The organism is Trabulsiella guamensis ATCC 49490, assembly GCF_000734965.1.
GTDB classification, from domain to species: Bacteria; Pseudomonadota; Gammaproteobacteria; order Enterobacterales; family Enterobacteriaceae; genus Trabulsiella; species Trabulsiella guamensis.
The window spans coordinates 1-57,671 of the sequence record NZ_JMTB01000051.1; the positions used below are offsets into that span (position 1 = coordinate 1).

Below are 57,671 nucleotides of genomic sequence, written 5' to 3' on the forward strand. Positions count from 1 at the left end.
CTGAATCAGGCGGGAATGCCACAGGCTTTCCAGATACCAGGGAATACCGCCGAAATGCGCCAGCGCACGCAGCAGCAACCCATTTAGCCACCAGAAACTTAGCGCCAGCAGCATTACTCTGATAACACGGCGGATAACGACGACCTGACGCGGGAAAAAAGATACCGGGAAACGACTGTAAGCCAGCAGCCCCAACAGTGCGAACGCTGCCCCCTCTTCCAGCGGGTTAATCAGTGGCAGATAATGCTGCTGGAATACCACGCCGTCCTGGACATTCGCCACCATCAGCAACAGCAGCAACACAACGATCACAGGCGTCATCGCCAGCGCGCCATACAGCTCAGGCCAGACACGGAACGGCCAGAGCCGACGGCGCAGGGCCACATCCACCAGCACGATAGTGATACCGCCTGCCGCCATGGCAAGACCGCTCATCCAGGCATCCATTCCCCACGGTAGCGCCCCTATAAACCAGAACAGTTCCCAGGCGAGCGCCAGCAATAGCATCCAGAAAAGCGACAAATGTAATCCTTGTGAGGCGATACGCCGCAGTGTCGCATCATCCCGACGCAACAGCAGGATCGCTGAAGGCAGCGCCACCAGCCATACCAGACTCTCCCGACCAGCAGTAAAAATGGCGCCATTTCTTATCTGGTAGTCAAGCAAGAGAAGTATGGCGGGCCACAGCAACCATTTCGCGTAGCCCACTTCGGCCCATGCCAGACGGATCCCGGCATAGCGCCAGACCCAGGCGGAAACGGCAATCAGCACCAGCAGGGTGGCATAAACGTATGACCGGAACTCCAGCGCCAGTCCGGCCGCCTGATAAAGCGCGAAGATCCAGAAACAGATCCCGCCCGCCAGCAGCACCCAGCTCACTTCGCGGCGCAGCGAGCGCCACAGCCATGCCGCCGCCAGCCAGCAGGCGCTCATCACCAGCGAAATCATCATCATGGTGAGCGCAGTAGAGGGTTGCATGAAAGCGGTTATCGCGCTCGCCAGCGCCAGTACCAGCAGTACTGTACCGCTGATACTCATGCGCCTTTGCTGCTGTTGTACACCCAGCCACAGCACCCCAACGCCTTCCAGCGCCCAGGCCATTGCAGTCCAGCGCGCCGAAAGCGCCAGTGGGATCGCCAGCGTCGCGAAAGCCCCACCAAGCGCCAGCGCCGCCAGCACCAGCGGTTTGCCACCAATGGAGAAGCGTTTGAGCGCCAGCCAGGCCAGCAGCATATAGACGCCGCCATAAGCCAGTGCGCTCAGTGCCGGGCCGTATGCCATATGCTGAGTTATGCCATACTGCAGGCCGTAGCCCACCAATGGCGGCGCGAAGAGCAGAATGCCATCCACCACCCGCTGACCGCGGTTCTGCGCCCGCAACGACAACATGACACTCAGTACGCCAAACAATAGTATGTTGGCGATCAGAAACAGCTGGCTGTTGAGGTAATACTCAGGCTTCCAGGAATTAACACCCCACAAGGTGCCGACGCCAAAGGTAAACAACATCCCTAACAAATTTAGTTCGCGCCAGTGCTGCCACACGCTGATAGCGAGGATACCGACCGAAAGCAGCAGATAAAACGAGAAAAGCGCCACATAGTTCCCACTTCCGGTGGAAAGCAACAGCGGCGTCAGATAGCCGCCGAGACTCGCCAGCATCGCCAGACTGAGCGCTTTTTGCAGGATCGCCAGCCCGACACTGGTGGCGCAAATCAACACCAGCAATCCGAACGCCAGCGAGACAGGCAGCATGTCCCAGAGACGGAACGCACCAAAAACTGTCAGATAAAGCACGCCGGTGCCACCACCCTGCAGGATCAGCGCATAAACCCGCTGTTTATGGCGCAGATACCAGCCAAAGGCGAGAAGCCCCACCGCCGCCAGCGCCGTTAATGTCAGCCGCAGTTCGAGGGAAAGAAGTTGATGTTCAACGGAATAGCGGATCAGGAAGGAGAGCCCGAGGAACAGCAGGATAATCCCCAGTTTCGCCAGCGGATTGCCTTGCATAAACCAGCGTGCCAGCGAGGAAACCAGACCACCAAACGCCGCCGGTTTTTCCTGCTGGGCGGGTTTCGCAGCCACTATTTCTGGCTCTGGCGGCTCGGGCGCAGGTGCGGGTTCAGCTTTATGAACAGGCGCTGCCGGCATAGCCGATACAGGCGACGAAACCGGAACGGCTTCAGGCTTCTGCTGTTCAAGTTGTTCAATGCGACGACGCAACACCGCCAGCTCATCCCGCATGGCTCCGCTTCGCCTGAAGGCGATAATGGCAAGCGCCGGTACCACCACCAGTGCAAAAAACAGTATTACGCTGCCAAGGAAAAGAAGTTCATCCATGTGTTCACCTTCGCTGAATGCAGTCTCATTACAGTGGCATAAAATATGCTATTTGTACTTAGTCGCGACTCAAACGCGGTGAAAATCAGAAAACATTTCGGGAAAAACTGGCGAAACACTCAACGGTCTCTACGTTTAACTGCCCGTCCACACCGTGGCGGAAATCGCTGGTAGCATCAGGATATTGTCATGAATAACGCCTTTTCCTTCGCGGTCTTGCCACGCACTGACTGCCATCAACGGCGTTTTCTCCAGCACGACTTCACAGGCGTCGCCCCGGTTGATCGCCACCAGTACGCGCTGCTGCTGCCAGACGCGCAGAAACACCACCACGTTGTCCTCGGCATACACCACATGACAGGCACCATGACGTAGTGATTTGCTGCTCTTACGCAGTTTCGCCATGCGCTGATAAAGCGCCAGCAATTTCTCATCCTGTTGCCGTTTATCCCACGGAAACGGCTTGCGGCAGAACGGATCGTTATTGCCGTCCAGCCCGACTTCATCACCATAGTAAATGCAGGGAACGCCGGGCCAGGTAAACAACCAGATCACCGCCAGCGGCAGCCGCGCCACGTCCTTACCAAGCAGCGTCTTGAAGCGCGCGGTGTCATGGCTGTCGAGCTGGTTAAACATCCGCAATTGCTGCTGATGAGATAACCCGGCGCGATAGTTCTCCATCCACGCGATGCAGGTCTGAGCGTCAATTTGCTGCGGATCGTAAGAGATATCGGTATTCGCAAGGAAACCCCATAACGGATAGGTGAAGCCACGATAGTTCATGGCCGCGTCTTCAGCATCCGCCTGTAACCATTGACGGGCATCACCAAAATGCTCGCCGAACACGTAGGCTTCCGGCTGCGTCTCTTTGGCGGCCCGGGTGATCCCCGCGACGTGTTGCAGATTGTTTTTCGCACCGCCGGATTCGCCCAGCATGTGCACCACATCAAGACGCCAGCCATCCATCTGCCACGGTTCTCTCAACCAGTGGCGAACGATACTATCTTCACCACGGTAGATCTCCTCCACCAGTGCTGGCGATCGATAGTCCAGCTTCGGCAGGGTCGGATGGCCCATCCAGTTCAGTGCGCGGCCCTCGTCGGAGAAACTGTACCAGTCGCGCCAGCGCGAGTCAGGATTGTGACATGCCCCGCCACCAGTGCGCTGATGCCGGTCGAACCAGTGGTGCGTCTCGCCGCTGTGGTTAAAAACACCGTCGAGGATCAATCGCATCCCTTCCTGGCGCGTATTATGCCGCAGGCGTAACAGCGCCTCGTCGCCACCAAACTGCGGATCGACATGGCGATAATCTTGCGTATCGTATTTATGTACGCTCGGCGCGGTAAAAACCGGGTTCAGGTAGAGCGCCGTGACGCCCAGCGTTTTCAGGTAGGGTAGCTTTTCGCTGATGCCATCAAGATCACCGCCATAGAACGTCGACCCGGCCCCCTCAGCGGTGAGAGGTTCATCCCAGTCGCGCAGCGCAGCGTCCCGCACATGCTGACGTGACTGGCTGCGGGCAAAGCGGTCGGGAAAGATTTGATAAAATACCTGTTCGGCCACCCATTGCGGGCCGTGATCGGGGAGATCGAGGGCGAACTGTTCAAGCTTTGCCGGAGGGAAGCGGCTGAAGCCCTGCGGCGAAAACCATAGCTGGCGATTCTCCCACAGCAACTTAAAGCTATAACGACGTCGGGGTTGCCCCTGAGTGAGATCGATTTCCCCCCGCCAGGCCACCACGCCATTGTGCGGCGAGCGCCGCAGACGGTGCATCGGCAGCGTCAGCTCTTCGTTATCCTGTTCCGCACGCAGCGTTACCCGTGCCGGAAGATTGTCACCACGCAGCCACAGCGTAATCGACAGCCGTTCCTGGCGCGCTTTCACAAACGGCGCAACAGGAAGATGCCAGGCCTTCAACATCGTCAGATCCCCTCATTACAAAATGCTTTCACCATGCCATAGCAGTGAAGAGGATAACTCATCATCAGATGGTTTATTGGGGGAGGAGTTCGGGGGATGAGAAATTCGCCCCTTTCCCGTTTGAGAAAGGAGCGATAACAATCAATGATTTTCAGCAAGCTGACGCTGACGACGCGCTTTAATGCCCCAGCCAATCAGCAGCAGGATAATCCACGCGGCGCCGACGTACAGCGAGATGCGGGTATCCGGGTGATAACCGATCAATGCAATAATAAAGACCAGGAACAGCAAACCAACCACCGTGGTTGCGACGCCACCCGGCACTTTGAATTTCAGCGCTTTCACCTCTTCCGGCGGCAGACGACGACGGAAAGCGATTTGCGACAGCAGGATCATGATCCACACCCAGACGGTGGCAAAGGTTGCCAGCGAGGCGATAACCAGGAACACGTTCTCCGGCATGATGTAGTTGAGATATACAGCGGACAGCAACGCAATGGTCATCACCAGTACCGTCACCCACGGAATGCCACGACGCGAGGTTTTAGCAAACACCTTTGGCGCGCTGCCCTGCTCCGCCATGCCGTGCAGCATTCGCCCCACGCCAAACACATCGCTGTTGATGGCGGAAAGCGATGCGGTCAGTACCACAAAGTTGAGAATACTGGCGGCGAAGGTGATGCCCATATGCTGGAAGGTCAGCACGAACGGACTACCGTTCGTACCCACCTGATTCCACGGGTAAATCGACATAATCACAAACAGCGTACCAACATAGAACACCAGAATTCGCATCGGTACTGAGTTAATTGCGCGCGGAATCGACTTCTCCGGATCTTTCGCTTCACCTGCAGTGATGCCGATAATTTCAATTCCGCCATAGGCGAACATCACCATTTGCAGCGACATCACCATCCCGAGCCAGCCATTGCTGAAGAAGCCGCCATTGCTCCAGAGATTGTGAATCCCGGTGGGCTGACCACCGTTGCCAATACCCCAGATGATGATGCCGAAACCAGCGACAATCATGATGATAATAGTGGCGACTTTAAAGAACGAGAACCAGAACTCCAGCTCGCCAAACACCTTCACGCTCATCAGGTTGATAGCGCAGATGATCAGCACGACGCTCAGCACCCAGATCCAGTGCGGTACCGCCGGGAACCAGACGCCCATATAGATGCCGAAAGCGGTAACATCGGCAATCGCCACAATCAGAATTTCGAAACAGTAGGTCCAGCCAGTGATATACCCGGCAAGCGGGCCGAGATTTTCCTGCGCATAGCGCGAAAAGGAGCTGGCAGAAGGGTTGTGCACGGACATTTCACCCAGCGCACGCATAATGATGTAAGCGGCGACACCGCCAATGATATACGCCAGCAGCACGCTCGGACCGGCCATTTTAATGGCGTCAGCCGAACCATAAAAAAGCCCCGTACCAATCGCGGAACCGAGCGCCATGAAGCGAATATGGCGCGTGCTCAGCCCGCGTTTTAGCTTATTTGTACTTTCCATCGACTCCACTGCCAAAAATACCAAATTATCAAAAACAAAAACCACGGAGTTTCACACCCCGTGGTTCATTAACCCTGTCAGCGCCGGATTAGTGAGCGTTTGACGTTACCTGACGGCCAACGGCGCGATCCCAGATAACAGCCAGCACGACCATCACCATCGTCGGCATCAGCCAGGCAAGCCCCTGTTCTGCCAGCGGCAGACGCGCGGTCCAGCCTGGAAGCACCTCTGCAAAGGCAGACGCCTTAACGCCGTCAAGGATACCAAAAATCAGGCTGATAAACATCGGCGGTGCAATCACGCGGCCTGTATTGTGCCACCAGTTACGGGTGAAACTCAGCACCACCAGCGCAATACACGGCGGATAAATCGCGGTCAGCACCGGAATGGAAATCTGGATCAAATGGCTCAGTCCAAGGTTGGACACCGCCATTGAAAAGACGCCCAGCACCAGCACCAGCGTGCGGTAGGAGAACGGCAGATACTGGGAGAAGAACTCTGCGCAGGCGCAGGTCAGGCCCACGGCGGTGACCATACAAGCGATGAAAATCAGTGCCGCTAACAGGAAGCTGCCCGCACCACCGAATGTGTGCTGAACATATGCATGCAGAATCGCCGCGCCGTTGGCAGACTGTTCGACCAGCAGCGAACTGTCAGAGCCGAGACGAAACAGTGCCAGATAGAGCAGCGTCAGGCCGACACCAGCCATCAGGCCCGCCCAGATAGTGTAGCGGGTCAGCAGACGCGCTTCAGTCACGCCGCGCGAACGCGCCGCATTAACGATAACGATACCAAAGACCATCGCCCCCAGGGTATCCATCGTCAGGTAGCCGTTCACAAAGCCGTTGGAGAACGGCGCAGTCTGGTAGGCTTCCAGCGCGTGGCTGATCGGCCCAGCTGGCCAGACGATAGCCGCAATGGAGAGGATTAGCAGCGCGATGATTTTCAGCGGCGCCAGGAAGTTGCCGACGGTATCCAGCAGCTTGCCCGGGTAGAGTGACACGAGGATCACCAGCGCAAAATAGACCAGACTGTAGATGAGCAGCGGCAGCGCGCCCTCGCCCGTCAGCGGTGCAATCCCCACTTCAAAGGAGACGGTCGCCGTACGCGGCGTTGCGAACAGTGGGCCTACCGCCAGATAACACACCGTCGCCAGCAAAACACCCGCCACTTTACCAATCGGCGTACTGAGGCTGTCCACGCCGCCGCCGACTTTCGCCAGCGCCACCACCGTCAGCACCGGCAGACCCACAGCCGTAATCAAAAAGCCGAACGCCGCCATCCAGACGTGTTCGCCTGCCTGCAAGCCGACCATAGGAGGAAAAATAATGTTGCCAGCGCCAACAAACAACGCAAAGGTCATAAAGCCCAGGGCGATGATGTCGCGTGATTTTAACTGATGGGTCATAGTGTCTGACTGCCTGTGGATGTGGTGTTGTAAAAATGTAACTATTCGCGTTTTCCCGGTGGGATAATACCGCGGCAATAAATGCGTAACTCAGCGGGAAATGCTCCCGAATACGCGCGGCGAAGAATTGTTTTTCGAATTACCACGCAAATGCAGTGTGTAAAAGTCTGCAAGGGCGCAATTTAAACGCTTATAACGTTTTAAAGCAAGAAGGGATCGTAAAACCAGATGATTATGCTAATAGTAATTTTCAGTATAGAGTTTTAAGCCAGAAAGACAAAAAACATATGGCTAATCATGCGAACAAAAAAACATCAGACGCGCATTAATCCATCAGAATTAAGATCAGCTGCAAATAAAAAGGACCAGCCTGAGCGGGTCCCGGAAAGAAAAGATGACATTAACCTCATTAACCGGCTTTTTTGGCAATCAAACGTTCCGGCAGGATAAAGCTAAAACGCGTGCCTTTGCCCACGGTACTTTCAATTTCCAGACGGCTGTCATGATGGCTGATCGCATGCTTCACAATCGCCAACCCCAGACCGCTGCCGCCAGTTTGCCGCGAGCGCGCTTTATCCACACGGTAAAAACGTTCCGTCAGGCGCGGAATATGCTCTGCAGCAATCCCCGGGCCGTTATCCTCCACGCTGAACTGCGCGCCATGTAGCGCCCGCTCCCATCGTACAGTGATCTCCGTGCCGGCAGGCGTGTGGTTAATCGCGTTATACACCAGGTTTGATATGGCGCTGCGCAGTTGCTCTTCATTACCCATTACCAGTAATGTGTCATCCACCTCAAAATGGAGAATATGCCTCTGCTGGCTGAGCGTTTGCGCTTCCCGCTCCACCACCCGCAGCATCATCGGCACATCAATACGGTCGTTCATCGCCATTTTCGGTGCGGCTTCAATTTTCGACAACGTCAGCAGCTGTTTAACCAGCCCTTCCATCCGGAAGGTCTGCTCGCGCATGGTATGCAGGGCTTTTTCGCGCAGCGGGCCGTCGAGCGTCTGCTCCTGCATCATCTCGAGATACCCCTGCAATACCGTCAGCGGCGTACGCAACTCATGGCTGACGTTGGCGAAGAAGTTTCGCCGCGCGCCTTCCAGTTGATGCATCTGGGTGACGTCGCGCGCCACCATCAGCCACTGTTGCTCGCTGTAAGGCATCACGCGGATTTCCAGATGTCGCCCGGTATTAAGCACCAGATTCAGCGGCTTTGAGAAATCGCGATGTTTAAGATAATGGGCAAATTCGGGATAGCGGAGCAGGTTCAGAATGTTTTGCCCGCTGTCGTCAGGCCAGCGCAAGCCCAGCACCTGCTGCGCCAGGCCGTTACACCAGAAAATGGTGCCTTCTTCAGTAGTGAGGATGACGGCATCCGGCAGCGATTCCGCTCCGCTGCGAAAGCGTTTGATCAGGCTTCCCAGCTCGCGCCGCCGCTTTTTGTTGCGCATCTGCATCTGGTGCAGACCGTATAACAGCGGCTCCCAACTACCAAGTCCTGGCGGCGGCGTCATGCTACGATCAACCCAAAGCCACCAGGAAAGGCGTAATAAATTCCAGAAATGCCAGACTAACAGCCCTGTCACCGCCGCCAGTAAAAACCACGGCAGGTAACCAAAAATCCCCCCCAGAATGAGCGCCGGGATACAACATAAGATCAGCTCAAGCGCCAGCCTTCTCCATGACAGCCGTTCCAGCACGGGTCTACTCCTGTCAAATTTTTAGAAACGAGCGGAAAAGCGATAGCCCGTACCGCGAACGGTTTGAACCATGCGATCATGACCGCTCAGTTCCAGCGCCTTACGTAAACGGCGAATGTGTACATCGACCGTCCGGTCTTCGACATACACATTGGTGCCCCAGACATGATTTAACAATTGCTCGCGACTGTAAACACGTTCCGGGTGCGTCATAAAGAAGTGGAGGAGCTTAAATTCGGTAGGCCCCATATCAAGCGGGTTTTCGCCAGTCATGACGCGATGCGAGGTGGGATCGAGGCTTAACCCCTGCATTTCAATCACCTCTTCTACTGCCATCGGTGAAATACGGCGCATCACGGCCTTAATACGGGCCACCAGCTCTTTCGGTGAAAAGGGTTTGGTGATGTAATCGTCCGCGCCAGTTTCCAGTCCGCGCACACGATCTTCTTCTTCGCCACGCGCTGTGAGCATGACGACGGGGATCTCACGCGTCATTGCTTCGCGTTTCATGTGTTTGATGAACTGAAGCCCAGAGCCTCCCGGCAACATCCAGTCAAGCAGAATCAAATCAGGCCAGGGTTCGTTGAGTTGATTCACTGCGCTGTCATAATCCTCGGCCTCAACTGGCTGAAAGCCATTTTGCTCCAGCACGAAGCAGACCATCTCGCGGATAGGTGCTTCATCTTCAACGACCAGAATTCGTCTCGCCATTATTTACCCTGTATTTTTAGTAGCAATTATAGAGTGCGGCGCCATTATGCGTCAGATTTATGACAGATTTATGAAAAGATGACCGTCTTATGATAGTCACTGCAGGCGATTATGACACTCGTCGACCCCACATACGTTGAATGTTTATAATCGGCGTTACGCTTCACTGCTACGGACCCGCTATGCGCATCATCCACACCTCGGACTGGCACCTGGGCCAGAACTTTTACAGCAAGAGCCGTGCCGCCGAACACGAGGCTTTTCTTGACTGGCTGCTTCAGACGGCAGAAGAACAGCTGGTAGATGCCATTATTGTGGCAGGCGATATTTTTGATACCGGTTCGCCGCCAAGTTATGCGCGCGAACTCTATAACCGCTTTGTGGTGAAGCTCCAGTGCACTGGCTGTCATCTGGTGGTGCTTGCCGGCAATCATGACTCTGTCGCCACACTGAATGAATCGCGCGATATCCTCGCGTTTCTGAATACAACAGTGGTTGCCAGTGCGGGCTGCGCTCCTTTTGAACTGAAGCGCCGCGACGGTACCGTGGGGGCGATTTTCTGCCCGGTACCGTTCCTGCGCCCGCGTGATGTTGTCACCAGCCAGGCCGGGCATTCCGGCAGTGAAAAACAGCAGCATCTGCTGGCTGCGATCACCGACTACTATCATCAGCAACACCAGCAGGCCGTTGCGCTACGAGGCGATCGTACGCTGCCCATTATCGCCAGCGGTCATCTCACCACGGTCGGCGCCAGTAAAAGCGATGCGGTGCGCGATATCTACATCGGCACACTCGACGCCTTTCCGGCGCAGAATTTCCCCGCCGCCGATTACATCGCCCTCGGGCATATCCATCGCGCGCAGCAGATCGGCGGGAGCGAGCATATCCGCTACTGCGGTTCACCCATCGCCCTGAGCTTTGACGAAACCGGAAAGCGCAAAAGCGTTCATCTGGTGAGTTTCAGCAACGGCAAACTGGCGCAGGTTGATACGCTGGAAGTACCAGTAACGCAACCGCTGGCGGTGATCAAAGGCGATTTCGCCAGTATCAGCGCTCAGCTTGGCGAGTGGCGCAATCGTACGGAAACCGTGCCGGTGTGGCTGGATATCGAAATCAGCAGCGACGAATACCTGCATGATCTGCAACGTAAAATCCAGACTATGACAGAGGACTTGCCGGTTGAGGTGCTGCTAATCCGCCGCAGCCGCGAACAGCGGGAGCGGATTATCGCTAGCGAGAAGCGTGAAACCCTGAGCGAACTGCGGGTTGAAGAGGTGTTTGCCCGCCGCCTGGCGCTGGAAACGCTGGAAGAAGACCAACAGGCGCGCTTGCGGCAGTTGTTTGATGAAACCCTGCACAGCCTGTCCAGGGAGGAAAACACATGAAAATCCTTAGTCTGCGCCTGAAAAATATCAACTCCCTCAAGGGTGAATGGAAAATCGATTTCACCACAGAGCCGTTCGCCAGCAATGGTTTATTTGCCATCACCGGCCCGACCGGGGCGGGAAAAACCACGCTACTGGATGCCATCTGCCTTGCGCTCTACCACGAAACCCCGCGCCTGAACACCGTTTCGCAATCGCAAAACGATCTGATGACCCGCGACACCGCCGAGTGTCTGGCGGAGGTGGAGTTTGAGGTGAAAGGCGTCAGTTATCGCGCGTTCTGGAGTCAGAACCGCGCCCGCAATCAGCCGGATGGCAATTTACAGGCACCGCGTGTGGAGCTGGCCCGCTGTGAAGACGGCAAAATTCTGGCCGACAAAGTCAAAGACAAGCTGGATCTGACCGCCTCACTGACCGGGCTGGATTACGGTCGCTTTACCCGTTCGATGCTGCTGTCGCAGGGGCAGTTCGCCGCCTTCCTGAATGCGAAACCCAAAGAGCGGGCAGAACTGCTCGAAGAACTGACCGGCACCGAAATCTACGGGCAAATATCGTCGATGGTGTTTGAAAAACATAAAAACGCCCGTACCGAACTGGAAAAATGGCAGGCGCAGGCGTCAGGTGTGCAGATGCTCAGCGACGAGCAACAGCAGGCGTTACAGCAACGTTTGCAGGCACTTACTACGGAAGAACAGCAGACGCTGACCGCCCAGGCACAGTTGCAGACGCAACTTCAGTGGCTCACCCGTCAGCTGGAGCTGGAAAATGAGCAGCAGCGTAGCCAGACCCGCTTACGCGACGCGCAACAGGCGCTGGCAGCGGCGCAGCCACAACTGGAAATCCTGACCCGCTCCCGGCCAGCCGAACAGTTACGCCCGCTGTGGACGCGCCTGCAGGAGCAGACGGCGATGGTCGCTGATACTTGTCGGCAGAGCGAAGAAGTGAATACTCGCTTACACACCTCGCTGCGTCTGAGAGACCGTATCTGGCGCAGCGCCGAAAAGCAGCATAACGCCTTGCTCGAACAGGAAAAGCGCGTCGCTGACTGGATCGGGCAGCACGAGCACTTTCGCCAGTTGGCAAATGTGCTGAGCGGCTGGCAGGCCACTTTCACTCAGCTTTCGCGGGATGGCGCGCAGCTCGCCTCGCTGCGACAAAAACAGCATGAACTGGAACAAAAACGCCAGGCGCTGCCGGATTCCGGCCTGACGCTGGACGCCGATGCGCTCGCGCAAGCGCTGGCACAACACAGCGCTCTGCGGCCACAACGTCAGCATCTCGCCGCCCTGCACGGTCAGTTTTTACCGCTGCAACAGCGGCTGCAACGATTGCAGACGGGGTTAATCGCGCGGCAGAACAAACAGACTCAGATGGAAAACCTGCTGCAACAGCGCCGTCAGCACTATAAGGAGAAGCATCAGCAATACATTGACGTGCGTACCTTGTGCGAACAGGAATCGACCATTGTGAAGCTGGAAGCGGAGCGCGCGCGTCTCCAGGCCGGGCTGCCCTGCCCGCTGTGCGGTTCAACGGAACATCCGGCAGTGGCGGAATATCAGGCCATCGTTCCCGGCGTGAACCAGGCCCGCCGCGATGCACTGGAGCGTGAAGTCAATCAGTTGAAAGAGGAAGGCGCCGCACTGCGGGGGCAACTGGAGGCGTTGCAGAAACAGACGCAAAGCGACACGCAGGAGGTGGACACCCTGCATCAGCAAACGCATGCGCTGACGGCGCAATGGCAGCAGGTGACTGGCGAATTGCTGATCACGCTGTCGCCCACCGATGATATCACCGGCTGGCTGAAACAGCAGGACGATGAAGAGCAGCAGCTCTGGCAGGCAAGCCAGCGGCTCAGTCTGCAGAATCAGATCAATGAATTAGCGCAGCAACACGACCAGTTGAGGCGGGAACGCGAGGCTCGATTACAGGCGCTCAATGAATCGCTCCGCCCGTTTAACCTGACACTGCCCGCCGATGGCGAAGAAACGCACTGGCTGGCGGCACGCAGTGAAGATGCCCGTCAGTGGCAGACGCAGCAAACGGAACAACAGACGCTCCTGCAACAGCGTGGCGCGCTGGTTCCGCTGCTGGAAACGCTGCCGAAACCTGAAACCGAAGAGACGCTGGAGCCTGTACCGCTTGATGGCTGGCAGCAGGTACATCATGACTGTGTGTCGTTGCACAGCCAGTGGCAAACGCGTCAGCAACAGGAAGCGCTGGAAAACGAACGACTGGCTGCGCTCCAGAAACAGTTTACCGACGCACTCGCCGCCAGCCCGTTTGCCGATCAACCCGCTTTTCTGGCAGCCTTGCTCGATGAAAGCACCCGCCAGACGCTGGAAGAATTGAAAGCGCAACTGGAAAAAGCCGTTCAGCAGGGACAAACGCTGGCAGAGCAGGCGCTGGCGGCATTGCAGTTGCACCGGCAAACACCCCCTGCCGCGCTGGATGCCACACAACCGCCCGACGAGTTACAGCAACAATTGCAGCACGTCACGCAGCAACTGCGGGAAAACACCTCACTACAGGGGGAAATTCGCCAGCAACTGAAGCAGGATGCCGACAACCGGCAGCATCAGCAGGCGCTGATGGAGAAAATCGCCCAGGCTACGCAGCAGGTGGAGGACTGGAGCTGGCTCAACGCGCTGATCGGTTCAAAAGAAGGGGATAAATTCCGCAAATTTGCCCAGGGACTGACGCTCGATAATCTGGTGTGGCTGGCGAATCATCAACTGACCCGCTTGCATGGCCGCTATCTGTTGCAGCGCAAAGCCAGCGACGCGCTGGAGCTGGAAGTGGTCGATACCTGGCAGGCCGATGCGGTGCGTGATACCCGCACGCTATCCGGTGGCGAGAGTTTTCTTGTCAGCCTCGCGCTGGCGCTGGCGCTCTCTGACCTGGTCAGCCACAAAACGCGGATCGACTCCCTGTTCCTTGATGAAGGGTTTGGCACGCTGGACAGCGAAACGCTGGATACCGCGCTGGATGCGCTTGATGCACTGAATGCCAGCGGCAAAATCATCGGCGTCATCAGCCATGTTGAGGCGATGAAAGAGCGCATTCCAGTGCAGATCAAAGTGAAGAAAATTAACGGTCTGGGTTACAGCCGGCTGGATAAAACCTTCGCGGTGGAATAAACGTCAGCCCGGGGCGCTACGCTTGCCGGGCCTACGGGTGATTGTCGCAGTATGTGAGGCTAAAGCGGCCACAACCAGGCGGCGCCGCGAACGCCGCTGGAGTCGCCATGTACCGCTTTGCGGATCGGGGTTTCACACTCGCCGCCAAATACCCAGTTTTTCACCAGCCCCGGCACGGTTTTGTACAAACGATCTACATTACTCATGCCACCACCGAGCACAATCACGTCCGGGTCGAGAATATTCACCACATGCGCCAGCGACTTCGCCAGCCGTAGTTCGTATCGGCTGAGCGCCAGTTCCGCGATCGGATCCTGCTCCTCAACCAGGTGCATGATTTCATTCCCCTTCAGCGCCTGACCGCTCAGCCGCTGAAAATCAGTGGCAAACCCGGTACCGGAAATAAAAGTTTCAATGCAACCCTGTTTCCCGCAGTAGCACGGCACTTCCGCGCGGTAACGCAACTCGTCGTCATCCATCCACGGCAGTGGATTATGCCCCCACTCGCCTGCCGTGCCATTGCCGCCGATATGCGAACGACCGTTGATCGCCACCCCCGCGCCGCAGCCGGTGCCGATAATCACCGCGAAGACCGTTTGCGCCCCTGCCGCCGCGCCGTCCACCGCTTCTGACACGGCCAGGCAATTGGCGTCGTTCGCCAGACGCACTTCACGATTGAGACGCTGGCGTAAATCCTTATCAAACGGTTTCCCGTTGAGCCAGGTGGAGTTAGCATTTTTCACCACGCCGGTGTAGGGCGAAATCGAACCCGGAATGCCCATACCGACAGTGCCCTGCTGGCCGGTCTCTTTTTCTGCCATCGCCACCAGCGTCGCAATGGTTTCGATGGTCTTATGGTAGTCATCACGCGGCGTCGGCAGACGATGACGAAAAAGCTGTTCACCCTGGTCACTTAGAGCGACCACTTCGGTTTTTGTGCCGCCTAAATCAATGCCTATACGCACAGAACGCTCCCCTGGTCCGGATTAACAATGCAAGCGTAGCGACAATTCGCTATCATGCCCGCTGGTTTCAAACAATGCCGTGGAAATTAACATGCTGTGGTTCAAAAATGTAATGGTTTACCGTCTCAGCCGCGACATCACGCTGCGTGCTGAAGAGATGGAGAAACAGTTAGCCGGACTGGCATTCACTCCGTGCGGTAGCCAGGATATGGCAAAAACCGGCTGGGTACCGCCGATGGGTTCACACAACAGTGACGCGCTGACGCACACGGCGAACGGCCAGATTGTTATCTGTGCGCGTAAAGAGGAGAAGATCCTCCCCTCTCCGGTGATCAAACAGGCGCTGGAAGCCAAAATCCAGAAACTGGAAGCCGAGCAGAGCCGCAAGCTGAAGAAAACCGAAAAAGATTCCCTGAAAGACGAAGTGCTCCACACGCTGCTGCCGCGCGCATTCAGCCGCTACAGCCAGACCATGATGTGGATTGATACCGTCAACGGGTTAATCATGGTGGACTGCGCCAGCGCGAAAAAAGCCGAAGACACCCTCGCCCTGCTGCGTAAAACTCTCGGCTCGCTGCCGGTGGTGCCGCTGTCGCTGGAAAATCCTATTGAACTGACGCTGACCGAGTGGGTCCGTTCCGGTACGGTCGCGCAGGGGTTCCAGTTGCTGGACGAAGCCGAGCTGAAAGCGATGCTGGAAGATGGCGGCGTGATCCGCGCGAAAAAACAGGATCTGGTCAGCGACGAAATCGCCGTGCATATCGAAGCCGGAAAAGTGGTGACCAAACTGGCGCTCGACTGGCAGCAGCGCATCCAGTTTGTGCTTTGCGACGATGGTTCCCTGAAGCGCCTGAAGTTCAGCGATGAATTGCGCGATCAGAACGATGACATTGACCGCGAAGATTACGCCCAACGTTTTGATGCGGATTTCATTCTGATGACAGGCGAGCTGGCCGCGTTGATTCAGAATCTGGTCGAAGGCCTGGGCGGCGAAGCCCAGCGCTAAAAGGAGTCCCGGCACAAGGCCGGGATTTTTTTATTTCAGATAGCGGCAAAGATAGGAGGTCGGTTCCGCGACCTGCAGATGAAACTCGCTATGGCCAGGCACACGGAACACCGCTCCGGCTTCATAGGTTTTCCACTCGGTTTCCCCTGGCAACAGAACGTGCAGCGCGCCGCTAACCACCGTCATCTCTTCTGGTTCTGCGGTACCAAAGGTGTACTCCCCTTCCGCCATCACGCCAACGCTGGCTTTGCCTGTACTGCTGCTGGTAAATCCAATGGATTTCACTTTGCCGGAAAAGTATTCATTACTTTGAAGCATAAACTGGCCCTTATCGCTTAAGTTAAGCTTTCAATATAGGGGCCAGCGTGAAGGGCTGTCACGCAAAAAAACACGTTACACCAGCAGTTCAGCGGCCAGGCGCGCCACCAGGATATTTGAAAGCAATACCGGTACATCCAGCGCCTTTTGCAGGAGATCACGATGCTTCTGGCTATAACCGAGACAATCCAGCATCAGCACATCCGCGCCGCTGTCAATTAACTCGCGCCCGGCTTCCACCATTTGTGCGTCGGTGTGCTGCATCGGATCTGCCAGAGCAAAACGAGGCGGGTTTTCCAGAACCTGCCATTTCTGTCGCTGCGAGGGGATCAACTCTTTTAGCGGCACGAGCACCCCGACGTGATGGCCATCTACGATTGACGCCACCAGCGGCGGAATAATCCGCAACGGCTCCAGCAGAATGGCATTGCGCGCGACGAGACTGGTAATCGGCGCGGTGCTCATGAACAGGATCACGTCATAATTCTGCTGATCTAAAACCTCGATAACGGCCTGCAGATCGCGCACCACTTTGGCTTTTGACACATAAACTCTTTCGTTGTCGTTCAGTAACGACACGATCATCTCTTCGCCGGGCTCAGCAGCATAATCTTCCATCACCTCTTCACGGGTCATTTTGCCAAGCAGGCTGATATGAGTGATTTGGTCTTCCCTGATATTCTCGGTCAGGTAGGGTAATGCCTCATTGACTGGCACGACACCAATAGTAAGAATCGCCAGGCTTGCACTCATGTTATGTACCTTTCATTCAGACTGCGTCTGCCCTGGCAGAGCACAGTCTCTCCACTACTTTTTGAACAGGCTTACGACAGATATCCGCCTTTTTTCTGGTTATGAAAAGAACCGTTCAAAAGCGTAGCATCTCCACTGGTCATCGAAATGTAAAGATTCCAAATGATTCCAAAACTCACCTGAAATATCCTGAGCTTAACCTCTCATTAACACTTTCGATTAATGAAAAGTGTGATTCACGCCGTACCAGGCATATTTCGGCGTACCGGAAAAACATTAATGGCGCATTTTTTGCTCATTCAGCGCAAACCGGAGCGGGCAAAGAGAAGGAATTAGCAGCAAGACAGCCCCGTCCACCCGGGGCTGGGGTAAGGGATTAGCTGGCGCGGGCGACCTGTAATGCAGTCAGGATTTCACGCACCACCGCTTCCGGCGCACCGCTGGCATCCACCACATGATGCGCCGTCTGACGATAAAGAGCGTCACGTTGCGCCAGTACCTCGTGTACCTCTTCACTGATCGGTTTGCCGGTCAATGTCGGGCGCTGCGCTTCTTCCGGAAACGCTTCCAGACGTTCCGCCAGCACGGACACTGGCGCATTAAGATAGATCACTATGCCATTGTTGCGCATGAAGTCCCGGTTCACCGGGGAAAGGATAATCCCGCCGCCGGTCGCGATCACCGTTGCGGGTTGCGTAACCGACTGCAGCGTCGCGGTTTCACGTGCGCGAAACGCTGACCAGCCCTCTTCTTCTACAATCTCGGCGATAGACTTCTGCGCCTTCGCCTGTAATGCCTGGTCGGTGTCGATAAAGATAAATCCGCAGGCGCGGGTTAACGCCTCGCCAACAGTCGTTTTTCCGCAACCGCGGGCGCCGATCAGAAATATAGGTTGTGTCATAACCTGGGGATCCCCCTGGTACCGCAACGCGCGGGATGGTCGTTCAACGAAAAGGGTACCCGTCAATGAGTACATGTCTATGTGTAAAATTATATTTACGAATCACTGCTAACACATTAACTAATAAAGCCTGTTTCTGGCACTATGATCATTAAGTGTAAACATTTAAGGTCAGCTTATGTTTCGCCAACATTACATGAAAGCGTCAGCTTTTGACAAGCTTTCTGACCCTGCACACCCGCGCCGGACGGAGGTTAGCCCTGCTGACGTTTCACGCGAAGTAACCATTTCTCCAGCTCTGCGGCAAAGTGTTGTCGGTCCCGTTGCGATAAGCTGTCCGGGCCGCCAGTCTGAATACCGCTGGCGCGGAGTGTGTCCATAAAATCTCGCATCGTCAACCGTTCGCGGATCGTCGCTTCGCTGTAACACTCGCCACGCGGATTAAGGGCGACACCGCCTTTTGCCAGCACTTCCGCTGCCAGTGGAATGTCTGCCGTGATCACCAGATCGCCGGGCTGGCACAGCCGTACAATTTCGTTATCCGCAACGTCGAACCCGGCAGCGACCCGTAACGTCCGGATGACGCGCGACGGCGGCACTCGCAAATTCTGGTTTGCCACCAGCGTGAGCGGGATTTGCGTCCGCTCGGCCGCCCGAAAAAGAATATCTTTGATGACGTTCGGACACGCGTCCGCATCCACCCAAATGGCCATTGTGACTCCTGAAGATCCTGTCAGCGGGCTATTATCTCGTGCTTTTCCCGCCAGAGATAGTCACAAGATGTTAAGCTATATCGCTATAAAACGAGCTGAGGGAGAACGTGATGGAGAAGAAGATCGGTTTTATCGGCTGCGGCAATATGGGCAAAGCCATTCTCGGTGGGCTTATCGCCAGTGGGCAGGTGATGTCCGGGCAGATTTGGGTCTATACCCCATCACCGGACAAGGTTGCCGCCCTGCATGATGAGTTCGGGGTCAATGCCGCACAAAGTGCTCAGGAGGTCGCGCAAATTGCAGACATCGTCTTTGGCGCCGTAAAACCAGGCATCATGGTCAAAGTGCTGAGTGATATCGCCTCCAGCCTGAATAAAGATTCCCTCGTCGTTTCGATCGCGGCAGGCGTCACGCTTGAGCAACTCGCCCGCGCGCTGGGCCACGATCGTAAAATTGTTCGTGCAATGCCGAATACCCCGTCACTGGTAAAGGCCGGCATGACGTCTGTGACGCCAAACGCACTGGTCACGCCGGAAGATACCGCCGATGTGCTGAATATTTTCCGCTGCTTCGGTGAAGCAGAAGTGATTGCCGAACCGATGATCCATCCGGTGGTCGGCGTCAGCGGCTCCGCGCCGGCTTACGTGTTTATGTTTATCGAAGCGATGGCTGACGCCGCTGTGCTGGGCGGAATGCCTCGCGCGCAGGCCTATAAATTTGCCGCGCAGGCGGTGATGGGCTCCGCCAAAATGGTGCTGGAAACAGGTAAACACCCCGGCGAGCTGAAAGATATGGTCTGCTCGCCAGCAGGGACGACTATCGAAGCAGTTCGCGTTCTGGAAGAGCGCGGGTTCCGCGCCGCCGTGATTGAAGCGATGACGAAGTGCATGGAAAAATCGGAACAACTGAGCAAATCCTGACGCGGAAAGCACGTCGGGTGCAACGTAAACCGTTCACCCGACGTGCTAAGCGTTAACCCTGTTTCTTCAGGCAGGCACTCATAAATTTACTGCGATCATCCCCTTTGAGTGACTGCTGCGTGGCCTGCGAATTACACTCACGCATTTTCTGTTGCTGCGGCGTCAGGCTTTTCTCATTTGACGCCGACGAGCCGTTCTTCAGGCAATCACTCATATAAGTTTTCCGCGCATCGCCTTTCAGCGATTTGGCGGTCGCCTGCTGGTTACAGGTCGTCATTCTCTGCTGCTGCGGCGTTAAGGTTTTCTCCGCCGCATTCACCGTCGTCATCACCGCCATGCCAAAGAGCAATGTCACCAGTAATGTAATTTTCATTGCATCATCCTTCTGAGAGTTATTCCCTGTAAGTCTGGTCGGTTACGGCAAAAAAACCACCCGACAGCGCGTTTTCACTGCCGGGTTTTTCCTTATTTCAGCGCGAGCGCGTCTTTCATGGTGTAGAAGAGATCGGTCTGATCGGTTAAACCAATGACATTCGCGGCATGGGGGCCATAAGCGGCGATGCGAAGCTGCGCACCGGTATGCTCCATCGACTCTTCTTCAGAATTGCCGTAGGTCATTGCCATTACCGCGCCGTCTTTAGTGTTCAGCGCCTGCGACAGTCCTGGCGCTTTAGTGTCTGCCGGGATGATCTGGCTGGCATGGGCATGGTCAGCAGTGACAATCACCAGCGTGTTACCGTCTTTTTTGGCAAATTCCAGCGCCTTTTGCACGGCTTCGTCAAGATCGACCGTCTCACCAATCTGACCGCACGGATTTGCCGCGTGATCCTGTTTATCAATGGATGCGCCTTCAACCTGCAGGAAGAAACCTTTTTCGCCATTGCTGAGCAGGGAAATGGCCTTTTCGGTCATTTGCGCCAGTGTCGGCACACTCGCGTCTCGTTTTGGGTTTGGTGTACAGGTCACGGCCGGTTTGTCGATATTGCCGTGGAAAGAGGCCTTCGGCCCTTCCCAGCGCACAGGCATGTTCCCCTCGGAAAACAGACCCAGCAACGGCTTATCCTGATTAGCTTCGGTGATGGCATCCAGTGAGCTTGCATCGCTGACTAACTGATAGCCACGCGCCTGCGCCTGCTCGCGCAGCGTTTTGCCCTGCCATTCGCCTGCCGTCGCCGTTTCGGAGAAGGTTTTCGCACCGCCACCCAGGGTGACGTCAGCACGCGCATTCAACAGTTGTTCGGTAATCGAGCCTTTACCGCCTTTTTCCAGCGCGTTGCCCGGGCATTTTTCGCTGGTCACGACCGGACCGTAGCATTTGCGTGATGTCACGTGCGAAACCAGCGCCGCAGGCGTCGCATCCTGTAATTCGGCCGTAGAGACGTTCCCGGTTTTTAAACCTGCCGCTTTTGCCATTTCAAGAATTGTGGTGTGATCTTTTTCGTGAATATCCACACCCAGCGCGCCGTTATAGGTTTTCACCCCGGTGCTCCATGCGGTGGCGGAAGCAGCAGAATCCGTTACGTAATCCGGTTTGCCGGTTTTCTTATCTAATGCGTAATGGGTGTATTGACCGGTAAGGGGTAATGCATCAATCCCTTTAAAATAACCACCTGCCCCTTCGGCATAATTTCGCGCGGCAGTAATTTCTGAATCCCCCATACCGTCGCCAATCAGCAGAATAATATTCTTTGCCTTGCCACTGTTAATTGAAGCGCGGATAGCGTCGGTCTGATCCGCTGATAAACGACGGGCTCCGCCAGGCGTAGTGATATCCCCCTGCGCAGCACGATTATCCAGCACCGCTGTTGATGTCATTTCTGCACCAATAACGGGAGCAGTCAGCAGAGGTAATAATGCGATGAATATTGCGCTGTATCTCACTTTTATCTTCTCCATGTAATAAATACTTTTTAAAAAACAAGGAGACTTTATAAAAGGCAGATGACACTCTTATGACAGCATCCACCACGTCAGCGCGGCGCGTTAGCTACGCGGATGCCGTAACAACTTATTTAGATATTGCCTTAATATTTCCGTATCGCGCTCTGACACGTAAGCCCGGGGATCGGCCTGATCCAGCGCGGATTCGACATCCGTCACCAGCGCTTCGAATTGATTTTTTTCCATATGCCGGATAAGCGCAGTCACGACTATTTCCAGCGCCTCGACTTGTGCGGTCAACTCTTTCGCTTCCTCTTCTTTTTCAGCAAGTTTCACCAACAACTCTGCAATAAGATTTTTCATGGTGCTATTTCCTTTTCAGAAGGATTCCGACATTAACACATTTTTCAGAACATACCTGATAAAAGTCGTATTTATTTTGCATGAAATAGAAAAAATTACAGCTGAAAGTTTTAGCGAAACGTTTCTATGGCAAGGCTAACAGATCGCATACCTGTTTTGTGCGTTGAAATCATAAGGAAATAATTTGCGGCAGGGTAAATATTATTTTTTTGCCGCACGACGAAGCGCAAAGCGAAGCGGGAATAAATTGATCAGGACCACAATAGCCGTGGCGACAAATACCCAACGGAAACCTGCCATCGCTGATACCGAGGCACCCATTAACGGACCGGCGACATTCCCCAGATACATAAAGGACTGGTTATAACCGAATATACGCCCCGTGACTTGATCGCTGGAATATTTGAGTAGCAGCGTTTGTACCGCCGGTAGCATGGCGCCATCAGCGAAACCTAATAAGAAACGTAGAATGCCGAGTTGCAACGGCGAGGTCACAAACGACATCGCAAAAAACATCACCACGGCACAGCATAATGTCGCGAGAAGAATACGTCCGGTGCCAATACGATCGCCCAGCTTGCCCAGTCGCGGCGCAGAGATCAGCGCTGAGATCCCAGGCACAGCGGCAATCATCCCGCTGAGAAAAGCGATATTATTGCTGTCCGGCGCCATGGATTTAATAAACAGCGCCAGAATTGGGCCAATGGAGCCATTACAAAGTTGGATAACCATCGTCGTAACGAACAGGCAAATTACCAGCCCAGGATACGGTAATGTGGCAAATACTGCTTTTCCGCTCAGGCGATCCGCTTTGCTGATGGTCGGACGTGCGCTCTCTTTAATGAGGAACAGTGTGACCAGAAAGCTGACGGTCAACAGGATCGCCGTAATGAAAAACACCGCGCGCAAGCCGACATGATCCGCCAGAAATCCCCCCAGCAACGGACCGCCTATCACGCCGCTGATTTGCGCCGTCGACAGCGTACTGAGCGCCCAGCCGCTACGCTCCCTGGGTACCTGAGAGGCGACGAGCGCCATCGCATTCGGAATGTACCCGGAGGTCAGCCCCATGATCGCGCGCAGAATAAATAGTTGCCAGACGTTGGTGGCAAATGCTTGTAACAGGATGGCAATCGCCATGCCGAGCGACGCGCGCAACAGCATGAGCTTACGGCCTTTACGATCCGCGAGGCTGCCCCACATTGGCGAAACAATGGCAGACACCAGAAACGTGACGCTGAAGGTTAAACCAGACCACATTGACAAGGCTTCGTGAGACGTGACACCCAGCTGAGAAACATACAGGGGAAGAAACGGCAAGATTTGGCTGATAGCGAGCCCGGTAAAAAAACACCCAAACCAGACTGAGATGAGATTAACCTTCCAGGATTCCATAACTGCGCGTTTTCATTCACCTTATGAATTGATTAGTCAGCTTAGCAATACACTGACCAGGATATATTGCGTTAGATGCGCTGTCGATAAATTCAGGGTTTTATCTCACTCCCGTCTTATTTTGTGAACTTTATCACGTTTATTTTCTTCTTTCTCAGCGTGTTGTTCTCAGCACCGCACTGAGAAACAGCCGCTTTAAAGATTATGGCAGATGCACCGAAATCGACGTGGTATGGTATGTGCTTTGAGTTTTTTAGCGGATGAATGTTGAGATGGCAAAGTTGCGGGTGGGCATTGTTTTTGGCGGTAAATCAGCAGAACACGAAGTGTCGTTGCAGTCGGCGAAAAACATCGTTGAAGCAATTGATAAAACAAAGTTTGACGTGACCCTGCTTGGGATCGATAAGCAAGGCCAGTGGCATATCAATGATGCCAGCAACTATTTGTTAAACGCGCAGGATCCCGCGCACATTGCATTGCGCCCTTCGGATATCACTCTCGCGCAAATTCCAGGTAAAGCGGTACAGCAGTTGATCAACGCGGATAACGGCCAGCCGCTGCCTGCCATTGATGTGATTTTCCCGATTGTTCACGGCACGCTGGGCGAAGATGGTTCGCTGCAGGGTATGCTGCGCATGGCTAACCTCCCCTACGTGGGTTCTGATGTGCTCGGCTCTGCCGCTTGTATGGACAAAGACGTCACCAAGCGCCTGCTGCGCGACGCTGGCCTTGCCATCGCGCCCTTCATTACGCTGACCCGCGCGAACCGTGATCGCATTCCCTTTGCAGACGTTGAAGCGCAGCTCGGTTTGCCGTTGTTTGTAAAACCGGCGAATCAGGGTTCATCCGTTGGCGTCAGCAAAGTCACCAGCGAAGCGCAGTATCATCAGGCTGTCGCGCTGGCATTTGAGTTTGACCATAAAGTGGTGGTGGAACAGGGTATTAAAGGGCGTGAAATTGAATGTGCCGTGTTAGGCAATGACTTCCCGCAAGCCAGCACTTGTGGCGAGATCGTGCTGAACAGCGAGTTCTACGCCTACGACACGAAATACATTGATGACAATGGCGCGAAAGTGGTGATTCCGGCGGCAATCGACCCGGAAGTAAACGACAAGATCCGTGATATTGCGGTCAGAGCGTATCAGACACTGGGCTGTAGCGGCATGGCGCGCGTCGATGTCTTCCTGACGGCAGATAACGATGTCATTATTAATGAAATCAATACCCTGCCCGGATTTACCAATATTAGCATGTACCCCAAACTGTGGCAGGCCAACGGGCTGGACTACACTTCGCTGATTACCCGTCTGATTGAACTGGCGCTGGAACGCCATCAGGCCGACAGCGCGCTGAAAACGTCCATGTAACTTTAACGCCAGGCGGCCACTGGCTGTCTGGCGTTATTCCGCCGGGGTTTCTTCCTCCGGGCGACGACGAATAATAATACCCGCCAGCCAGAAGCTGATTACCCAGGTCACCAGGCCGACCGCGTATGTCTGCCAGCCCTTCGCTTCAAAGCCAAGCAGCCCCACAAGACCATTAAGAATAAAGATCAGGCCAATCGCAAACGCGTAATAATGCCAGTCGCGGCGGATTTTTACAGGCAGGTTCATGGTCGCTCCAGAAAAGAAAATCGTATCATCACATATTCAGCGTTAAACGTCTGCGGAACCCGCGACAAATCTGAAAAATGTGTCACGTTGTCCTGCATTAACGCATTTGTGATCGCCGGCAAAATTCCACCATCTCAGACGATTCCTGAGAGAAAATTACCATAAATCTGATATTGACAAACGACAACCACTGTCACACTTAAGCCATATTCACTGGACAGGAATCCAGCACGATATGTCCGGGAGGTGTATATGACAGATTTCTCCATGTCGAAACCCATTATCAGTGGGAAAAAAAGGGAATCTTCCGCGCCAGGTAATATCGCCTATGCGCTGTTCGTATTGTTATGCTTTTGGGCAGGCGCTCAACTCCTCAACATGCTGGTACATGCGCCAGGTGTCTATGAACATCTGATGCAGATGCAGAATACCGGTCGTCCGCGCGTGGAGATGGGTCTTGCGGTCGGCACGCTGTTTGGTTTAGTGCCCTTCCTGACAGGTTGCGCCCTGTTTGGTGTAATTGCCCTGTACCTGCGCTGGCGCCGTTACCACTAATTCTGCGCCATACAACGGGCCCGACGGTCATCAACGCGTTTTGCGAACCACGCCGTGGTGAGATTACGCGTGATCTTCGGGCTCTCAAGCTGGATGCCCGGCAGTACGGCTTTCGGCAGCGCTTTCCCGGTCTTCGCTTCCGCCAGTCTGAATACCCCTTCGTAAACATCTGTCTTTTCAAACGCCAGACTGTCGCCTTTCTGTAACTGACGATGGATCTCGCTGTTGCTTAACGACAGGCGCGACGCCAGTTTGCGTACCGCCATTTCCGTTGTGCCGGGCTCATCGCTATCGTAGCGGATAAGATCGCCATCAAGCGCCAGTTTCACGCCCGTCGCTTTACTGACTGCGTTCTGGAACGCGGCATTGCGGCTGGCGTACCATCCGGCATTAAAATCCGCAAAGCGGTAGAGCGGCGCGTTGTAATTCGCCGGATAGTTCAACAGATGATACGTGCCAAACCAGATCCCGCCACGCAGGGAAAAGACCTCTTGCCGTACCGTTCCCGCCATTTTCCACGGATATCCAACCGTATGCGCCTCGGCAAAAGCGATGCTGACCTGCATCGGGCCGCCGGTGTGAACCGGGTTCAGCGATCCAAACAGCGTTTGCCCCATCGGCACCATATTAATGAAATCGTCAAAAATCTCGCTGAGCTGCTTTTCCGTTTTTACGTTGTCCAGCCGTTCGCTGTAGCTTTTGCCGTTCGGGGATTTAATTTTCAGTGCGGTATGCACCAGCATGGCCGGAACGTGCAGGCGCGCCGCCCGCCTGTCAATCTCTTTCCAGGCAATGCCACTTAACCCGGGTACGGCGGGGTCAGCCTGATAGTTAGACTCCTGCTGCGCCACCGCCAGCACCGAGCAGACGTTTTCTACCGTGGGTGCCAGCTTCTGGCTTTCAAATGTCCTGGCCATGTTCTGCGCCCACGCCTCGCGATTTTTAACGCTGGCAGGCATTTTATGCCGCACCACGGCCGCCACATCAACCGCCTTCTCGCCCTCCTTAAATTCAGGCGCTTTGCTGGTACAGGCACTCAGGATGGCACCGGCCAGCAGCGTTAATGAGACAGAACAAAAACGTGATACGGCAATGGTCATAAGGCTTCCCTGTTTAGCTAAACGATGGCGTTACGGGCTGGCTGTCGGGGTTATCCAGTTCGCGCTCAAAACTCCGCAGACGTTTGTAGATGGACATCAGCTCCACCAGCGTGGTCCACGAACTGATGAGATACTGGAACGATCCGCGTACCTGACCGAAGGCGTTGGTGATCTGCTGCATCAACCCCAGCGTGATTGTACCCGCGACAATCGACGGGAAAAGCAGGAACACACCGAAAACGTTATCCACCTGCAGGTAGAGGATACGCGCGATGTTGAAATACATGTAATGGAAGTAAAGACGGAAATAGTTCCGCCGTACGGCCTCAAACAACTCGCGAACGGTAGGCGGTGTGGCGCGGGCCGGATCATCCTCGCCATACACCAACTCTTTACGGTACGCCGCTTCCACACGCTGATTCTTAAAGGCCAGTCCTGGCAGTTTAATCCCCACCACCGCCAGCAAACCGGTTCCCATCAACGACCAGACAATCGCCGCGATGACCAGCCCGTAGGGAATGTGTCCGACAATCGGCAGTTCCTCGACGTGCGGCGACAGCGCCACCAGTACCGGCAGAAAAGCGATCAGCGTCATTACTGCCTGAATAAAGCTGACCCCCATATCCTCCAGCGTGGAAGCAAAACGCATGGTGTCTTCCTGCACACGCTGTGCCGCCCCTTCGATGTGGCGAAGGCGCTGCCAGTGCGTCATGTAGTATTCGTTCATTGCTGTACGCCAGCGGAACACATAGTGGCTGATGAAAAAGTTATTCAGTACGCCGACCACGACCGCAATCAACGCAATACCGAGAAACACGCCAACTTCAGTGTAGAAGCGTTCGATAGGGATTTTATGCGGCGAACTGAGGGCGGTCTGGATCAGATCAAAGAATGGCGCGTACCACGCATTGACCGCGACCCCCACTTCCACCAGAAACCAGGTCACAAAGATGATCAGCGATGAGCCCAGAATCGACCAGTATTGCCAGCGATGCGGGCTGTATGTAAACCAGAAAAGAGCGAACGCCGCCACGCAAAAGGCGTAATAGGCGTAAAACAACAGATAGCCGCCAGACCAGAAGCGCGCGGCGCTGATGGGAACATTATTACTGACGTGGGCAAGTCGCTCGAAGAACGCGCTTCCCCCCGCTTGCCAGAAGACAACGGCAATCAGCGCCCAAATAAATGCCGAAAGGAAAAACGGCCCCGGCTTTGGGAAAAAAGACTTAAACATATTACTCTCCTGCTAATTTCTTATTGTTCTGGCCATTGCTGTGTCAACACATCGCCAACCGCAGCAACGCTGCGGCAAATAAGGGAAACCAAACGGTCAGACCGCTCAATGAGACAGGAAATTAACGGCTTAGTTCGTCAACCATTCCTGTAGAATTGTTTCGACGGGTTTCACGTAAACGGGATTGTCGGGCACGATGAGATCTCGCCAGACATCATTATGATGGGCAATCAGTGTTTCGGCCGGGGCCGCAGGCCGGTTGGCGGTGGTGTGAGCATCTTCGGCAACCGTGATGGCATAGCCGCGGCTGGCGCCGTTGCGGATCGTGGTATCAACGCAATAGTCAGTCGCGCAACCGCAAACGACGAAAGCGTGAATGTCATGCGCGGCAAGCTCATCGGCGAGCGTCGTGCGGTAGAAGGCGTCGCAGGCGGTTTTGGTGATATATAACGCGTTGTCCGGTTGCCACAGGTCAGGCAGCAGAGCAAACCCTTCACTCCCCTCTTCGAGCCCGCCTGCTTGCGCATGCTGAATGAAAATGACGGTATCCGCCACGCGGGTCAGACGGTTAATTTGTGCGACACAACGTTCTGGCTGGAGACGTGGTGTGGCGAAAACACCATTTTGCATATCGACGACCATGACTGCTCGTTTTTCGACCATTCTCTGCTCCGTAAAAGTATCAATTCTACGACTATCATAAGCGCCAGATCACAAAAGTGGATGCCTCATCGCAGGAAAACTTTCTACATTTACGCGTCGTTACGTTTTTATCAGAACGATTGCTGTGAAAGGGGCTTTGCATCGCGCCGGTAAGTAGTATAAATACGCATTATCTTTCTCTTTCAATTCATGGACACACCCGTTGAAACGTAGTCTGTTGTTGAGCATTGCACTGTTGGCGTCAACCCTGTCTGTGGGGCAAGCCGCCCGGACCTCCCCCGATCCTGTTTTTGCCTCTGATATTGTTGACCGTTATGCCAATCACATCTTTTATGGCAGCGGTGCGACAGGCATGGCGCTCGTTGTAATTGATGGTAACCAGCGGGTATTCCGCAGCTTTGGTGAAACTCGCCCCGGCAATAACGTGCGTCCGCAACTGGATTCAGTGATCCGCATTGCATCCCTGACGAAACTGATGACCAGCGAAATGCTGGTGAAACTGCTCGATCAGGGAACGGTGAATCTTAATGATCCATTAAGTAAGTTTGCCCCGCCCGGGGCGCGTGTTCCCAGCTATAACGGTGCACCGATTACGCTGGTGAATCTGGCGACGCATACCAGCGCCTTGCCACGTGAGCAGCCCGGCGGCGCGGCGCATCGTCCGGTGTTCGTCTGGCCCACCCGCGAACAGCGCTGGAGCTGGCTCTCAACCGCCACCCTGAGAACCGCGCCAGGTTCACAGGCCGCCTACTCCAACCTGGCGTTTGACCTGCTGGCAGATGCACTGTCAAATGCCGCCGGGAAACCCTATCCGCAACTTTTTGAAGAGCGCATTACCCGTCCGCTGGGGATGAAGGACACCACGTTTACGCCATCGCCGGACCAGTGCCAGCGCCTGATGGTGGCGGAGAAAGGTGCCAGTCCGTGTAACAACACGCTGGCGGCAATCGGTAGCGGTGGCGTCTACTCCACGCCTGGTGACATGATGCGCTGGATGCAGCAATTTCTTTCATCTGATTTTTACTCCCGTACCGCACAGGCGGATCGGATGCAGACGCTTATCTACCAGCGTAGCCAGCTGACGCGCGTCATCGGGATGGACGTTCCCGGCAAGGCCGATGCGCTTGGTCTGGGTTGGGTCTATATGGCACCGAAAAATGGTCACCCCGGAATCATTCAAAAAACCGGTGGTGGTGGCGGTTTCATTACCTATATGGCAATGATCCCACAGCATAATATTGGCGCTTTCGTGGTGGTGACCCGTTCACCGCTGACGCGCTTTGCCAATATGAGCGATGGTATTAACGATCTGGTGACGGAACTGAGTAACAACAAACCCGCCATCGTTCCGGCTTCCTGAGTTTAATAATCTAAAGGCAAGCGGTTGATGCTCAACAGCTTGCCTTTATGCATTCTGATATATTCTCCCTGTCTCAGCGCTGCGAGGACTTCGGCAATTACCGAACGGGAGATCCGTGTCCTTCGCTGGATGTAGTTCATCACGCCGACGCGTAAGCGCAATGATTCATCCCATTTCGCCATGATCAGTAACGACGCGCGGATTTGGTTATAACTGTTGCTGCCCACCAGTTGGTTATCGCGCATTTCCAGGATCCGGTGCTGCCAGGTCATCCAGTAAAAAGCTTCTCGCCAGAGCGTGTATTTTTCCAGAAGTTCTAATGCCTGGGCGGCGGGGAGATAATAGCCGCTGCACTGCATTTCCGTGGTGAGCTGATAATCGATCTGATTGGTGATCACGCCCGCTGCAAGGCCAATCACACAGGGTGCCTGTGCGAAACCAAGCAGCACCTCATTATGCTTGCGGATCAGGGAAGCACACCCCTGTAAAATAACAATGGTGTACTGATTCGCCTGCTTGTCCGCGGGTAAAATACTCTCTCCCTCCGCGACGACAAACGGCGTACCGTGAGTATGAAAGTACTGATTAAGGATATCGAATTCAATGAGTGGTTTGTTCAGTTGTGGCATATCGGGTAGTCCTACAACAATGCCCGCCATTTTCATGACGGGCATCAGAATGTTAACCCCATCAGGAAGGAAACCCTTCCTGCCAGACAGTATTACCAGGTGTATTTCACGCCGGCGTTAGCAGCCCAGTCCTGATCAACATCGCCGCCACCGAGGTAGTTCACACCGGTATAGGCGCTAAAGTTTTTGGTGAAGCTGAACTGGCTACCCACACCAACACGTACCGCTGAGCCTTCAACACCGTTATCAATGGTATCGCCGTTGATATCCGCGTCATTGTTGGAGTCGTCATAGACGTACGCCAGCTTGAAGTACGGCGTCATCGCCTGATCGCCAAAGTTGAAGGTGTAACCCGCATCCACGCCCAGCTCATAACGCAGGCTGTCGTAGTCCTGGCTGTTGACGCGCATATCGTTGCTCAGACGATAGCTGTCGCCAGACTGGAACAGGCCGGAAATGCTGCCGTACGGGGTGATATAACCGGTATCGTTAAGCTTCCAGTCATAACCGAGTTTCAGGCCGAATCCCCAGGCATCTGACGTGGTGTTGCCATCAACATAGTCGCCATTGCTCATGGTGGCGGTCAGATCATTGTTGAAACGAGTGTAGTTCAGGTTGCTGTCAAAGAAGACGTTGTTAGCAAAATGCGCTGAAGAGTAGAGGTAAGCTAACTGGCTGTCCTGATCAACCTGGCCGGAACGATCGCTGAGATCGCCTTTGGCAAAGCCTGCCGCCGCACCCACGATCCACTTCGCGTTGTTGCCATCCACTTTGGTATCCAGACCCACCATCAGACCATTGACGTCCTGATCGTAGTTGATCACGCCGTTGTCGCCGTTGAAGTTGCCACCGAAGTAGCTCACCCAGGCGCCGCCGTTGTCATCAAAGCCGTGACGCGCGCTGTTCAGACGGTTGTTCAGCGTATCCTGTTGCAGGTTCCAGATGTTGGTATTCGCTGACGGAATGCTCAGCGCCATGTTGGCATAGTCAGTCAGACGCTCCTGATGCAGGATCACCGTGTCACCCTGCTGCTGCGCTTCATAGGTATACGCACCGAGATCGGCTCGGTTTGCTGCAGTGAAGGTGGCCGCGGTATCAGCATTGTTGTCATACACACGAATCACTTCGTTGTTCTTGTAATCCGCGATGGAACCCGCGCCAGTGGCGTTATCAATGCGAACTTTGTAGTTGCCCGCCACATCACCGTTCACCGCCAGGTGACCATCAGAATTCAACGCCACCACGCCGTAACCGTAGTTAGTTTGTGATTTATCGTTGCTGTGACCGTTAAGCATATCGCCATTCAGGACATAGTCGCGGCTGGCAACGTTGAACGTACCGCCGTTGGTCAGTGTCAGTGTTGCGGTATCAACCTGGCCCAGCCCCAGGTTCAGTTGCGCGCCACCATCAACGGTAATCGTGTTGGCATACAGTTCAGCCGTTTCTTCTGTCAGCGTCGCGGTACTGTAGCTGTTGAGGTTTACGCTGTCGGTCGCTACGCGGCCGGAATCGCCAATATTCAGTGAGGACGCATTGTTCAGGGTCACATTGTCAGAAACCAGATCAGAGGCTTCTACGTTCACCTGAGAACCGTTGTTAACAGTTAAGGTGTCAATCAGAGAAGATTTACGGGTATCCCACTCGGAGCCGTGATCCAGAGTGACGTTGAACAGGCCGCTCTGATACACCTCATTGCCGGTGACATGGCTGCCTTCGCTGAACGCAGTGTCGTTGTCATCAATACCGTACGTTGAGGTTGGCCACAGGCTGTTAGCGGTGATGTCATACAGCGTCGCGGTGGCTTCTGTACCCGCAGCCACGCTGTCGTAAACACCGTCACCATCGCTGTCTACCTGATGAACGGAAACAGCCGCGCCGACCCACTTGCTGCCGTTATCCAGCGTCAGATTCAGGCTGTCAGTGCCATCCCAGCCGTTAGTGTCAGGATTGGCATCGGTATCGCGGTAGCTGTCCGCCCCGTTCGGGAAGAAGTTTTCGTCGAAGTTACTGGAGAAGACCACATCACCGGTTAAGGTAGAGTTACTGAAATTAGCGGTGGTCTGCATGGCATTATCCGCAGAAGGATTTGCCACAACCGCCAGCGCGACATCGTCCGCTGTCCAGGCTTTCCCGTCGTAATCGCTGGCATTGCCGGAGCGGCCAAAGAAGCCTTCAGTGCCTTCGTCTGACCAGGAACCGGACGTCACCACAGAGTCTTTCACGTTGATGGTGTTATTAAATACTTCGCTGCTGTTCACACCCGTACTGACGGTATTGTCGTCAGTATCCTGCCATTCATAACCCTGCGTCAGAGTAATACCGGCGACATGGGAATTATTTTGAATGGCGAGATCAACTTCCTGATCTAATGTAATTGCGGTGCCGAGACCATATACATCGACCACATGTGTATCCGGTGCATCATTCCAGGTGCCGTTGTAGGTATAATGCTCATAGTTATCATCAATGGTTGAGTGATCAACCGTTAATGTCAGGCGGTCGTAATAATAATCCGCGCCGCTGCGATTATCGCATTCGGTGGTCATACACGCGGAAGTGATCATGCCATGAATGGTACTGTTGCTAATGGTGAGACTATTAGGATTGGAATTAGTAGAGAGGCCGTCATCGAGATAATAGGTGGAGATAACACCGTTTACTGTTGCGTTATTGATGACCGGATAAATATCACCATTATAAATACTATCAGCGCCGTAATTATTCCAGCCGACATATCCATGATAATAAACTCCGTCTGTATAAGTCGCATCATTATAATGAATAAATGTTGTGTAATCCGTATTCGATATATCCGTTGATGCATTAGCCTGAGAAGCGATTGCGAGCGCACAGGCCATTGCTAATTGAGATACCACAACTTTCTTTTTCCACGAGTGCATTTGTTATCCCTCCTCAGGGACTTATTATGTTGGTCCATCAAATAAGATTAAATTGCGGTTGAATTATGCGTTCCTGATACAAGATAGTTCAATTAATCTTTGGTAGAAGTTCGAAATCGGACGCAATATATTCTTGCAAGGTTTTGAATGAATATTTTTTAATTTATTGTTTTCAATGGGTTAAGCAGGGAGATAATTAACAAAATATATCCCATAAATATAAACAATAAAAACAGTGCATTCATTATTTATATTTTCATAGTTATACCTATTATTTAATTAAATAGATTTTTCGAGAATGTGATCAGGCGAACGCCCCGGCAGAGGGATAAGCCCCACTTTGATAAACAATCAGGGCCGAGATCGGGTAGACTAAGCTGAATGTTCCACAAACATCAGGCATACCATGACAGCTCTACTTAATCGCCCACGTCGCCTGCGCAAAACCGCTGCGCTGCGCGCCATGTTTGAAGAGACAACACTGACCTTAAACGATCTGGTGTTGCCGATCTTTGTTGAAGAAGACATCGACGACTACAAACCTATCGAAGCCATGCCAGGCGTAATGCGCATTCCAGAGAAGCATCTGGCGCGTGAGATCGAACGCATCGCCAACGCCGGGATCCGCTCCATCATGACCTTCGGGATTTCCCATCACACCGATGCCACAGGCAGCGATGCCTGGAAAGAAGACGGTCTGGTCGCGCGGATGTCGCGCATCAGCAAACAGGCGGTGCCGGAAATGGTGGTCATGTCCGATACTTGTTTCTGCGAATATACCTCGCACGGCCACTGCGGCGTGCTGTGCGATCATGGCGTGGACAACGACGCGACGCTCATCAATCTGGGCAAGCAGGCGGTGGTTGCCGCCGCCGCTGGCGCTGATTTCATCGCCCCGTCGGCGGCGATGGATGGTCAGGTGCAGGCAATCCGCGAAGCGCTGGATGCCGCTGGTTTCACCGACACCGCAATCATGTCCTACTCCACTAAATTTGCCTCCTCCTTCTACGGCCCGTTCCGTGAAGCGGCAGGTACAGCGCTGAAAGGCGACCGCAAAACGTACCAGATGCACCCGCTGAACCGCCGTGAAGCGATCCGTGAATCCTTGCTCGACGAAGCTCAGGGTGCTGATTGCTTGATGGTAAAACCGGCGGGCGCTTACCTGGATATTCTGCGTGATATCCGCGAACGTACCGATTTACCGCTGGGGGCCTATCAGGTCAGCGGTGAATACGCGATGATCAAATTCGCCGCAATGGCGGGCGCCATTGATGAAGACAAAGTGGTAATGGAAAGCCTGGGCGCCATCAAGCGCGCGGGGGCGGATCTTATCTTCAGTTACTTTGCCCTCGACCTCGCCGAAAGAAAACTGCTTCGCTGATTTACAGGCCCGGAAGCCCCGCGCTACCGGGCCTGTTTCCCTCATTCAAAGCTTCACTAAACTGCAATACAAACGACACGTTGACCTTCTACTGTCTGCCACAAGACGACAGGAGGAATCACCATGTTTAGTCTCGATAATGTTCTTGATGACCTCTGGCCACAGGCAAGACCCGCGCCCTGGCAAAAGAATTTGCTCAGGCGTCTGTTACACGAGGAAGAGTTTCAGACGTTTGCCGCACGCCACTCGCATTTACGTGGACTGGATATGGTCGAACAGGTCCTTGAACACTTACAAATCCGCTGCAATATTGCCCCTCGTGAACTCGAAAACATCCCCGAAACGGGCCCTCTGGTGATCATCTCGAATCATCCTACCGGTACACTCGACGGGCTGGCATTACTGTATGCGGTGTCCCGCGTGCGCCGTGATGTAAAAGTTGTCACCAACCGCATGCTCAGCCATCTTGAGCCACTGAGTCACCTGTTTATTCCGGTCGATAACATTAACGGCGGCACACGCAAATCCTCGCTGTCGCTGATGGAACAGCAATTACAGAGCGGCGGCGTGCTGATCTTTTTCCCGGCAGGTGAAGTCTCGCGCATGACCCGCCAGGGCATCGCTGATGGTCACTGGCATTCCGGGTTCATCAAACTGGCGGCGAAATTCCGTGCCCCGCTGTTGCCGGCATTTATTCACGCCAAAAACAGCCCACTGTTTTATGCCAGCACCCTGCTCTCCCCGACGCTGGCACTGCTGCTGTTAATGCAACAGATGTTTCGCCGTCGCAACTCGACGCTACCGGTGACGCTCGGTCAGCGCATCGTGTGGGAGAGCTGGCACAATGCGCAGACACCCGCCCGTGAACTGGCGAAAAAATGTCGTCAGCATGTTGGCTTACTGGGAAAAGGTCTGCCAGGGAAATTCAGAACCGAGAGTGCGATTGCGCGCCCGGAAGAGCGTGCCGTGCTTCGCCGCGAGCTCAGTAAAGCGGAATGCCTTGGCCGCACTGCTGATGGCAAAACCATTTATTTGTGGCAGCGCAACGGTCAGGAAGAGGCCCCACTGCTCAGAGAGCTGGGACGTCTGCGTGAAATTGCCTTTCGTGCTGTCGGCGAAGGCAGCGGTAAGCGCCGCGATGTTGATAGTTATGATGATGACTACCTGCATCTGATCCTGTGGGATGAGGTGGATCTGGAGATTGTCGGCGCCTACCGTTTTATGCCTGGTGCCATGCAGCTTGATAAACGTGGCGTGGAAGGGTTATACAGCCACAGCCTGTTTCACTATGACGAACGGATGAATGACATCCTTCGCGAAGGTATTGAGCTTGGACGCAGCTTCATTCAGCCGCGCTACTGGGGCCGTCGTGGGCTGGACTATCTCTGGTTTGGTATCGGCGCTTACCTGGCGCGTTATCCGCAGTATCGCTACCTGTTTGGCCCGGTGTCGATTTCAGGCGGATTACCGCCCGCTGCGCGAGATTTACTGGTCGCGTTTTACCGTCTCTGGTTCCCGGCAATGCATCCGCTGGCTGCGTCACGCCGCCCCTATCCTGCCAGCCTCCCTGAGGCGCTGGCACAATTTGGCGGTGAAGATTACACCGAAGATCTGACGCGGCTGAAATCGCTGCTCGGCAACCTCGGGTGTGGCATTCCTCCACTGTATAAACAGTATTCCGAGGTATGCGAACCCGGCGGCGTGCAGTTTATTGATTTCGGCAGCGACCCGGATTTCAACGACTGTATCGACGGCTTAGTGCTGGTTGATCTGACCCTGCTGAAAGCCAACCGCTACCAGCGCTATATCGGGGCGCATCTGTAATAGCGCTCCTCTCCACCGGGAGAGGAGCGTTTTTCAGCCGGCCCGATAGAACGGTTTATCGCCAAGAATGGTGGCCCGGTGCATGATCCGCCGCTGCGGCAGGTAATCCGCATTGGCGTAGTGTTGCGTTACCCGGTTATCCCAGATGGCGAGATCGTTCGGCTGCCAGCGCCAGCGCACCTGAAATTCCGGTTTGGTGATATGCGCAAACAGGAAGCTCAACAGTGTGTCGCTCTCTTTCTGTGTCAGGTCAACAATTCGCGTTGTGAATCCTTCATTGACGAACAACGCCTGCCTGCCGCTGACCGGATGCGTACGCACCACCGGGTGCAGCAGCGGCGGGTTTTTCTCCACCGCCTCCAGCCAGCGCTGATGCTCCGCGTCTGTCTTGAGGTATTTATATTCCGGGAACGATTTTCTGAAATCGTGCTCAGCCTGTAACCCGCTTAACAACCGCTGAAGCGGCTCAGAGAGCGCGTCAAACGCCGCAATGCCACTGGTCCACAGTGTATCGCCGCCTGTGGTAGGCAACGCTTTCGCGGCGAGGATCGCACCGGCAGGCGGCGTATCAATAAAGGTGACATCCGTGTGCCAGTTATCATTGTCCGGCGGATTGTCATTGTGCGTGTCCAGCACGATGATCTCTTCCACACCCTCGGCGTGAGGATACACCGGGTGAATGTGCAGATCGCCAAAACGCAGCGCCAGCGCACGTTGTTGTTGCGGGGAAATAACCTGCTCGCGCAGGAAAATCACCTGATGGCGCAACAGCGCATGATACAACTGCTCGAACTGGTTATCGCTCAGCGGCCGGCTGACATCAATGCCAGAAATCTGTGCGCCAATATACGGTCCCAGCGGGGTAATCGTCAGACGTTCACTCATGCTATTTCTCCATGCCAGGGCGTCAGGCGACGTTGTAACGCGCGCAGCCCCAATTCTAATACAAAGGCGATCACCGCAATCACCGCGATCCCGGCCAGCACCACATCGGTTGCCAGAAATTCCCCCGCTGATTGCACCATAAAACCCAGCCCACGCGTGGCGGCAATCAACTCCGCCGCTACCAGCGTTGACCAGCCAACGCCAAGACCAATGCGCAAACCGGTTAAAATTTCAGGTAATGCGCCGGGCAAAATCACCAGCCACAGAACCTGTAAGCGGCTGGCCCCCAGTGCCTGCGCGGCGCGGATACGCACCTGCTGCGCGCTTTTCACCCCTGCCAGCGCCGACATTGCCACCGGCGCGAAAATCGCGAGGTAAATCAACAGGATTTTTGACGTCTCGCCAATGCCAAACCAGATCACCATCAGCGGCAAATACGCCAGCGGCGGCACGGGGCGATACAGTTCGATTAACGGATCGAGGATCCCGCGAATCGTTGGACTGAGCCCCATTGCAATCCCGACAGGAATACCGAGGACGACCGCCGCCAGTAGCGCCACCAGAATTCGCGTCAGGCTGGCCGCCAGATGCTGCCACAGCGTGGCGTCCATAAAGCCCTGTGACCCGGCGATGGTGATCAGCTTCTGTAACACCTGCGCGGGAGGCGGCAGAAACAGCGGGCTTATCAGGTGCAGCGCCGCAACGCCCCACCACAGCGCCAGCAACACCAACAGCGTGGCCGCGCTCAGCGTTAACTGACGGGAAAACGGCCAGCGCCAAGCCACAGGCAGACGGCGTGGTTTATCGTTGATCACAATACTCATGAGAAAGCCTCCCGCTGTTCGAATACACGGCTCAGAACGTATTCACGTCGGGCGATAAAATCAGGATCAGATTTTATGCTGCGGCAGGATTCTCCGGCGACAAAACGGTGAGCAAAATCCAGCGACAGGCGCTCCAGCACCCGTCCCGGGCCTGGCGACAGCAACACCAGTTCCGTCGCCATAAAAATGGCCTCTTCGATATCATGCGTAATCAGCAAAACCTGTTTGCCAGTCTCGTGCCACAGACGCAGCAGCAGAGTTTGCATCTGCTCACGGGTGAAGGCATCAAGCGCACCAAAAGGTTCGTCCAGCAATAATAATTGCGGGTTCGCCGCCAGCGCACGCGCAATGCCGACGCGTTGACGCTGGCCGCCGGAAAGCTGCCAGATGTAGCGTTTTTCCGCGCCTTCCAGTCCGACTCTTTTCAGCATCTGACGCGCGGTCTGCTGGCGTTCCGCCTGCGCGACACCCGCCAGCTGTAATCCCAGCGCCACGTTATCCTGCACGTTACGCCACGGCAACAGTCCTTCATTCTGAAAGACCACACCGCGCTCCGCACCAGGCCCGTTAACGGTTTTTCCGTCAAGCTGGATGCTACCGGTATCGTAAGGCAAAAAGCCCGCAATCAGATTTAACAGCGTGGTTTTTCCGCAGCCCGATGGGCCAAGCACCACCAGCAATTCGCCGCTATCTACCGTGAGGTTGATATCGTCAAGCGCGGGTTTACCGCCGTACCGGGCTGATAAGTGAGACACCTGCAGCATCATGCGCTCCTTATTTTACAAAACGGTCAGTAACGAACTGGCTGTAATCGCTGGCGACAGCAGGGACTTTCCCCTGTTCTTTCAGGAACTGCGCGGTATCCAGAATCGCTTTATTCACCGGGCCTGAGAGCTGCTGGATCTGCTGCTCCGTCGTGAGATAGGTGTTCCCTTTCACCAGCCCCGGTACATCCGCTTCTGGCACGCCGCTCAGTCGTGATAATTTGTTCAGGTTGTCCGGCTGTTTCAGCCATTCATCCGGGTTTTCTATGTAAGGACGTTGCGCGTCGATAGCGCTTTTCGCGAAGGCTTTCACCACGTCAGGATGCTGTTCGGCGAAATCTTTTCGTACGACCCAGACATCCAGTGTCGGTGCGCCCCACTGCGCGACTTTTGCGGAGTCGGTCAGTACCGTTCCCTCTTTCTCCATGATCAGACGTGAGATAAACCTATGGGAAACCGTGAGATAATTATGGGACTTTAAGGGAAGAGTGTGGATTTCGTGGGATACTTTTTGTAAAAGGGTTACGGTATTTGAAAATGGAGACTTACTAATAATCCACTTTAACATCGGCGCATCTGCAATCTCAATAGTATGTGCCGGAAACCAAAACCCACATGGAGATACACATGGACAATAACACGTTAGAAACTCTTTTAGTTGCCCAGGTCGCCACTTTGGCCCATCAAATCAAACAAGCCAAAGCGGCGAAGGGTATATCAACAACAGACACTTGTGTTGGTGAGGCTGTCAGGCTGATGGCTAATCAGCGTTCTGAAATCCTTCGCAAGCTCGCTGAAACTCGCTAGATCCACAATCAACGAGCATTGTCGCGTCAATCATAAACTCGCACTTACGCAGGATTAGGCGGGCTTGCCCAACAGGTAACCCGCCCAGATGCTGCTTGATAATATCTAACGCCAGCCTGGATGCATCTGAATCTTTTAATGCAATACTACTGTAGTTGTTGTTTTGCATGGGCGTAATCCTCTTTAAAGTTGGCACAGGTAACATGATTTATCAGAAAAGAAAAAATGGTTATTAAACGCCATTAAACACTGGTGTCAGCATCTGACTCGCCATCGAACAGCTTGCCTTGCATCCGATCCAGTTCTTCTCTCTTTACCCGCTTCACAACGCTGTAAATCCACTGTAGTGAAACGCCAAACTTGCGGGCCAGTTCGTGATGGTTGCGCCCGTCGAACTCCAGGAAGATTTCCCGGTCGCGCTGGCTGACCTTCCAGACCATACCCATCGGGAAATACACGTTCTGCCCGCCCCAGACCTGCATCATGCGGTTGGCTACTGCCTCGCCGATTTGTTCAGCCACTGCGATGTCAATCTCGATGATTTCACGCACTGTTGTCGCAGTATGCTGGGCAAGTTCCACCAACAGTTCCGGCCCTTTACTACGAAACTGATTCAGGTCGCTCATTGCTTCACCCCCGCAGCTCTACGCTGCCACTTCTTCAGTTTCTCAATAACGCTACTTGCCTGCTCATTGCTGAGCCAGCGTAACGCGCTGATGCCCGTTTCCCGTTTAACCCACAGAGACAACGCCTGCTCTGAACTGTCACGGACGACGCCTGCCGCAGCCATTTCAAGCCATAGCGCACGGATTTTTTTTGACTGCGGATGGCTATCCAGCGGTAAGCCGGACCCGGCTTTCCCGGCAGGCTTAATGCGAAAGCCTTTCTTTTTCATGGATTCGAGCACGTGGTTTAGCTGTGGGATATCCATCCCTTTGGTTGAGGCTTTGCCGGTCAGCCCCTGTAACATCTGGCGGTAGGTATCCTCATCCATCTTGAGATCGCTGCGGGCAATATGAATGAGTTGAATAAGACGCTGTTTATTCATCATCGCCACTCCTTTTACCTACACCACCGATATAATCAACATATAAAGGGAGCGCTACAGGCCAGCACAGGAACATAACGGCCCAACTGATCCAGTGCCAAGCACCGCTATAACGTGAGTAAAACCCTGAACGACGGTGCAGTTCAGCGGTACACCACCCCACGAGACCATACCAGAACAGAGCACATACAATAGATTCAGCCATCATAAGCCACTCCCCAGCTTACGCTGTTCCTGCCCGCTGACAGGCTGATGTAGCCGGACTTTTTCCCCCTCTCTGTAACCGATATGGCGGGACATAACGGCTTGCGCCTGGAACGTCAGTAATGCCAGTGTAGTGATGATTGAAAAACGCGATGTGAATCCCATAGTGTCTGCCCCTCATATTGTTATGAAAGGCAGTATTTCCGGCGGAAGGCTATTTGATAAAGGAATTAAAACTTCTGTTTAATTCCAAATAGTTTTTAGAAAAAAAACAGAAAACCTTAGCGATTAACTGCACAAACGTCACGCTCAGCCCCGCACCAGATGCAATTTTGCTCTGCGGGCACTCAGCTTTGGGTGAGACGTCATTATGACAAACAGAAACGGTCGCCAGGCCATAAACACCTCCAGCATTGTTTAATGCTAATGCTGTACGCTACAGGCGCGCTTCACCTTCAGCACAACGTCGTAACGCGACTCTGTCAGGTAATACTTGTGCATCAATGAAAAAACAACTGTTAATCCCCTCGAAAAGTGCGTGAAATTTTTAGCACTTATGTGAGGGACTTCACGTTCAAAATATACAATGGATGAAGCACATATTGTATGTTGTAACTATTCCCGACCCAACCGCGGCATCACGCGGATATAAATAAGCTCAGTGACCAGCTCCACCAGGGTTTGCGTGACAATCACCGCCGGGAGTACTGGTATCGCGCCGGGAACCGCCAGCGCCAGCGGCAGGATCACCAGTGAATTTCGCGTCCCGGCGCTGAATGCCACCGCCCTCCCTGCGGCAGTTTCCAGCCGGAACAGGCGGGTTATACTCCAGCCGAGCAGCGGCGCGATGATGGCATACAGGAGATAGACCGGCACAACATGCAGCGCAGCATTTACTGAACTGCCCATCTGCGGCACAACCGAAACGACCACGACAAACAGTACCAGCGCCGTTGCTGGCACAGGCAACAGGCCGAATGTGTCGCTCACGCGTGAACCATGCTCGTTCCCCTTTGCCCACCACTGAACCAGTACAGCGGCGGCAAGCGGAACGGCAATCAGCCATAAAAATGCATGGAGAAACGGCTCTGGCTGGGCATACTCTGCCGCGCGCTCGCCGAGAAAAACGTTGAGGTATAGCGGTAACAGGAGGATTTGCACGATCAGCAATGCCGGTGTCGCCGCCAGCAACAGGCGCGCGTCCGCACGTCCGAGTTGCGAAAAGGTCACAACATAATCGATGCACGGGCATAGCAACACCAGCAGCACGCCGAGATGCAGAAAAGGTTCATCCGGCAGCAGTATAAGCAGTGCCGTCACCAGCAACGGTATGGCGATAAAATTGGTCAACAGCAAGGCAGCCAGAAAACGCAGTTGCGTTATAGCCTTGCCGAGTTCGATGATCGGCACCTGCAAAAAGGTGACAAACAGCATGAAGGCCAGCGCCGGATTCACCAGCCACATGAGACGTTCCGTTCCTGGCACCAGGAGCGCGACGAGTACCGCAACGGCAACCGCCGTGAAATAGATAAAGACCTGACGCTGTTCCAGGGTATCGCGTAACTTTCCCATATAAAAACAAAGGCTACCGGTGAGTTAACAACAGGAAACATCATACCGGATTCGCGCGATGGATTAATCATTCTTACGTTTTGCGCGCTGTCTGCAACTGTCATGACGTGACGCGTAGCGCAGACACGGTACTGAAAGCGAAATTTGGAATGAACGCGTCATTCTGATACGTCAGGTTTATGTCTGCAGTATGTGTCATTGCACTGAAGACATTTTGCAAAAAGCGCGAAGCTCTATTTTTAAAACAGAGTTTTCGCATAAAATCCTGGCGAACAGAATAAATGTCTTATTTTCTGTCCGGCATGGCTTAAATAAAATAAGAAATAATTAAAGCTGTAAAATAAGCAACATTAAGAGTTTAATAATTTCAACAACTCAAATACGCTGTTAACGGCTCACTGATTGATAGTTTCAAGCATTGACAGACAACTTGCCTGATGTAAAGCTGGACGTAATAGCTTATATAAAGATAACTACACAAACGCCCTTCCGCCAACCGTGCATTAAAAATGGCACATGAAGCGTCGGGCCGGCTTTTCAGATATATTCTCTGAAGCCATTTGGTATTATTTTTATTATAGACCAGCAAACCGTTTAAAATTTCTTATTATGTCGAAGAACTTCACACATACCATGAAATAAAAAAACAGCGCAACCCGCCCTTTTAATATAAAAATCATGGATATCAGGGAAGTGTAAACAGATTACGAGCGTGCAGGATGAACAAAATATTCAACGTTATCCGGAGCGAAGCCACTGGCGCGTGGATCGCGGTACCCGAGTTTGCGAAAGCCCGAGGGAAACGCACGCGTCGTCGTGCACTGACTGGCTTATCGGTGGCGGTAGCTCTTTTAGTATCAGCACTGACCGGAGCCGCGCCGTCATTCGCCGCGACAGTGACCATCGCGGCGGGCGACAGTGTTTATCTTTCGCAAATCTATGGTACTGGCACGACTCAGACAACCCGCTTATCTGATCTCATTTTTAATGGCACCAGCACCACACCCGCGACACTCATCGTCGATAGCAATACCGCGCTGGGCTCCGACAGCTGGCTGTTCAATGCCACCGGCTACGCCGTCAACCGTATTACCCTGAATGGAACCCAGCGGGCAGTCATCCGGTTGCAGGATGGCATCAATATGACAGTAAGCAATTCTGTGGGAGGGATTGTTTCCGGTACGACGACGACTTCGGGTATCGAGTTTGTGCTCGGAAATGGCAGTCAACTGAGCTTTGTCAATAACCATGCTAATAATGGCTATCCTGGCCTTATCACCTCAAATTCGGATATCGTGTTTCGCGGTGAGAATGGCACCGTCATTTTTGATAACAACAGTGCGTATACCTATGCTCCTGCCATTGACACCATGTATAGCGATGTCATCGTCGAAGGCAACGCCACGATGACCAATAATATCAACTACGGTATTGCCGGTGGTGTCATCCGGACACATTACACGGGAGATATTATTTTTAGCGGTACTGATGCCATGATTATTATCGGTAACAACAGCGCAATCAGCTCGGGCGGCGCACTGTTTTCCGACGGTAATGTGCAGTTCTATGGTAACGCTGACATTTATGGCAACCGGGGAGTCAGGGATACTGCTGGCGCGATTGTCGCCCAGACCGGCCTGGTGATGGTCACTAACGGCATCGATGGCATCAAAGTCCATAGCAACTATTCCAACACCCAGTATGCGGGCGCTATTCTGATTGGCAATGGGACGAGCTACACTGGCGGTTCTCTGTTGCATGCCAAAAACAGCGACATTCAGTTCTACAACAACTTCACCAATGTCGGTACCGGTTCGACACCGAATCTGACAAATGCGATTGCCAACGCCATCAATATCCGCCAGCCGAACGGCACCCTGAACATTGCCGCCGAAGCGGGACGCCAGGTGCTGTTTCGCGATCCGATAACCAGCCTGGCCGCCAACGGTGCGGTGGTGAATGTTGTGGTTGGGATCAACACCACCAACGGCAGCGATGCAACTAACGGTAAAGTAACCTTTACTGGCGAAGATTTCACTGCCGGTTCTCAAAGCACCCAATCGCGGATTTACGCCAACACCACCGTCTATGGTGGTGAACTGGAGCTGAAAGACAATGCGCAGTACGGCATGAATACCAGCAGTACCCGTTTCACGTTGCGGGATGGCGCGACATTAGTATCAACGGGGACGACAGCGAACACCGTGAATGTGCTCGCATCAGGCACAATGAATTTCGCTGATGGTGCAGTAATTAAAAGCAAGGGTGACAGCAAGTTACAGCTCAACGCCAGTAACCGGCTAGTGGGTGCCGCTGCGGATGATACGGTCACGATTGAAACAGACGGGACCGATCAACTGACGCTCGGTGGCGTCCTGTCCGGCCTGGGGAAACTGGAAAAGATCGGCACGGGTGTTTTGGCGGCGGGCAATGCTAACCAGTATCTCAACACTGGCGGCTTCAACCTGGCGGAAGGGACGCTGAACGCGCAAAACCTGCTGCAGACTTTCACCGCGCTGGATGTCCAGTCCGGCGCATTGCTGACCATGGGCAGCAGTGGCGCGAACCTGGCGATCACTGATCGCGCCATGATTGCCGGAACACTGGAAAACGTTCAGACACTGACCAAATCCGGCAGCGGCGATCTGCAGATCGCGAACTCGGTGGACGCTAATCGTTTCAATATGACGGGCGGCACGCTGAAAATTGATGCAGGTAAAACGTTAACTATCGCGACTGACGCGACGCTTGGCGATAGTGTCGCCACACAGGTTGATATCGCCAGCAACCCGGCACTGAGTGCCGATACCCTGGCTCTGACAGGAAACAATACGCTGGATATCACTGGTTATGCGCCGCAAACCGATGAGAATGTCTATACGCTGGTCAGCACGCAGAACGGCATCAGCGGTGATTTTAGCTATACCGTCGCCGGGCAGGCGTTGCAGGATTATGTCGATATCGACCACTTCCTGGTCGGCTGGGCGAGAAAAGATGACGCCGGTAAAAACATCATCGCGCAGTTTGATCTGGTCTGGTTCAACGCGGAAGACAATAGCGCCCACGGCACGTTTAACGTGACGGACGGCAACAGCTTCACTCCGGGCAAAGCGCTGACGGATAATCTGACTACCACCGCGTATGGTTACGGCTGGGACGGTAAAAGCCTCACCAAAACCGGTGGCGGCACTCTGATTTTTTCCGCTGTTAACAACTATACCGGCAGCACTACTGTCGATGCGGGAACACTGCGGACGGATATTGCCGATACCCTGAACAGCAGCAGCGACATCATCGTCAACAGTGGTGAGCTCGATCTGAACGGTAACGACCAGCAGGTTAACCGCCTGAGCGGCAACGGCGGCACGGTCTCGCTGAATGGCGCGACGCTGACTGCGGTTAACGCCACCGATACTGATAGCACCCATTTTGCAGGCGATATCGTCGACGGCGAGGTGATAGGTGGTCGCTTCATTAAAACCGGTGACGGCAGCCTGACACTGGCGGGCCAGACCGGCTGGACCACCGATACCAAACTAAATGCGGGCGAGCTGATTCTCGACGGCGTTAACGGCGGCGCGCAACTGACCAGTAATATTACCGGCAACAGCGGCACCCGTCTGACACTGCAAAACGGCGCGACGCTGACCGGCTGGATCGATCCGACTGATATGGATATTGATGCTGACAGCCGCTGGAATATGACCGGCGATTCACTGGTCAACAACCTCACCAGTGGCGGGGCGATCGCGTTCTCCACACCAACAAATCATGATTTCAAAACCCTAACCGTTGAAGGCAACTACACCGGCAACGACGGGGTGATCGCGATGAACACCGTACTCAGTGGTGATGATTCGCCGACAGACAAACTGACGGTTCAGGGCGATACCGCCGGCAGCACCCGGGTTACGGTAAACAATGTCGGCGGCACCGGCGCACAGACGGTGAACGGCATTGAGCTGGTCCATGTGGACGGCAACTCTGCCGGTAACTTCGCCCTGACCACCGGCACCGTGGAAGCAGGCGCTTATGTCTATACCCTGGCGAAAGGCACCGGTACTGCAGCGAAAAACTGGTATCTGACCAGTAAATGGACCGGCAGTGTGACACCGCCGGACGATCCGGTACCGCCAGTCGATCCGGTCAAACCACCCGTGGTTGACCCGACCGCCCCTGACGCACTGCGTCCGGAAGCGGGCAGCTATATCAGCAATATCGCGGCAGCCAACACGCTGTTTAACCACCGCCTGCATGACCGCCTCGGTGAACCGCAGTACACCGACAACGCCACCAGCATGTGGATGCGTCACGTCGGCGGCCATGAGCGTTCCTCTGCCGGTGACGGCCAGCTGAAAACCCGGAGCAACCGCTATGTGCTGCAGCTGGGCGGCGATATCGCACAGTGGAGTTCCGACGGCCTCGACCGCTGGCATCTGGGCGTGATGGGGGGCTATGCGAATGAGCACAGCAACACCCGAAGCCATCGTGCCGGTTACGGTTCAGACGGCCGTGTCAGTGGTTACAGTGCCGGTCTGTACGGTACCTGGTACCAGAATGACGCGGACAAAACCGGGGCGTATGTCGACAGCCGGATGCTGTACAACTGGTTCGACAGCAGCGTGACCGCAGAAAACCGTGACAGCGATGAGTACAAGTCAAAAGGACTCACCGCCTCGCTGGAAGCCGGTTACACCCTGAAAGCCGGAGAGTTCACCGGCAGCCAGGGGACGCTGAACACCTGGTATGTCCAGCCGCAGGCGCAGGTCACCTGGATGGGCGTGAAGGATAAAACGCACACCCGCAATGACGGCACCCGCATCGAAACGGAAGGCGACGGCAACATTCAGACCCGTCTCGGCGTGAGAACATACCTGAACAGTCACCACAAAATGGATGACGGTAAACAGCGTGAGTTCCGGCCGTTCGTGGAAGTGAACTGGATCCACAACACCGAAGCCTTTGGCGTGAAGATGGACGGCACCCGGGTCAGCCGTGACGGCGCCCGCAACCTGGGTGAAATCCGCACCGGCGTGGAAGGCAAACTGAACGACCGCCTGAGCGTGTGGGGCAACGTGGGTGTGCAGATGGGTGACAAAGGCTACAGCAACACCCAGGGCATGCTGGGGGTGAAATACAGCTGGTAATCATCAGTCAATAAGGAATTGGGATAGCACCGCCTAAGCGAAATTTTTCTATGGGGAAATGTTTGAAGTGGTGCCGGTAATAGGAGTAAAACGTACCAAACAATTCATTGTATTTGTTACGTTTTACTTTTTATAATTTTCAAGATACCCGAATTGATACCCGTTTTTATTTCACTCCCGAAAGAGGAACAAAACGCGCTATTCCGTGGCCTTATACCAGGCCTGCCAGCGGTACTTATCCAGCCGTAACTGGCGCAGGCATTCAGCAGTTTCAATGTCGGCCTGCAGGTCTTCGTCGCTATTAGTACCTGCTTTACTCGCTCCCCTGCACGGCTCCTGCATCAAATCCGCTGATGGAGTTGGCCGCGTCGAGGGAGCGCTGACGCAGCTGCACAGCGCGAGTGTCAAACTTGCAATTAGTATGGTTCGGATCCTGGACATATTTCACCACATCACGGTAAACGGTTCGGTAAATAACTTTGCCCTCGTCACTGGCTACCGCCGCTTTCTGCTCGTCGCGGGCTACAGTCTTCGCAGCTTTAACGCCCTTTTTCTGGTATTCACTGTTCACTTTGTCGCTGTGTGCATACCAGCCCTTCAGGTATCCGGCGTAATATGTGCCAGCAAAAAAAGCCAGCAGCGCAGCGAGTATTGCGGACAGTGCTAACAGTTTCGCTTTAAGAGTCACTTGTCTATCTCCCAGCACGCCAGCGCACTTTCCTGATCCCGTCGGTCAACCTGACCATAGCAACCATCTTTCTGGCCTTTGGTTAACCTGCAATCCCGGCCGCCGTCGAATATCCAGCGCCGTATTTCTGCGCATGCGCCTAAACGGTCGCCTGCGTTAATTTTTGCGTAGAATGTCGAGGTGAAGCATTTTGCCGGGCCGATGTTGTAGGGGCAAAACGAGGCGATACCAACCTTTTGCGGTGGCGTCAGCGGCACCCTGATATTGCGATCCACCCAGGCAAGCGCTTTATCGCGCTCGATGGCGTTTACACGCTGGCATTCTGTCTTTGTCGCTGTCTGGCCTTTGATGACGCGTTTACCGTCAATAACTGTCACTCCGTGGCAAAGAGACCAAATACCCCCGGGGTCGACAACGGCGGTATAGACATTGCCCTCTTGCTCATAAGTGAACTGGTCAAACAGTACCGGTGCGGAGGCTCCGGCAGCGAGTAGCGCCAACATCGCGGCGCTGAGCTTAGTCCTGCTGGTGGTCATAGCTCTGAGCCTCTTTCCGGCGGTCATCTTTGATTTTGAAATACAGATTGGTCAGGTAGGTAAGCAAACCAAACAGGATACTTGCCAGTACCCCTATGGCTGCCCACTGACTAGGGCTGACTTTATCAAGAAGTTGCAGCAGCCAGTAACCGAAGCTGCCGATCGAAGTAACGTAGGACGCTCCCGCAGCCACGTCTGAAAGGTTGTTCATTCTCATGCCTCACCCCCGCGGGGATCTCGTTGTAGTCCACATGAGGTTAAGGCGGTTAAAAGGTCGGAATCCCGACCTTATCATTTGGGTGAGTTACACTGATGCTCTTTGTCGCATTTATTCAGTTGTGACTGAAGATTTACTCAGTGAAAATGATGAATAAATTTTTAGCATGGTAAAATACGAGAAAACAAAACAAGCTGCGGCAAACAGTACGGCTTGCAGTGGGTCTTTGATCTGAACATTTATACCGATCATGGCAAATATAGTTGTTAATATGACTTTTGTTATTTGTTCTGTTCCACATAAAAGTAGGCTGTTGCGCCCCAACTCTTTAAATTGTTCGATATTAATCCAATAGGACATCGCAATGCTAGGAATAAACATAAAGCAGGTAACAAAGAAATAGATAAAGTATCTAACCTCAGGGTTTGTAATGTTTTTGAATTTAGAGAACGTTCCGTATTGATACGCATAAGCAAAATAAATAAAAGACAATAAAATAACAAAGAGTATTATAACTTGTCCTTTTTCTTCATAGCGTGCGGGCCAGTCGTATTTGACTTTATTTGAGATGAGAACACCAAAGGAAAAGTAACAGAGATAGTGCAGTGCGCTATCCATGTTAAAGATCACTGAAGGCATTTGCTTACCCCATAGCGGTGTAAGGCAGTAAATGACAAGAGAAGTAACAAATATAACCACAGCATTTCGTAATAGCAGATTAGCTAACGTGTAGTAGCAAATGACAATAAACAGTGCTGGTAGAAACCACAACGATGTAATAGGAACTTGGTTCCTTATACCCATTAGTGCATTGACCAACATTTCAAGAATTCTTTCTGACGGTAGATTCCATTTTAAAGTATATACCGCAATCCCTACAACCGAAAAAATCGCATATGGTAGTATTATTTTTATAAATGACCTTTTAATTATTTGTAAGCTAGTAGCTATTTCTTCGCTTCTCTTATAAAAAAGACCAGATATGAAAAAGAAAAGTGGAACATGGAAGGAGAAAACAAACGGGTAAAGCTTCCCCGCTGCGGGGCCAAAATGACCCAAGTAAATATAAAACATCCCTATAAACCTAAGTGTATCTACCCACTCTATACGTTGTTTGTTCATTATTTACACACCACAGGTCACATTGCTTTCATTGTATATCCATAATCACAATAATAACAATATATAAGGTAAATATGTGATGCGCATCCATGCGCACTCTTTATGCAAAGTACCACCCCGAAATTTTTAACACTCCGCTAGACAGATCAGAGTTCTTGAGCGCCAACCCCGTAGCTCCAAAGAATTTAATGGTGTTAGTGCCGGGGATGACGGCAACAGTCTCAAGTGCCGATATGGTTTTCTGTGCGATGGTAAGGCCACCAGCAAAGTTGGTAAGTAGGGTTGTTCCTGAGAATGGCAGTCCAGAAATCGTAGCATCAGCGGTATTCGTTGTTGCAGGGAAAGCAATATTTAACGATACAAATACGATGTTTCCTTGCCTGATATATCTCTGCACCCCTGTCCTGGTGATTGTTAGTCCTGCTCCAGATCCATCCACCGGAGTCCATGCGCTAATTTCTTCATAGTGGTCAATAAGGCCAATACTGTTTCCTGCGTCATACAGATTTTTAAGAGTCCTCATTCCTGTACTAAAACCAGTTTCAGTATTTATAATTTCAATCCAAGCACTTGTACTAGCGCCAGCATTCGCGTCGAAAAGCCGGCTCAAAGTAGCAACTGGAATATTAATTCCAAGTTTTACACGAGACTTCCCCAAAGCTCCCACGTTATGCGCCATCCACACGGAGTCGATGTTAACGTTAATTTTTCCTTCAATTGTAATTTGGCTTGGATAGGCACTTTGCCCAGGCGCACCAAATCCTACTGGGTTATGGTTAATAACAGATACAGAATAGATTCCGTAATATTCGAGACCTTTTATTGTAACCCCGAACATTTGGCCTCTTACTATAGCGCCAATGCCGTTATAAGCAGCATCGTTAACGATGCGTAGGCCCTCAATGTAAAGACCATACCCACGGTCACCGCATACAATCCCTCCACCGAGTTCGGGATTTGTTGTTGCCGTACCATAACCGCCGGTAATGCGGCCACAGTTGTGCAAAAAAGCTCCATACACAGCTGTGCTCATTGTCGACGGAGTGTTATCTGTAGGAGTGACGACCTGAGAATCAATATTGAATGGTATATCAACATTTTTCATCACGACAGAGTGATATGAAATAGCTCTGACATTAACAGTGGTACCGGGCTGCCCTTGCGAGTTAATACCAATAGAGCAATTTTCTATAACAGGAGAGAATACAGAGACATCTTCTGCAATGTCACCCTCAAACTGAAATGCTCTTCCGCCATGTCGTGCGGGATGGTAAAGAGCGTTTATCACCCTTGGGTTGTAGTGTCGAATACCGCGACATTTCAAACCGCTAATCCCATTCTCACCGGCTACAGAACTGCAATCAATGGTCAGGTTATATGTTTCAACATCTTCACACTGCTGGGCTGTGAGATCATTATCCATCCCGGTAATAACCAAGCCGCCCAATGATGTTTGTCCTGTAACTTTGAATACCGCACCAGGAGAGCAATAAATTCTACTAAAACTGGGTATTGAAAAATAATCACTGCAAAGATAGGTCCCGCCAGGAAAATGAATGGCCTTACGAAGGCTGGCAGCGGTTATAAGAGCGGCTCTAATCAAATCGGTGTTGTCAGTGATGCCATCGTTTTTTACGCCAAGATCAAGCGCGCTTATCCGCTCAGCATTAACATCATGTTGGGTTCTCATGACAGCCCCGATGATCGGCTGCTTGACGGCAATCAGGGCATCACCTTTACCATCAGAACCACTTGCAAGGTCGATGAGCACATCCGATGCAGAACCAGAAGGAGGGAGCACCGTGATAGGGTTCCCTTCACTGTTAAATGCCAACATTCTGTTAGCCCTTTGGTCTGCTGGAGGTAAAACAGAAACATAGCTTTCCGACACACGTAAGGCACGTACCAGGCTGACATTATCGACATAGTTCTTTGTAGCTGCATCCTGCTGGCCAACCGGATCGGCGAGATCAGCAATACGGTATCCATCAGCATCAAAAGGGCCACCAAATAACGGACGACGAAGCGCAAGCCCCAGATAAATAAACGAGCGCTGAATAGCCATCCACAAACGGTCAAAATCTTTATTTACCGTATCCGCCAGCAGGTCGCCGTTATCCTGATAGTCAGTTAAGCGGTACGTAGGGACGACACGTTCAAGCATTACGACGGAACCCGCAGCTGGTGCGGTTAAAAAGGTAATGTCGCCCCCACTGACATTACCGGTGCCAGACACAGAATAGCCAGATGTGACTACTTCGCCGTCGATACTTACCTGAATATCGCTGGCGGCAATGATGTAAAACTCAAAAGGAAAAACGGTCGTCAGACCGTTGGCGTTGTAAATTATATAGGGAGTCTGATCAGGTACCGACATGGCGCGAAACCTCGGGGCAAGTTAATAATCGACTTCGACCTGATGGTCTCCATCACTTAACTGCCAATGTTCACGCGCTCTCACGGTCGGAATCCCGACCACTTTACCAATACGTACCGGAGTCTGGCTTATCGCGCCTGCGCCAGAGTCGATGAAGTCGTCCGGCTGATTGGTCAGCGCCGGGTTAAAATCTCGCATCTGGTCGTACACAGGCCCGTCCAGCACATCGCTGTGCGCCCACAGAAACCGGGAGGATAGCGGTGCTTCGAATGCATCCAGTATGCGTTTTTGCTTGTTGGTGACGCTGAACTCTTCCCTGACACCACAGCCGGTACCTTTTAGCGCCTGCCGGAGCAACTTCCCGGCGAAGCTGCCGGGGCCATTAACCTCCACGCAGACAACAGGGATCTGATATTTAATGACCAGTTCTTTAATCTGTACTACCTGACCGCCAGTGATTTTGTCGTTGTCGTCAAACTCGGCAAGATCACCTGTCAGAGCCTGACAAACCTGCCAGTACAAATGCCCCCGAGCGTCAGTAAGGAAAAGGGAAAATGCTGAGGCATCGGCTTTTACTTTACCGGTGGCCACATCCCACCATGCAACAGCACCTACGATCTGCGTCTGGCCGAGCCACATCGAGCACGTACGGTTTGCATAACGAATATCAGGGTTAACGCTGTATTCACGAATACGGTCTGGATCCAGGCGAACTTCACCAACGGGTTTACTGTGCAGTTGATACTGGCTGTCCCATTCGTTTACAGTGCGGCATTCCTTACGGCGCGTCTCAAGTTCAGTATGGTCAAACCGCTCCGGCCACGCGCACCCGGCGTAAAAATCAATAACAGTATCCGGTGGCGCTGCAAACTCCACACCATCGGGTGTGATGATATAATCGATACTTTCGACCAGCAGGCGCGCCGCTTTATGGATACCGGTAAAAACATACTCCGGTCTGAACGGAAGTGAGTAGTGCAGCTTCGTGGCGTCTTTCGCTTCAATGCGCTTTTCTTTATCGAACAACTTTATGGTAAGGCAGTCAGCTCCGGCTGCCTCCTGCTCGTCATAGAGACTATCGTGGGTGTGCGGCGTACCGATAAAAAGCTTACGCCCGCCGGGGATCAGAATGTGCGTCTGTTCGCTCAGGCGGTATCTGAGCTTTTCACGCCCTTCCGGTGTCTGAATGTTGCCAGGTACTTCAACGTCGTCGTTCTGGCATTCATTAGCGCGGGAACCGGTGACGTTAGACAGAATGCCTTTGGCAAACATACTGGCGTTACGCATATCCAGCGCGCCGTTAACCCACCATTGTTCGACGGTGCCGATCCCATCTGGCAGCATACCTTTGGTTAAAGGGTGATTACGCAGTACGTTCTGTGTATCACGGCTGGTTTTGCGGGCGGTGGGGTCAGATTCAGATTGATGCAGGATGCGGTATTGTCGGTCGCAGTAATACCGCCAGGCATTATAAACGGCCAGAATTGTGGATTTACCAAAACCGCGAAAACACCGGAGTACCGCAAGATTACCGCGATGCTCCAGCCAGTGGCAGGCTTTGTAGTGGCAGTCAGGAACGTCCCACCCCATTCGCTCCGCCCAAATAAGGAAGAAAGCGAGGAAGGAGATCATTTCTTCCCTTTCTGCAAACGCTTAATAATGGCGGCCGCTTCACGTTCCGCATTGGAAACACGCTGGCCCAGCTCGAATTCCTCATCACCTTCACCAGGTTCTGCGGGAACCCCGCCGCGGGTATGCATACCGATGAGCGAGTGCACCTTGATCAGCAGTGTCAGGGATGCCGCTGCGTTCTTCTTGTCCCAGTAACGATCTCCGCGCTCCTGCTTTGTTAATGCATTGACGCGCTTATTACCGCCTGCCCAGTTCTCGGGATCAGCCTCTTCAAGCACCACATTGGTGAGCTTATCGCTCAGTGCGGTAAGCCGTGTTTTGTAATCATCATGCATAAAAAAGCCCCGTGGTTATCACAGGGCCATGATGGTTCAGTCTGGCGGTCGGAATCCCGACCGATTAGTACCCACGCGCGGTACTATTATATTCCTCTACTACACGGTTAGCTTTACTCAAGGCCTCTTCCTGAGCTTCCCTTATACGTTTAACATCGTTGTCCGCGTTTTCTGTATATTCCTTTGCGTTTTGAATATAACTTTCAACATCGCTACGATACGCATTCATGGAGTATTCGCTTCTGTCATAAGGCGGCGTTGGCTCCATCGCTGAAAACTCTTCATAACCACCAAATCCTAAATTGCTGCCACCAAACACCGTTGCATTAGCTACTACAGGAAACACCATAAGTATCAACAAAGCTGAAAAAGTAATATTGCGCATAGCATCCTCGTCCTGTTACATAGCCTTTTAACGCATCCCTGGATCAACCTGATTAATAATAGGCGCAATCCAGAACAGATTATTACCCGGTAACAATGTGCGAACATTATGCAGGACTCGATCACCGGCGTCACCATTCAGTACGCCCGCTGTTACATCGGTGACAGTGTCGAGCAGGCCGAACGTCGGGCCCAGCGCCGAGCCAATAAAACCGCGACTGGCATAACGTGACTGTGTACCGGTACCGAGTAAAGCACCCAGCCCGACCATCCCCCCGGAAGCCTTTTCCGCCATGTTGTTGTATTCCATCAACGGGCCGAGAATACCGGAGCGGTCAATACCCTCAATCACCAGTTTTTGCGGTGTCCAGTCCACGTCTTTACCGTTAGCGGCCTGCTTAAGTGCATACGTCAGCGCGCCCAGGCCAATCTGAAAAGCGGTGCCGTAATAGAACTGTGCAGAGCCTTCCTGCAGGCCACCCAGCGTAGCGCGGTTATAGGACGCGGTGGCGAACGATTTAAACTGGAAAACAGTTTTCCCGAGCGGCGTACTCGCCCATAGAGGCGTATCGCCGATACCGGGTGTGATAACGGTGTTGTTAACATCCTTCAGTACCGCGGACTGGAACACGCCCGCAACGTACTGATCATCCCATTTATCAAAGTTACCGATGTTCCAGCCCTCGATAACTTCGCCATGTTTTTTAAACTCAGCGCGGATACGTGCGGCCATGTTGTCATTAATGCCGAGCTTCGCCAGACGGGAACCGGGGAACGAACCACCGAGAATGCCGTCAGCGGTAATCATCCCGTTAACCGATTTGTTCATGTCGTCAAAATGGCCCATCATGGTTAATTTGCCGAACACATCGGTAACACGCTCCATCCCCGCCTCTACCGCCGTAGTTCGCGATGAGCTGTCCACCAGGTCCCCCATGGTTCTGGCGCGGGTATGCAGGATGGTTTCCAGCCCAACTGCCATTTTCTGCATTTCGGCCTTACTGGCTTTAAAGGCCGGGGATCTCGTTATCAGCGCGCCGTAGCCGCGGGTAATTTTCTGAAAACCATTGACCATCACGCCACGTGCCAGATCCGGTATTGCTGACACCGTCATGCCGCCGAGTTTAGTGACGAAGTTGGCACTTCGCAGGAACGCGCCCGCGCGGACAAAAAACGATGCCGGATCGTCCGGCATGCCGTAGGTTCCCGCCAGGCGATCGCGCAGCGCAGTAATATCGCGTAGGTCATTATCACGAGCTTTCGCCAGCTTCGACTGTTCAGCAGGGTGCTGGCGCATTAGTGCGTCATACTCGTCCTGAATATCTTTAAGCTGTTTTTCCAGCGTCTTATTGCCAAAGGTGCGGGTCAGCTCAACCTCAGACGCGGCTTCACGAATATGGCGCTGCAATACATAGTTTGCATCGCTCTCCAGATAGTCTTTCATCAGACGATCTGGAACGCTCAGCGTTCTGCTTTTAGTGCTCCCTGCGGATTTGACCATAAAGACATTAGTGAAATCCTGCGGTATTTTGGCGCCGACAATTTTATTGATAGTGGCGTCGGCGGCGATCTCCGCCTCTTCGCGCGACATGGTCTTTTCGCCGCGTGACCACCAGTCAACGAGCATATTGCGGAAGTTATCACGCTCGTTAACAATCTTCCCGACTTTGTACACGCGCGGGAAATAACTTTCCTGACCAATAGCCTTCAGCTCTTCATCCGGCGGTAACAGACCAAGCTTCTGCTGCGCCACTTTCACCCGGTTAACCACAATGCGCATTGCCTGCGCCGCTTCCTGCACCACCGGATTAGCATGCACATCGCCGCTGCGCATGGCGTTACCCACTTCTTCGCGGAACTGGGAAAAACTCAGGTCACCACCGTCAGCTTTGTATCTCGTGTACGCCTGCTTATTAGCGACAACCACCGCGGCCTCTTCTCGGCGCCAGCCACGTACACGAGTTTCAGCAGCAACGGGGGTTTCAATCCCCCGTAGGTTTCCTTCCAGAGTGAAGTTATTCTCTGCCAGTTCCAGCGCCGTGCGGCGAGCAGTCTTTGACGGAGACTCCATCAGACGGGTAACCGGCGTAAGGTAGCTACCCGCTTTGCGTGCGACTTTCCCAATTGGGCCACCAGTAACCGGAGTTAAATCCTCGAGCGTCGCCTCGCTGATCCGTGCTGCACCGACGCTACCGCCATCCGGGAGTGATGCAGCTGCGTTATCAACCGCAGACGTTACGCCCATATTATCGAATGCGTCAGCCACTTCCCTCGTTGCCGCGCTGCGTACTGACGGAGAAAGCAACGTGCCAGCGCCAGCAAAAACACCACTCAGCAGAGCACCGGCGGCGACGTGAGACGCACTTTCTCCCCACGTACGGGTAATCTGCTGATTATTGAGCGCAACTTCGCTAAGCGCTGTACCCGCTGCGCCAATGGCAATTTGCGAGCCGATACGTGCCAGTGCGCCGCCCTGCGCACCAGGAATGAACATCGAGGCGACTGTTACTGGATCAACAACTCCGGCGGCGATA

48 protein-coding genes and 2 pseudogenes (1 of these 50 running past the window's edge) are annotated in these 57,671 nt (G+C 53.6%); 11 read left to right on the forward strand and 39 right to left on the reverse strand.

The window, feature by feature from the left end; all coding sequences use genetic code 11:
* The 6 genes from GTGU_RS06740 to phoB form a co-directional block, all read right to left on the reverse strand.
* A partial coding sequence (locus GTGU_RS06740; protein WP_038155169.1) for a DUF2339 domain-containing protein occupies window positions 1–2,340 on the reverse strand: 2,340 nt, incomplete at its 3' end.
* 135 nt (window positions 2,341–2,475) lie between these two features.
* Complete coding sequence (gene malZ, locus GTGU_RS06745; RefSeq protein WP_038155170.1) at window positions 2,476–4,260, reverse strand: maltodextrin glucosidase; 1,785 nt, start codon at window positions 4,258–4,260, stop codon at window positions 2,476–2,478.
* Between the two features lie 141 nt (window positions 4,261–4,401).
* Window positions 4,402–5,775 carry a proline-specific permease ProY gene (gene proY / locus GTGU_RS06750; RefSeq protein ID WP_038155171.1) on the reverse strand — a complete coding sequence of 458 codons (1,374 nt, stop codon included), beginning with the start codon at window positions 5,773–5,775 and terminating at the stop codon, window positions 4,402–4,404.
* A gap of 88 nt (window positions 5,776–5,863) precedes the next feature.
* A complete protein-coding gene (gene brnQ / locus GTGU_RS06755) occupies window positions 5,864–7,183 on the reverse strand; it encodes a branched-chain amino acid transporter carrier protein BrnQ (RefSeq protein ID WP_038155172.1) in 1,320 nt (439 codons plus the stop codon).
* A gap of 409 nt (window positions 7,184–7,592) precedes the next feature.
* Window positions 7,593–8,888 carry a phosphate regulon sensor histidine kinase PhoR gene (gene phoR, locus GTGU_RS06760; protein WP_038155174.1) on the reverse strand — a complete coding sequence of 432 codons (1,296 nt, stop codon included), beginning with the start codon at window positions 8,886–8,888 and terminating at the stop codon, window positions 7,593–7,595.
* Between the two features lie 21 nt (window positions 8,889–8,909).
* On the reverse strand, window positions 8,910–9,599 hold the full coding sequence (gene phoB / locus GTGU_RS06765) for a phosphate response regulator transcription factor PhoB (protein ID WP_038155175.1): 690 nt from the start codon (window positions 9,597–9,599) through the stop codon (window positions 8,910–8,912).
* Between the two features lie 182 nt (window positions 9,600–9,781).
* On the opposite strand from phoB, the gene sbcD reads away from it, so the two are divergent.
* Both sbcD and sbcC read left to right on the forward strand, forming a co-directional pair.
* On the forward strand, window positions 9,782–10,984 hold the full coding sequence (sbcD, locus tag GTGU_RS06770; RefSeq protein WP_038155177.1) for an exonuclease subunit SbcD: 1,203 nt from the start codon (window positions 9,782–9,784) through the stop codon (window positions 10,982–10,984).
* Window positions 10,981–14,121: an exonuclease subunit SbcC gene (sbcC, locus tag GTGU_RS06775; protein ID WP_038155179.1), complete on the forward strand. Its 3,141-nt coding sequence runs from the start codon at window positions 10,981–10,983 to the stop codon at window positions 14,119–14,121. Before sbcD ends, sbcC begins: the two co-directional genes overlap by 4 nt.
* Window positions 14,122–14,180: 59 nt before the next feature.
* Here sbcC and mak read toward each other — a convergent pair whose 3' ends face one another.
* On the reverse strand, window positions 14,181–15,086 hold the full coding sequence (gene mak, locus GTGU_RS06780) for a fructokinase (protein WP_038155181.1): 906 nt from the start codon (window positions 15,084–15,086) through the stop codon (window positions 14,181–14,183).
* A 91-nt stretch (window positions 15,087–15,177) separates the two neighbouring features.
* Here mak and rdgC point away from each other — a divergent pair, with 91 nt between their 5' ends.
* On the forward strand, window positions 15,178–16,092 hold the full coding sequence (gene rdgC, locus GTGU_RS06785; protein ID WP_038155182.1) for a recombination-associated protein RdgC: 915 nt from the start codon (window positions 15,178–15,180) through the stop codon (window positions 16,090–16,092).
* A gap of 30 nt (window positions 16,093–16,122) precedes the next feature.
* On the opposite strand, the gene ppnP is transcribed toward rdgC, so the two are convergent.
* From ppnP to GTGU_RS06805, 4 genes are all read right to left on the reverse strand, one after another.
* A complete protein-coding gene (gene ppnP, locus GTGU_RS06790; protein WP_038155183.1) occupies window positions 16,123–16,410 on the reverse strand; it encodes a pyrimidine/purine nucleoside phosphorylase in 288 nt (95 codons plus the stop codon).
* 75 nt (window positions 16,411–16,485) lie between these two features.
* Window positions 16,486–17,163 carry an AroM family protein gene (locus GTGU_RS06795; protein ID WP_038155184.1) on the reverse strand — a complete coding sequence of 226 codons (678 nt, stop codon included), beginning with the start codon at window positions 17,161–17,163 and terminating at the stop codon, window positions 16,486–16,488.
* Window positions 17,164–17,539: 376 nt separating this feature from the next.
* Entirely contained in the window at window positions 17,540–18,064 is a 525-nt protein-coding gene (gene aroL, locus GTGU_RS06800) for a shikimate kinase AroL (protein ID WP_038155186.1), read from the reverse strand.
* A gap of 254 nt (window positions 18,065–18,318) precedes the next feature.
* Window positions 18,319–18,777 (reverse strand): YaiI/YqxD family protein, encoded by a 459-nt coding sequence (locus GTGU_RS06805; RefSeq protein WP_038155188.1) that lies wholly within the window; start codon window positions 18,775–18,777, stop codon window positions 18,319–18,321.
* Between the two features lie 110 nt (window positions 18,778–18,887).
* On the opposite strand from GTGU_RS06805, the gene proC reads away from it, so the two are divergent.
* Complete coding sequence (gene proC, locus GTGU_RS06810; RefSeq protein WP_038155190.1) at window positions 18,888–19,697, forward strand: pyrroline-5-carboxylate reductase; 810 nt, start codon at window positions 18,888–18,890, stop codon at window positions 19,695–19,697.
* A gap of 52 nt (window positions 19,698–19,749) precedes the next feature.
* Here proC and psiF read toward each other — a convergent pair whose 3' ends face one another.
* From psiF to GTGU_RS06830, 4 genes are all read right to left on the reverse strand, one after another.
* Window positions 19,750–20,070, reverse strand: a complete 321-nt coding sequence (gene psiF, locus GTGU_RS06815) for a phosphate starvation-inducible protein PsiF (protein WP_038155191.1) — start codon at window positions 20,068–20,070, stop codon at window positions 19,750–19,752.
* Window positions 20,071–20,162: 92 nt separating this feature from the next.
* Window positions 20,163–21,593 carry an alkaline phosphatase gene (gene phoA / locus GTGU_RS06820; RefSeq protein WP_038155192.1) on the reverse strand — a complete coding sequence of 477 codons (1,431 nt, stop codon included), beginning with the start codon at window positions 21,591–21,593 and terminating at the stop codon, window positions 20,163–20,165.
* An 87-nt stretch (window positions 21,594–21,680) separates the two neighbouring features.
* On the reverse strand, window positions 21,681–21,941 hold the full coding sequence (iraP, locus tag GTGU_RS06825) for an anti-adapter protein IraP (protein WP_038155194.1): 261 nt from the start codon (window positions 21,939–21,941) through the stop codon (window positions 21,681–21,683).
* Window positions 21,942–22,142: 201 nt separating this feature from the next.
* On the reverse strand, window positions 22,143–23,336 hold the full coding sequence (locus GTGU_RS06830; RefSeq protein ID WP_038155196.1) for a multidrug efflux MFS transporter: 1,194 nt from the start codon (window positions 23,334–23,336) through the stop codon (window positions 22,143–22,145).
* Between the two features lie 272 nt (window positions 23,337–23,608).
* On the opposite strand from GTGU_RS06830, the gene ddlA reads away from it, so the two are divergent.
* The gene (gene ddlA / locus GTGU_RS06835) at window positions 23,609–24,703 is read left to right on the forward strand and encodes a D-alanine--D-alanine ligase (RefSeq protein ID WP_038155197.1); all 1,095 of its coding nucleotides are present in this window, start codon (window positions 23,609–23,611) and stop codon (window positions 24,701–24,703) included.
* A gap of 33 nt (window positions 24,704–24,736) precedes the next feature.
* Here the strand turns inward: ddlA and GTGU_RS06840 are convergent, their stop codons facing one another.
* A complete protein-coding gene (locus GTGU_RS06840; protein ID WP_038155199.1) occupies window positions 24,737–24,949 on the reverse strand; it encodes a DUF2754 domain-containing protein in 213 nt (70 codons plus the stop codon).
* Between the two features lie 252 nt (window positions 24,950–25,201).
* Here GTGU_RS06840 and GTGU_RS06845 point away from each other — a divergent pair, with 252 nt between their 5' ends.
* A complete protein-coding gene (locus tag GTGU_RS06845; protein WP_038155201.1) occupies window positions 25,202–25,504 on the forward strand; it encodes a YaiY family protein in 303 nt (100 codons plus the stop codon).
* Here GTGU_RS06845 and GTGU_RS06850 read toward each other — a convergent pair.
* The 3 genes from GTGU_RS06850 to GTGU_RS06860 all read right to left on the reverse strand — a co-directional run bounded on the left by GTGU_RS06850 (window position 25,501) and on the right by GTGU_RS06860 (window position 28,501).
* Window positions 25,501–26,604 carry a DUF1615 domain-containing protein gene (locus GTGU_RS06850; protein ID WP_038155203.1) on the reverse strand — a complete coding sequence of 368 codons (1,104 nt, stop codon included), beginning with the start codon at window positions 26,602–26,604 and terminating at the stop codon, window positions 25,501–25,503. The genes GTGU_RS06845 and GTGU_RS06850 overlap by 4 nt on opposite strands.
* A 13-nt stretch (window positions 26,605–26,617) precedes the next feature.
* Window positions 26,618–27,838, reverse strand: a complete 1,221-nt coding sequence (gene sbmA, locus GTGU_RS06855) for a peptide antibiotic transporter SbmA (protein WP_038155204.1) — start codon at window positions 27,836–27,838, stop codon at window positions 26,618–26,620.
* Between the two features lie 129 nt (window positions 27,839–27,967).
* Window positions 27,968–28,501, reverse strand: coding sequence for an isochorismatase family protein (locus GTGU_RS06860; protein WP_038155205.1), 534 nt, complete (start codon window positions 28,499–28,501; stop codon window positions 27,968–27,970).
* A gap of 202 nt (window positions 28,502–28,703) precedes the next feature.
* On the opposite strand from GTGU_RS06860, the gene ampH reads away from it, so the two are divergent.
* On the forward strand, window positions 28,704–29,861 hold the full coding sequence (gene ampH / locus GTGU_RS06865) for a D-alanyl-D-alanine-carboxypeptidase/endopeptidase AmpH (RefSeq protein WP_038155207.1): 1,158 nt from the start codon (window positions 28,704–28,706) through the stop codon (window positions 29,859–29,861).
* A gap of 2 nt (window positions 29,862–29,863) precedes the next feature.
* On the opposite strand, the gene GTGU_RS06870 is transcribed toward ampH, so the two are convergent.
* Both GTGU_RS06870 and GTGU_RS06875 read right to left on the reverse strand, forming a co-directional pair.
* Entirely contained in the window at window positions 29,864–30,490 is a 627-nt protein-coding gene (locus GTGU_RS06870; RefSeq protein ID WP_038155259.1) for a helix-turn-helix domain-containing protein, read from the reverse strand.
* 92 nt (window positions 30,491–30,582) lie between these two features.
* The gene (locus tag GTGU_RS06875; RefSeq protein ID WP_038155208.1) at window positions 30,583–33,390 is read right to left on the reverse strand and encodes an autotransporter outer membrane beta-barrel domain-containing protein; all 2,808 of its coding nucleotides are present in this window, start codon (window positions 33,388–33,390) and stop codon (window positions 30,583–30,585) included.
* A 406-nt stretch (window positions 33,391–33,796) separates the two neighbouring features.
* On the opposite strand from GTGU_RS06875, the gene hemB reads away from it, so the two are divergent.
* Window positions 33,797–34,771 carry a porphobilinogen synthase gene (gene hemB, locus GTGU_RS06880; protein WP_038155210.1) on the forward strand — a complete coding sequence of 325 codons (975 nt, stop codon included), beginning with the start codon at window positions 33,797–33,799 and terminating at the stop codon, window positions 34,769–34,771.
* 123 nt (window positions 34,772–34,894) lie between these two features.
* Window positions 34,895–36,595: a bifunctional ornithine lipid synthase OlsF gene (gene olsF, locus GTGU_RS06885; RefSeq protein ID WP_038155212.1), complete on the forward strand. Its 1,701-nt coding sequence runs from the start codon at window positions 34,895–34,897 to the stop codon at window positions 36,593–36,595.
* Window positions 36,596–36,628: 33 nt separating this feature from the next.
* Here the strand turns inward: olsF and tauD are convergent, their stop codons facing one another.
* From tauD to GTGU_RS06905, 4 genes and pseudogenes are all read right to left on the reverse strand, one after another.
* Window positions 36,629–37,480: a taurine dioxygenase gene (gene tauD / locus GTGU_RS06890; RefSeq protein WP_038155213.1), complete on the reverse strand. Its 852-nt coding sequence runs from the start codon at window positions 37,478–37,480 to the stop codon at window positions 36,629–36,631.
* The gene (gene tauC / locus GTGU_RS06895) at window positions 37,477–38,304 is read right to left on the reverse strand and encodes a taurine ABC transporter permease TauC (protein ID WP_038155215.1); all 828 of its coding nucleotides are present in this window, start codon (window positions 38,302–38,304) and stop codon (window positions 37,477–37,479) included. The genes tauD and tauC overlap by 4 nt, the downstream gene beginning before the upstream one ends.
* Entirely contained in the window at window positions 38,301–39,068 is a 768-nt protein-coding gene (gene tauB, locus GTGU_RS06900; RefSeq protein ID WP_038155216.1) for a taurine ABC transporter ATP-binding subunit, read from the reverse strand. Before tauB ends, tauC begins: the two co-directional genes overlap by 4 nt.
* A 10-nt stretch (window positions 39,069–39,078) precedes the next feature.
* Window positions 39,079–39,495 (reverse strand): annotated as a pseudogene (locus GTGU_RS06905) (type 2 periplasmic-binding domain-containing protein); the annotation flags it as partial.
* 200 nt (window positions 39,496–39,695) lie between these two features.
* On the opposite strand from GTGU_RS06905, the gene GTGU_RS06910 reads away from it, so the two are divergent.
* Complete coding sequence (locus GTGU_RS06910; RefSeq protein WP_038155217.1) at window positions 39,696–39,875, forward strand: hypothetical protein; 180 nt, start codon at window positions 39,696–39,698, stop codon at window positions 39,873–39,875.
* 242 nt (window positions 39,876–40,117) lie between these two features.
* On the opposite strand, the gene GTGU_RS06915 is transcribed toward GTGU_RS06910, so the two are convergent.
* The 5 genes from GTGU_RS06915 to GTGU_RS06925 form a co-directional block, all read right to left on the reverse strand.
* Entirely contained in the window at window positions 40,118–40,501 is a 384-nt protein-coding gene (locus GTGU_RS06915) for a Mor transcription activator family protein (protein WP_038155220.1), read from the reverse strand.
* Window positions 40,498–40,926, reverse strand: coding sequence for a gp16 family protein (locus GTGU_RS06920; RefSeq protein ID WP_038155222.1), 429 nt, complete (start codon window positions 40,924–40,926; stop codon window positions 40,498–40,500). The genes GTGU_RS06915 and GTGU_RS06920 overlap by 4 nt, the downstream gene beginning before the upstream one ends.
* A complete protein-coding gene (locus tag GTGU_RS26530; protein ID WP_072011923.1) occupies window positions 40,916–41,131 on the reverse strand; it encodes a hypothetical protein in 216 nt (71 codons plus the stop codon). Before GTGU_RS26530 ends, GTGU_RS06920 begins: the two co-directional genes overlap by 11 nt.
* Window positions 41,128–41,292, reverse strand: a complete 165-nt coding sequence (locus GTGU_RS26535; RefSeq protein WP_245609590.1) for a hypothetical protein — start codon at window positions 41,290–41,292, stop codon at window positions 41,128–41,130. The genes GTGU_RS26530 and GTGU_RS26535 overlap by 4 nt, the downstream gene beginning before the upstream one ends.
* A gap of 450 nt (window positions 41,293–41,742) precedes the next feature.
* Window positions 41,743–42,699 (reverse strand): arsenic resistance protein, encoded by a 957-nt coding sequence (locus GTGU_RS06925; protein WP_038155223.1) that lies wholly within the window; start codon window positions 42,697–42,699, stop codon window positions 41,743–41,745.
* Window positions 42,700–43,430: 731 nt separating this feature from the next.
* On the opposite strand from GTGU_RS06925, the pseudogene GTGU_RS25320 reads away from it, so the two are divergent.
* Window positions 43,431–47,846, forward strand: a pseudogene (locus tag GTGU_RS25320) (autotransporter outer membrane beta-barrel domain-containing protein); the annotation flags it as partial.
* Between the two features lie 313 nt (window positions 47,847–48,159).
* Here GTGU_RS25320 and GTGU_RS06935 read toward each other — a convergent pair.
* The 9 genes from GTGU_RS06935 to GTGU_RS06975 form a co-directional block, all read right to left on the reverse strand.
* Window positions 48,160–48,534 carry a hypothetical protein gene (locus GTGU_RS06935; protein WP_038155224.1) on the reverse strand — a complete coding sequence of 125 codons (375 nt, stop codon included), beginning with the start codon at window positions 48,532–48,534 and terminating at the stop codon, window positions 48,160–48,162.
* On the reverse strand, window positions 48,531–49,070 hold the full coding sequence (locus tag GTGU_RS06940; protein WP_038155226.1) for a lysozyme: 540 nt from the start codon (window positions 49,068–49,070) through the stop codon (window positions 48,531–48,533). The genes GTGU_RS06935 and GTGU_RS06940 overlap by 4 nt, the downstream gene beginning before the upstream one ends.
* Entirely contained in the window at window positions 49,051–49,281 is a 231-nt protein-coding gene (locus tag GTGU_RS06945) for a class II holin family protein (protein ID WP_038155229.1), read from the reverse strand. The genes GTGU_RS06940 and GTGU_RS06945 overlap by 20 nt, the downstream gene beginning before the upstream one ends.
* Window positions 49,282–49,398: 117 nt before the next feature.
* Window positions 49,399–50,409 carry an acyltransferase family protein gene (locus GTGU_RS06950; RefSeq protein WP_038155230.1) on the reverse strand — a complete coding sequence of 337 codons (1,011 nt, stop codon included), beginning with the start codon at window positions 50,407–50,409 and terminating at the stop codon, window positions 49,399–49,401.
* 100 nt (window positions 50,410–50,509) lie between these two features.
* A complete protein-coding gene (locus GTGU_RS06955; RefSeq protein WP_038155232.1) occupies window positions 50,510–52,786 on the reverse strand; it encodes a phage tail fiber domain-containing protein in 2,277 nt (758 codons plus the stop codon).
* 21 nt (window positions 52,787–52,807) lie between these two features.
* Complete coding sequence (terL, locus tag GTGU_RS06960; protein ID WP_038155234.1) at window positions 52,808–54,418, reverse strand: phage terminase large subunit; 1,611 nt, start codon at window positions 54,416–54,418, stop codon at window positions 52,808–52,810.
* Window positions 54,415–54,753, reverse strand: a complete 339-nt coding sequence (locus GTGU_RS06965; protein ID WP_038155236.1) for a hypothetical protein — start codon at window positions 54,751–54,753, stop codon at window positions 54,415–54,417. The genes terL and GTGU_RS06965 overlap by 4 nt, the downstream gene beginning before the upstream one ends.
* Before the next feature lie 64 nt (window positions 54,754–54,817).
* Complete coding sequence (locus tag GTGU_RS06970; protein WP_245609591.1) at window positions 54,818–55,138, reverse strand: hypothetical protein; 321 nt, start codon at window positions 55,136–55,138, stop codon at window positions 54,818–54,820.
* A gap of 27 nt (window positions 55,139–55,165) precedes the next feature.
* Window positions 55,166–57,671, reverse strand: partial view of a hypothetical protein gene (locus GTGU_RS06975; RefSeq protein ID WP_038155237.1) — the 3' portion only. 386 nt of this gene lie beyond the right edge of the window; the window shows 2,506 of its 2,892 coding nt (coding positions 387–2,892); its start codon lies off the right edge, out of view; its stop codon occupies window positions 55,166–55,168.

Bases quoted from the DNA above. Each gene is read 5' to 3' on its own strand.
- brnQ (WP_038155172.1), bottom strand. From the start codon at position 7,183: ATGACCCATCAGTTAAAATCACGCGACATCATCGCCCTGGGCTTTATG.
- aroL (WP_038155186.1), bottom strand. From the start codon at position 18,064: ATGACACAACCTATATTTCTGATCGGCGCCCGCGGTTGCGGAAAAACG.
- GTGU_RS06915 (WP_038155220.1), bottom strand. From the start codon at position 40,501: ATGAGCGACCTGAATCAGTTTCGTAGTAAAGGGCCGGAACTGTTGGTG.
- tauD (WP_038155213.1), bottom strand. From the start codon at position 37,480: ATGAGTGAACGTCTGACGATTACCCCGCTGGGACCGTATATTGGCGCA.
- GTGU_RS26535 (WP_245609590.1), bottom strand. From the start codon at position 41,292: ATGGGATTCACATCGCGTTTTTCAATCATCACTACACTGGCATTACTG.
- sbmA (WP_038155204.1), bottom strand. From the start codon at position 27,838: ATGTTTAAGTCTTTTTTCCCAAAGCCGGGGCCGTTTTTCCTTTCGGCA.
- GTGU_RS06970 (WP_245609591.1), bottom strand. From the start codon at position 55,138: ATGCGCAATATTACTTTTTCAGCTTTGTTGATACTTATGGTGTTTCCT.
- GTGU_RS06795 (WP_038155184.1), bottom strand. From the start codon at position 17,163: ATGAGTGCAAGCCTGGCGATTCTTACTATTGGTGTCGTGCCAGTCAAT.
- GTGU_RS06845 (WP_038155201.1), top strand. From the start codon at position 25,202: ATGACAGATTTCTCCATGTCGAAACCCATTATCAGTGGGAAAAAAAGG.
- phoA (WP_038155192.1), bottom strand. From the start codon at position 21,593: ATGGAGAAGATAAAAGTGAGATACAGCGCAATATTCATCGCATTATTA.
- GTGU_RS06875 (WP_038155208.1), bottom strand. From the start codon at position 33,390: ATGCACTCGTGGAAAAAGAAAGTTGTGGTATCTCAATTAGCAATGGCC.
- tauC (WP_038155215.1), bottom strand. From the start codon at position 38,304: ATGAGTATTGTGATCAACGATAAACCACGCCGTCTGCCTGTGGCTTGG.
- ddlA (WP_038155197.1), top strand. From the start codon at position 23,609: ATGGCAAAGTTGCGGGTGGGCATTGTTTTTGGCGGTAAATCAGCAGAA.
- terL (WP_038155234.1), bottom strand. From the start codon at position 54,418: ATGATCTCCTTCCTCGCTTTCTTCCTTATTTGGGCGGAGCGAATGGGG.
- GTGU_RS06830 (WP_038155196.1), bottom strand. From the start codon at position 23,336: ATGGAATCCTGGAAGGTTAATCTCATCTCAGTCTGGTTTGGGTGTTTT.
- GTGU_RS06860 (WP_038155205.1), bottom strand. From the start codon at position 28,501: ATGGTCGAAAAACGAGCAGTCATGGTCGTCGATATGCAAAATGGTGTT.
- GTGU_RS06945 (WP_038155229.1), bottom strand. From the start codon at position 49,281: ATGAACAACCTTTCAGACGTGGCTGCGGGAGCGTCCTACGTTACTTCG.
- proC (WP_038155190.1), top strand. From the start codon at position 18,888: ATGGAGAAGAAGATCGGTTTTATCGGCTGCGGCAATATGGGCAAAGCC.
- GTGU_RS06955 (WP_038155232.1), bottom strand. From the start codon at position 52,786: ATGTCGGTACCTGATCAGACTCCCTATATAATTTACAACGCCAACGGT.
- iraP (WP_038155194.1), bottom strand. From the start codon at position 21,941: ATGAAAAATCTTATTGCAGAGTTGTTGGTGAAACTTGCTGAAAAAGAA.
- GTGU_RS06920 (WP_038155222.1), bottom strand. From the start codon at position 40,926: ATGATGAATAAACAGCGTCTTATTCAACTCATTCATATTGCCCGCAGC.
- malZ (WP_038155170.1), bottom strand. From the start codon at position 4,260: ATGTTGAAGGCCTGGCATCTTCCTGTTGCGCCGTTTGTGAAAGCGCGC.
- tauB (WP_038155216.1), bottom strand. From the start codon at position 39,068: ATGCTGCAGGTGTCTCACTTATCAGCCCGGTACGGCGGTAAACCCGCG.
- GTGU_RS26530 (WP_072011923.1), bottom strand. From the start codon at position 41,131: ATGATGGCTGAATCTATTGTATGTGCTCTGTTCTGGTATGGTCTCGTG.
- psiF (WP_038155191.1), bottom strand. From the start codon at position 20,070: ATGAAAATTACATTACTGGTGACATTGCTCTTTGGCATGGCGGTGATG.
- rdgC (WP_038155182.1), top strand. From the start codon at position 15,178: ATGCTGTGGTTCAAAAATGTAATGGTTTACCGTCTCAGCCGCGACATC.
- GTGU_RS06910 (WP_038155217.1), top strand. From the start codon at position 39,696: ATGGACAATAACACGTTAGAAACTCTTTTAGTTGCCCAGGTCGCCACT.
- GTGU_RS06940 (WP_038155226.1), bottom strand. From the start codon at position 49,070: ATGACCACCAGCAGGACTAAGCTCAGCGCCGCGATGTTGGCGCTACTC.
- GTGU_RS06870 (WP_038155259.1), bottom strand. From the start codon at position 30,490: ATGCCACAACTGAACAAACCACTCATTGAATTCGATATCCTTAATCAG.
- sbcD (WP_038155177.1), top strand. From the start codon at position 9,782: ATGCGCATCATCCACACCTCGGACTGGCACCTGGGCCAGAACTTTTAC.
- GTGU_RS06965 (WP_038155236.1), bottom strand. From the start codon at position 54,753: ATGCATGATGATTACAAAACACGGCTTACCGCACTGAGCGATAAGCTC.
- proY (WP_038155171.1), bottom strand. From the start codon at position 5,775: ATGGAAAGTACAAATAAGCTAAAACGCGGGCTGAGCACGCGCCATATT.
- hemB (WP_038155210.1), top strand. From the start codon at position 33,797: ATGACAGCTCTACTTAATCGCCCACGTCGCCTGCGCAAAACCGCTGCG.
- sbcC (WP_038155179.1), top strand. From the start codon at position 10,981: ATGAAAATCCTTAGTCTGCGCCTGAAAAATATCAACTCCCTCAAGGGT.
- GTGU_RS06850 (WP_038155203.1), bottom strand. From the start codon at position 26,604: ATGACCATTGCCGTATCACGTTTTTGTTCTGTCTCATTAACGCTGCTG.
- GTGU_RS06805 (WP_038155188.1), bottom strand. From the start codon at position 18,777: ATGGCCATTTGGGTGGATGCGGACGCGTGTCCGAACGTCATCAAAGAT.
- ppnP (WP_038155183.1), bottom strand. From the start codon at position 16,410: ATGCTTCAAAGTAATGAATACTTTTCCGGCAAAGTGAAATCCATTGGA.
- olsF (WP_038155212.1), top strand. From the start codon at position 34,895: ATGTTTAGTCTCGATAATGTTCTTGATGACCTCTGGCCACAGGCAAGA.
- GTGU_RS06950 (WP_038155230.1), bottom strand. From the start codon at position 50,409: ATGAACAAACAACGTATAGAGTGGGTAGATACACTTAGGTTTATAGGG.
- GTGU_RS06840 (WP_038155199.1), bottom strand. From the start codon at position 24,949: ATGAACCTGCCTGTAAAAATCCGCCGCGACTGGCATTATTACGCGTTT.
- phoB (WP_038155175.1), bottom strand. From the start codon at position 9,599: ATGGCGAGACGAATTCTGGTCGTTGAAGATGAAGCACCTATCCGCGAG.
- GTGU_RS06925 (WP_038155223.1), bottom strand. From the start codon at position 42,699: ATGGGAAAGTTACGCGATACCCTGGAACAGCGTCAGGTCTTTATCTAT.